The organism is Maribellus sp. YY47 (assembly GCF_023111095.1).
In the GTDB taxonomy this organism is placed as follows: domain Bacteria; phylum Bacteroidota; class Bacteroidia; order Bacteroidales; family Prolixibacteraceae; genus Draconibacterium.
Map to the genome: position 1 here is coordinate 1 of NZ_JALGYW010000023.1, position 57,671 is coordinate 57,671.

General features: G+C 43.6%; 51 protein-coding genes (1 of these 51 running past the window's edge). 30 read left to right on the top strand and 21 right to left on the bottom strand.

All coding sequences use genetic code 11. The features are described 5' to 3' along the window. Positions 1-437 precede the first annotated feature (437 nt). On the bottom strand, positions 438-1,685 hold the full coding sequence (locus tag MR764_RS16595; protein ID WP_247980568.1) for an ABC transporter permease: 1,248 nt from the start codon (positions 1,683-1,685) through the stop codon (positions 438-440). 246 nt (positions 1,686-1,931) lie between these two features. Between MR764_RS16595 and MR764_RS16600 the strand changes: the two genes are divergently transcribed. From MR764_RS16600 to MR764_RS16610, 3 genes are all read left to right on the top strand, one after another. Further along, on the top strand, positions 1,932-2,543 hold the full coding sequence (locus MR764_RS16600) for an FKBP-type peptidyl-prolyl cis-trans isomerase (RefSeq protein WP_247980569.1): 612 nt from the start codon (positions 1,932-1,934) through the stop codon (positions 2,541-2,543). A 51-nt stretch (positions 2,544-2,594) separates the two neighbouring features. Further along, on the top strand, positions 2,595-3,308 hold the full coding sequence (locus MR764_RS16605) for an FKBP-type peptidyl-prolyl cis-trans isomerase (protein WP_247980570.1): 714 nt from the start codon (positions 2,595-2,597) through the stop codon (positions 3,306-3,308). Between the two features lie 101 nt (positions 3,309-3,409). Further along, a complete protein-coding gene (locus MR764_RS16610; RefSeq protein WP_247980571.1) occupies positions 3,410-3,781 on the top strand; it encodes a DUF3127 domain-containing protein in 372 nt (123 codons plus the stop codon). 528 nt (positions 3,782-4,309) lie between these two features. On the opposite strand, the gene yaaA is transcribed toward MR764_RS16610, so the two are convergent. From yaaA to MR764_RS16660, 10 genes are all read right to left on the bottom strand, one after another. Next, entirely contained in the window at positions 4,310-5,080 is a 771-nt protein-coding gene (gene yaaA, locus MR764_RS16615; RefSeq protein WP_247980572.1) for a peroxide stress protein YaaA, read from the bottom strand. 95 nt (positions 5,081-5,175) lie between these two features. Next, the gene (locus MR764_RS16620; RefSeq protein WP_247980573.1) at positions 5,176-5,478 is read right to left on the bottom strand and encodes a DUF1905 domain-containing protein; all 303 of its coding nucleotides are present in this window, start codon (positions 5,476-5,478) and stop codon (positions 5,176-5,178) included. A 13-nt stretch (positions 5,479-5,491) separates the two neighbouring features. Further along, a complete protein-coding gene (locus tag MR764_RS16625; RefSeq protein WP_247980574.1) occupies positions 5,492-7,066 on the bottom strand; it encodes a hypothetical protein in 1,575 nt (524 codons plus the stop codon). Between the two features lie 59 nt (positions 7,067-7,125). Then, positions 7,126-7,701: a YIP1 family protein gene (locus MR764_RS16630; RefSeq protein WP_247980575.1), complete on the bottom strand. Its 576-nt coding sequence runs from the start codon at positions 7,699-7,701 to the stop codon at positions 7,126-7,128. Positions 7,702-7,887: 186 nt separating this feature from the next. Beyond that, positions 7,888-8,472, bottom strand: a complete 585-nt coding sequence (locus tag MR764_RS16635; protein WP_247980576.1) for a hypothetical protein — start codon at positions 8,470-8,472, stop codon at positions 7,888-7,890. 833 nt (positions 8,473-9,305) lie between these two features. Beyond that, positions 9,306-9,815: a DUF3124 domain-containing protein gene (locus MR764_RS16640; RefSeq protein WP_247980577.1), complete on the bottom strand. Its 510-nt coding sequence runs from the start codon at positions 9,813-9,815 to the stop codon at positions 9,306-9,308. 122 nt (positions 9,816-9,937) lie between these two features. After that, positions 9,938-10,753, bottom strand: a complete 816-nt coding sequence (locus MR764_RS16645; RefSeq protein WP_247980578.1) for a ZIP family metal transporter — start codon at positions 10,751-10,753, stop codon at positions 9,938-9,940. 88 nt (positions 10,754-10,841) lie between these two features. After that, a complete protein-coding gene (locus MR764_RS16650) occupies positions 10,842-13,037 on the bottom strand; it encodes an alpha-galactosidase (protein ID WP_247980579.1) in 2,196 nt (731 codons plus the stop codon). A gap of 121 nt (positions 13,038-13,158) precedes the next feature. Beyond that, entirely contained in the window at positions 13,159-15,516 is a 2,358-nt protein-coding gene (locus MR764_RS16655; protein WP_247980580.1) for an ammonia-forming cytochrome c nitrite reductase subunit c552, read from the bottom strand. Between the two features lie 97 nt (positions 15,517-15,613). Continuing rightward, positions 15,614-17,467, bottom strand: a complete 1,854-nt coding sequence (locus tag MR764_RS16660) for a sulfatase (RefSeq protein ID WP_247980581.1) — start codon at positions 17,465-17,467, stop codon at positions 15,614-15,616. A gap of 169 nt (positions 17,468-17,636) precedes the next feature. Here MR764_RS16660 and MR764_RS16665 point away from each other — a divergent pair, with 169 nt between their 5' ends. Further along, complete coding sequence (locus MR764_RS16665) at positions 17,637-18,845, top strand: NAD(P)-dependent oxidoreductase (RefSeq protein WP_247980582.1); 1,209 nt, start codon at positions 17,637-17,639, stop codon at positions 18,843-18,845. A gap of 308 nt (positions 18,846-19,153) precedes the next feature. Here MR764_RS16665 and htpG read toward each other — a convergent pair whose 3' ends face one another. Then, entirely contained in the window at positions 19,154-21,208 is a 2,055-nt protein-coding gene (htpG, locus tag MR764_RS16670) for a molecular chaperone HtpG (protein WP_247980583.1), read from the bottom strand. A gap of 211 nt (positions 21,209-21,419) precedes the next feature. Here htpG and MR764_RS16675 point away from each other — a divergent pair, with 211 nt between their 5' ends. From MR764_RS16675 to MR764_RS16685, 3 genes are all read left to right on the top strand, one after another. Continuing rightward, a complete protein-coding gene (locus tag MR764_RS16675) occupies positions 21,420-21,617 on the top strand; it encodes a hypothetical protein (protein ID WP_247980584.1) in 198 nt (65 codons plus the stop codon). A 295-nt stretch (positions 21,618-21,912) separates the two neighbouring features. Continuing rightward, positions 21,913-23,403: an aminotransferase class V-fold PLP-dependent enzyme gene (locus MR764_RS16680; protein WP_247980585.1), complete on the top strand. Its 1,491-nt coding sequence runs from the start codon at positions 21,913-21,915 to the stop codon at positions 23,401-23,403. A 114-nt stretch (positions 23,404-23,517) separates the two neighbouring features. Next, on the top strand, positions 23,518-24,267 hold the full coding sequence (locus MR764_RS16685) for a patatin-like phospholipase family protein (protein ID WP_247980586.1): 750 nt from the start codon (positions 23,518-23,520) through the stop codon (positions 24,265-24,267). A gap of 60 nt (positions 24,268-24,327) precedes the next feature. Here the strand turns inward: MR764_RS16685 and MR764_RS16690 are convergent, their stop codons facing one another. After that, on the bottom strand, positions 24,328-24,711 hold the full coding sequence (locus MR764_RS16690; protein WP_247980587.1) for a co-chaperone GroES family protein: 384 nt from the start codon (positions 24,709-24,711) through the stop codon (positions 24,328-24,330). A gap of 409 nt (positions 24,712-25,120) precedes the next feature. Here MR764_RS16690 and MR764_RS16695 point away from each other — a divergent pair, with 409 nt between their 5' ends. After that, entirely contained in the window at positions 25,121-25,654 is a 534-nt protein-coding gene (locus tag MR764_RS16695; protein WP_247980588.1) for a hypothetical protein, read from the top strand. 293 nt (positions 25,655-25,947) lie between these two features. Here MR764_RS16695 and map read toward each other — a convergent pair whose 3' ends face one another. Continuing rightward, positions 25,948-26,727, bottom strand: coding sequence for a type I methionyl aminopeptidase (gene map, locus MR764_RS16700; RefSeq protein WP_247980589.1), 780 nt, complete (start codon positions 26,725-26,727; stop codon positions 25,948-25,950). A 129-nt stretch (positions 26,728-26,856) separates the two neighbouring features. On the opposite strand from map, the gene MR764_RS16705 reads away from it, so the two are divergent. Then, positions 26,857-27,600: an acyl-ACP thioesterase domain-containing protein gene (locus MR764_RS16705; RefSeq protein WP_247980590.1), complete on the top strand. Its 744-nt coding sequence runs from the start codon at positions 26,857-26,859 to the stop codon at positions 27,598-27,600. Here the strand turns inward: MR764_RS16705 and miaA are convergent. Beyond that, positions 27,597-28,514: a tRNA (adenosine(37)-N6)-dimethylallyltransferase MiaA gene (miaA, locus tag MR764_RS16710; RefSeq protein ID WP_247980591.1), complete on the bottom strand. Its 918-nt coding sequence runs from the start codon at positions 28,512-28,514 to the stop codon at positions 27,597-27,599. The genes MR764_RS16705 and miaA overlap by 4 nt on opposite strands. Before the next feature lie 167 nt (positions 28,515-28,681). Here miaA and MR764_RS16715 point away from each other — a divergent pair, with 167 nt between their 5' ends. From MR764_RS16715 to MR764_RS16735, 5 genes are all read left to right on the top strand, one after another. Beyond that, positions 28,682-29,305, top strand: a complete 624-nt coding sequence (locus MR764_RS16715) for a copper homeostasis protein CutC (RefSeq protein WP_247980592.1) — start codon at positions 28,682-28,684, stop codon at positions 29,303-29,305. Between the two features lie 54 nt (positions 29,306-29,359). Then, on the top strand, positions 29,360-30,838 hold the full coding sequence (locus MR764_RS16720) for an alpha-L-fucosidase (protein WP_247980593.1): 1,479 nt from the start codon (positions 29,360-29,362) through the stop codon (positions 30,836-30,838). 172 nt (positions 30,839-31,010) lie between these two features. Beyond that, positions 31,011-31,829 carry an ion transporter gene (locus MR764_RS16725; protein WP_247980594.1) on the top strand — a complete coding sequence of 273 codons (819 nt, stop codon included), beginning with the start codon at positions 31,011-31,013 and terminating at the stop codon, positions 31,827-31,829. A gap of 376 nt (positions 31,830-32,205) precedes the next feature. Beyond that, the gene (locus tag MR764_RS16730; protein WP_247980595.1) at positions 32,206-33,780 is read left to right on the top strand and encodes a SulP family inorganic anion transporter; all 1,575 of its coding nucleotides are present in this window, start codon (positions 32,206-32,208) and stop codon (positions 33,778-33,780) included. Positions 33,781-34,176: 396 nt separating this feature from the next. After that, positions 34,177-34,899: a DUF5715 family protein gene (locus tag MR764_RS16735; protein WP_247980596.1), complete on the top strand. Its 723-nt coding sequence runs from the start codon at positions 34,177-34,179 to the stop codon at positions 34,897-34,899. 340 nt (positions 34,900-35,239) lie between these two features. On the opposite strand, the gene hydE is transcribed toward MR764_RS16735, so the two are convergent. Then, positions 35,240-36,292: a [FeFe] hydrogenase H-cluster radical SAM maturase HydE gene (gene hydE / locus MR764_RS16740; RefSeq protein ID WP_247980597.1), complete on the bottom strand. Its 1,053-nt coding sequence runs from the start codon at positions 36,290-36,292 to the stop codon at positions 35,240-35,242. 293 nt (positions 36,293-36,585) lie between these two features. Between hydE and MR764_RS16745 the strand changes: the two genes are divergently transcribed. From MR764_RS16745 to hydF, 8 genes are all read left to right on the top strand, one after another. Next, a complete protein-coding gene (locus tag MR764_RS16745; RefSeq protein ID WP_247980598.1) occupies positions 36,586-36,831 on the top strand; it encodes a TM1266 family iron-only hydrogenase system putative regulator in 246 nt (81 codons plus the stop codon). A gap of 25 nt (positions 36,832-36,856) precedes the next feature. Further along, positions 36,857-38,248 carry a [FeFe] hydrogenase H-cluster radical SAM maturase HydG gene (gene hydG / locus MR764_RS16750; RefSeq protein WP_247980599.1) on the top strand — a complete coding sequence of 464 codons (1,392 nt, stop codon included), beginning with the start codon at positions 36,857-36,859 and terminating at the stop codon, positions 38,246-38,248. A 77-nt stretch (positions 38,249-38,325) separates the two neighbouring features. Next, the gene (locus MR764_RS20305; RefSeq protein ID WP_282189239.1) at positions 38,326-38,535 is read left to right on the top strand and encodes a GxxExxY protein; all 210 of its coding nucleotides are present in this window, start codon (positions 38,326-38,328) and stop codon (positions 38,533-38,535) included. 10 nt (positions 38,536-38,545) lie between these two features. Further along, positions 38,546-38,701 carry a GxxExxY protein gene (locus tag MR764_RS20310; RefSeq protein WP_282189240.1) on the top strand — a complete coding sequence of 52 codons (156 nt, stop codon included), beginning with the start codon at positions 38,546-38,548 and terminating at the stop codon, positions 38,699-38,701. An 18-nt stretch (positions 38,702-38,719) separates the two neighbouring features. Beyond that, a complete protein-coding gene (locus MR764_RS16760; protein WP_247980600.1) occupies positions 38,720-40,114 on the top strand; it encodes an aspartate ammonia-lyase in 1,395 nt (464 codons plus the stop codon). Positions 40,115-40,302: 188 nt separating this feature from the next. Continuing rightward, entirely contained in the window at positions 40,303-40,623 is a 321-nt protein-coding gene (locus tag MR764_RS16765; protein ID WP_247980601.1) for a hypothetical protein, read from the top strand. A 187-nt stretch (positions 40,624-40,810) separates the two neighbouring features. Then, entirely contained in the window at positions 40,811-41,125 is a 315-nt protein-coding gene (locus MR764_RS16770; protein WP_247980602.1) for a hypothetical protein, read from the top strand. 101 nt (positions 41,126-41,226) lie between these two features. Then, on the top strand, positions 41,227-42,453 hold the full coding sequence (gene hydF / locus MR764_RS16775; RefSeq protein ID WP_247980603.1) for a [FeFe] hydrogenase H-cluster maturation GTPase HydF: 1,227 nt from the start codon (positions 41,227-41,229) through the stop codon (positions 42,451-42,453). On the opposite strand, the gene MR764_RS16780 is transcribed toward hydF, so the two are convergent. Continuing rightward, entirely contained in the window at positions 42,450-42,893 is a 444-nt protein-coding gene (locus tag MR764_RS16780; protein ID WP_247980604.1) for a hypothetical protein, read from the bottom strand. The two genes, hydF and MR764_RS16780, sit on opposite strands and share 4 nt — an antisense overlap. A gap of 495 nt (positions 42,894-43,388) precedes the next feature. Between MR764_RS16780 and rpsO the strand changes: the two genes are divergently transcribed. The 8 genes from rpsO (at position 43,389) to MR764_RS16820 (ending at position 54,576) form a co-directional block, all read left to right on the top strand. Continuing rightward, positions 43,389-43,658 (top strand): 30S ribosomal protein S15, encoded by a 270-nt coding sequence (rpsO, locus tag MR764_RS16785; RefSeq protein WP_247980605.1) that lies wholly within the window; start codon positions 43,389-43,391, stop codon positions 43,656-43,658. A gap of 102 nt (positions 43,659-43,760) precedes the next feature. Next, positions 43,761-46,052, top strand: coding sequence for a polyribonucleotide nucleotidyltransferase (gene pnp / locus MR764_RS16790; RefSeq protein WP_247980606.1), 2,292 nt, complete (start codon positions 43,761-43,763; stop codon positions 46,050-46,052). A 284-nt stretch (positions 46,053-46,336) separates the two neighbouring features. Continuing rightward, positions 46,337-46,819, top strand: coding sequence for a hypothetical protein (locus MR764_RS16795; protein WP_247980607.1), 483 nt, complete (start codon positions 46,337-46,339; stop codon positions 46,817-46,819). 76 nt (positions 46,820-46,895) lie between these two features. Then, positions 46,896-47,525 (top strand): deoxynucleoside kinase, encoded by a 630-nt coding sequence (locus MR764_RS16800; RefSeq protein ID WP_247980608.1) that lies wholly within the window; start codon positions 46,896-46,898, stop codon positions 47,523-47,525. Positions 47,526-47,616: 91 nt separating this feature from the next. Further along, the gene (locus MR764_RS16805; RefSeq protein WP_247980609.1) at positions 47,617-49,368 is read left to right on the top strand and encodes a hypothetical protein; all 1,752 of its coding nucleotides are present in this window, start codon (positions 47,617-47,619) and stop codon (positions 49,366-49,368) included. Positions 49,369-49,471: 103 nt separating this feature from the next. Then, on the top strand, positions 49,472-51,904 hold the full coding sequence (locus MR764_RS16810; RefSeq protein ID WP_247980610.1) for a PEP/pyruvate-binding domain-containing protein: 2,433 nt from the start codon (positions 49,472-49,474) through the stop codon (positions 51,902-51,904). A gap of 333 nt (positions 51,905-52,237) precedes the next feature. Next, positions 52,238-52,810 carry a hypothetical protein gene (locus MR764_RS16815; protein WP_247980611.1) on the top strand — a complete coding sequence of 191 codons (573 nt, stop codon included), beginning with the start codon at positions 52,238-52,240 and terminating at the stop codon, positions 52,808-52,810. Between the two features lie 395 nt (positions 52,811-53,205). Next, positions 53,206-54,576 carry a dipeptidase gene (locus tag MR764_RS16820; RefSeq protein ID WP_247980612.1) on the top strand — a complete coding sequence of 457 codons (1,371 nt, stop codon included), beginning with the start codon at positions 53,206-53,208 and terminating at the stop codon, positions 54,574-54,576. 66 nt (positions 54,577-54,642) lie between these two features. On the opposite strand, the gene MR764_RS16825 is transcribed toward MR764_RS16820, so the two are convergent. The 4 genes from MR764_RS16825 to MR764_RS16840 all read right to left on the bottom strand — a co-directional run. Beyond that, positions 54,643-56,391: an alpha-L-fucosidase gene (locus tag MR764_RS16825; RefSeq protein WP_247980613.1), complete on the bottom strand. Its 1,749-nt coding sequence runs from the start codon at positions 56,389-56,391 to the stop codon at positions 54,643-54,645. Between the two features lie 159 nt (positions 56,392-56,550). Continuing rightward, positions 56,551-56,805 (bottom strand): hypothetical protein, encoded by a 255-nt coding sequence (locus MR764_RS16830; RefSeq protein ID WP_247980614.1) that lies wholly within the window; start codon positions 56,803-56,805, stop codon positions 56,551-56,553. An 80-nt stretch (positions 56,806-56,885) separates the two neighbouring features. Beyond that, on the bottom strand, positions 56,886-57,620 hold the full coding sequence (locus tag MR764_RS16835) for a hypothetical protein (protein WP_247980615.1): 735 nt from the start codon (positions 57,618-57,620) through the stop codon (positions 56,886-56,888). 32 nt (positions 57,621-57,652) lie between these two features. Further along, on the bottom strand, positions 57,653-57,671 hold the final stretch of the coding sequence (locus MR764_RS16840; protein WP_247980616.1) for a hypothetical protein. It continues 1,661 nt past the right edge of the window; the window shows 19 of its 1,680 coding nt (coding positions 1,662-1,680); the start codon falls outside the window, past its right edge — the gene reads right to left on this strand; its stop codon occupies positions 57,653-57,655.

Below are 57,671 nucleotides of genomic sequence, written 5' to 3' on the forward strand. Positions count from 1 at the left end.
TATCTCAGTGACAACTTGCAATTTAAAGGACATCGAATAGTCCTTCTGTGTACGCTTAACGTACTGTGAATGATTGATTTCTTTCATAACGCTACTTTTTGTGTAACGCTATTTCAGGACGAGACACTTTATATAAAATAAAAAGGGGATCGAAAGGTTCCCTTTTTTTATGGATTGAATTTAGAAGGACTGATGGATTGATGGATTGGATTGATGGATTGATGGATTGATCAATGCGCTAATGCATGAATGCTTTAATGCTTAATTTCTCTACAACAAAACGGCAAAACAGCAAAACCGATACAAGCGACAAGACTCAAGACATAAAACTTAAAGCTAGGAGTCATTGCCATTGTAGCATTCCATAGCGAAAATTAACTCTGAACCCTGAACTTCGAACTCTGAACTCTGAACTTTGAAATCTGAACTTCTAACTGCTACTCGTACCGCAGCGCTTCAATCGGATCAAGCTTGGAAGCCTTTTGTGCGGGATAATAACCGGAAATAATTCCGACAAAGAAGCATAAGATCACTCCTAAAATGATCCAGGTCCATGGAATAATAAACGATGAACCGATAAGCGAAGACACCAGGTTCCCGGCAATAATCCCCATAACAATTCCAACATAGCCTCCGATTTGCCCAACAACAATAGCTTCAACCAGAAACTGCTGTTTTACCGTAGAACTTTTGGCACCGATCGCTTTACGCACACCAATTTCGCGGGTACGTTCAGTAACCGATACCAACATGATATTCATCAGCCCAACTGCTGCGCCAAGCAAGGTAATCAAGCCGATTATGGTCGCCACAAAAGTGATGTTCCTGATGTTTTCAAGTAGCATGTTCGCGAGGTTATCGCTTTTTTCAATATTGAAATCAGATTCATCCACGGGATCAAGATCACGAACAATACGAAAAGTAGCCTCTGCCTGTCCGATCGCAGCATCCATCAATTCGGGGCGATCGACCATCACCTGCACACCAAAATTCATGTTCGGACGCGAAAAATAGGTTCGTGCGTTGGTGTACGGTATAAAACAAACCATGTCGCTGTTCATTCCAAGGCCACTGCCCTTCTTTTCCAATACCCCGACAACCTTATATTTCCCGCTACCAATACTGATCACTTTACTGACAGGCTCCTCTCCCGACTTAAATAAACGACGCGCCAGTTCACTTCCGAGTAAAACCGCGTTTCTTCCGGATTCAATATCCTGTTCACCAAAACCTCTTCCTTTCCCTATTTCATATCCCGATGTAGCCAGATAATTTTCATCGATGCCGCGCACCGAGATATTCGGATTGGTTTTTTCGGATTCGTATTTTAAAGTCGCAGTTCCGGTACAATTCACGGAGATAGCTGTTTGTGCCGGAAAATCAAAGCTTTCTTTGAATTCCCTGGCTTGATAATAAGAAATGTACGAATAGTTTTTAGCCCGGTATCGTTTCGCCCCGATTTGCACGTTCATTCCCCGGCTGGAAATCGAGAACGTATTGGCGCCCATAAAAGCAAACTCCTTGGTTATGGAATTCTTGATGGAATCGATAGCCGTAAGAATACCAACCAGTGCGGTAATCCCCACTGCAATAATGAGTACGGTTAAAATAGTACGCAACAAATTGCTTCTGATCGATAACAAGGCAATTCGTAAGTTTTCAGCAAAAAGAGTTGTCTGCCGCATAGTACCAGTTTCAGGTAAGTAAAAATAGTAATCTTTCGAGTGTTATCGGTGAACACTCTTTCAAATAATAACCAAAGCTGCTGTATCGTATTATCGATGTATTGGTAGGTACTTTATGGCAATAATTACGTTTGTACATCAATAATTTTGATAAGTTTTCAAGATTTGAAATTAAAGGAAACCAATCGATTAATTGCAAAAAAATTGCTTTATATTCGCACACTTTAATTAGTATAGAAAAGTATAATGTCAAAAATCAAATTAATCGACGATTTAGAGAAGTTCAGTTATTCATTGGGATTAAGCATTGCTGCAAACCTTATTCAATCGGGAGTAAATACCATTCATCCTGATGCATTTGGAGCCGCATTAAAAGATGTTTTCACCGGAGAAAAACCGCAAATTTCACCCGAAGAAGCCAACCATATTCTGGAAGCGTTTGTAGCTCAATCGCAAGAAGGAGACAGCAACAAGAATTTGGAGGAAGGCCAGGCTTTCCTTGCTAAAAATGCCACAAAAGCAGGTGTAATTGTTTTGCCAAGTGGATTACAATACGAAGTTATAAACGAGGGAGAAGGAGATATTCCAACTGCAGCAGACCAGGTAAAATGCCATTACCACGGTACTTTAATCGACGGTACAGTTTTCGACAGCTCAGTGCAACGCAATCAACCCGCAGTATTTCCGGTTAACGGAGTGATTCAGGGATGGGTGGAAGCCCTTCAGCTGATGTCGGTCGGGTCGAAATGGAAACTTTACATCCCGTCGGAACTGGCATACGGAACCAGAGGAGCCGGTGGCGCCATCGGACCAAATTCCGCACTGGTTTTCGAAGTGGAACTACTCGAAATCGTGTAGTCAATAATCGTTCGCTTTCTGATATCGATCAAACTAAAAATTTTAGTAAATATGAAAAATGCAATTCTTTTTTTAGCGATCGTTGCATTAATGATCGCAGCAACATCTTGCCAACCCGGCGGTGCTCCTGACGTTAAACTTGAAACCCGTGTTGACTCGGCAAGCTATGCCATTGGTGTACTTGTAGGCGCTAACAACAAAAAACAACTGGAAGGTGCTCCCGGAGGTAAAGAAATGAATCTTGAAGCCATGGCACAGGCTTTCCGCACTGCTTCTTTGGGTGAAGAAGTGAAAATCTCGGAAGAAGATGCCAACTCAATTATCCAGAAATTCTTCATGGACGAAAACAACCGTGAAGCTCAGGAAAACCTGGAAGCCGGTAATAAATTCCTCGAAGAAAACGGCAAACGCGAAGGCGTTGTAACTACTGAAAGTGGTTTGCAATACGAAGTGTTGACCGAAGGAACAGGCGAAAAACCTGCTGCTACCGACCAGGTACGTGTACACTACCACGGTACTTTGATTGACGGAACTGTTTTCGACAGCTCGGTTGACAAAGGAGAACCTGTTGTATTTGGTGTGAACCGTGTAATCCCAGGATGGACAGAAGCGCTTCAGCTGATGCCTGCCGGATCAAAATGGAAAGTATATATTCCTGCTGATCTTGCTTATGGCGAACGCGGTGCCGGTGGCGACATTGGCCCTAACGCTGCGCTTATTTTCGAAGTGGAACTACTCGAAATTGTAAAAGAAGACAATAAATAGGATTCCAATTTCGGAAATCCTGTTGATAAAAACCCTTTGCCTCGTTCAGGCAAAGGGTTTCTTTTTTATACTTTTGACCTTCATCAACAAGAAAGGATAAAATGGCATTAAGCGTAAAAGGAAAATTACATCAGATTTTAAAGCCTGAATCGGGAGTGAGCCGTGCAGGAAAAGAGTGGAAGAAACAGGATTTTGTCCTGGAAACAGAGGAGCAGTACCCCAGAAAAGTGTGTTTTACCTTGTTTGGAGAAAAGGTTGACCTGCTGAACGGAATAAAAGCAGGCGAAAGTGTGGAGGTTTCCTTTAACCTAGAATCGCGCGAGTTTAACGGACGCTGGTTTACCAATGTAAATGCCTGGAAAATCGACCGTGCTGCGGACGATCAGAATTATCCGGAACCACCTCCGGAATTCAGAATGCATGACATTCCGCCGGAACCGGACGAAGATACAGCAGGCGATCTGCCATTCTAAAAGGAAAGTAATGTATACTACAATAAAAGCCGGAAGTGTGTTGAATGCTTCCGGCTTTCTTATGCGAAAATCTTTGGGTTTAAGTTTTGTTTATACCCATCCTCTTGTCCTTCCCTGCAAGCACTACCCTCTATAAACATCTTCTTCCTGGGATTTGAAGAAAATACGAAAGATTCATAATAAGAAACATGGAATAAAGAATAAGAAATCAGAAAATATTGGCTCAAATCATTCGTTCCCGCCCCTTTTTTTATTCGTTGTTCCTTATTATTTATTTCTTATTTTCTAACTTTTTCAACGTGTAGAAAGGGTAGCTGCAAGGAAGCCTGCCTGCGGAGGCTGGGACGATTGACTGTCGCTAAAAACAAAGTAAAATCGATACCTTGCAAGCCTTCATATTTCTGGAAGCAAATCATCTTTCCCTTCCTGGAAGGGAAAGACAGGAGTGAGGGGAAATAAGCCTTTAAACCACGAACTTTCATTTCTGTTGATTCGCCTGAATCATGCTTGTTTCACTCATTGAAGAACCTAATTATCGCGGGTAAAAACCGGCTTTCCGGGTTTCGACAGACGCGGATTAAAAAGGTATCCCTCCGAATCAAATGCCTGCAGATCTTCCACTTTCTCCACCTTGTTTTCAAGGATAAAACGGGTCATCAATCCCCGTGCTTTTTTGGCATAAAACGAGATCATTTTGTACTGCCCGTTTTTCAGGTCCTTAAATTCCGGAGTAATGATTTCTGCCCCCAGTTTTTTTGGATCGATGCTTTTGTAGTACTCGTTCGATGCCAGGTTGATCAGCACATTGCTTCCCGATTCCGCAATCGCTTCCTTCACTTTGGGCGTAATCTTGCTTTTCCAGAAAGCATATAAATCGGCCGAGCGCTGATATTTCAGCTTGGTTCCCATTTCCAAACGGTAAGGCTGAATCAAATCGAGCGGACGCAGCACTCCGTACAAACCGGAAAGAATACGCAGCTTGTTTTGCAGCAACATTAGCTGGTCTTCGGAAAGAGAGGCGGCATCCAGTCCCTGGTACACATCGCCGTTAAAAGCCAGCACTGCCTGCTTGGCATTTTCGGGCGTAAAAGGCGGTTGCCAGGTTTGGTAGCGTTCGTAATTCAGTTGTCCCAATGCAGCTGAAATGCCCATTAACTCCGAAAGCTGCCGGGGTTTCATCTTGCGCAACGGATGCATTAATTTTTCCGACTCTTCCAGCATATCGGGCTGGGTATAAATTGCAGTGGTAGGAGCTGTTTCAAAGTCCAGCGATTTCGCCGGAGATATTACGATTAACATGATAGTATTGCTGATTATTTGTTTTCAAAATTAACAGGAAAAACGCCGGAAAGTTTACCTGCTTTTTCTTTTAAAGAGCGAAATGATCAAGTCAGCTAAATCCATACCGTAACTTGAATTTCTTTGCCGGTTGCTATGTTCTCCTTCTTTCTGATTTCAGCCTTTAGCGGCAGGAAATAGGTATTCTGTTTGGTGTCGAACCAAATGGCTGTTTTCCATTCGCTGTTCCCGATTTTAGCGGTGGCTTTTAATCTGCCCCACCCTTCTTCTTCCGATCTGAACATATTTCGGATTTCTTCGGCCAGATCTGCAGGAAAAGAAACAAAAAACCATCCTCCCGGCGCCTTGTATTGCCACGGCTCTGCTTTGAATGTGTATTTTACTCCTTTTATCTGCATCGCTGAACATCCATTATTCGTCGTAACCGTGGTACAGGTAAAGTGCGCCGTAGGTCCAGTTGGGCCCTTTCAAACCCGGGAAATTATACCGGTCCATCATCAGTGCAACATATTTGAAAGGATAACCGTCAGGTAACTGAACCACATTGGGCCACACCCGAGTTCCTGCACTTTCATCCCAGGGTGGCAGATCCATATTCAAAGTTCCCACTTCGCGGAGGTCGGGATAGGTGTAAATGAAAATCTCCCGTTCGGAGCTGCCCGAAAAACAATAGCGCGTATCGCCGATCTTTTGAATAGATGTACCCGTTGAATTATGGGCAACCGGTCCGGCAATTCGTTGATAGTTTTTGTTCCATTCATCCGACTCCAGTACCACAGCTTTGTACCCGTCGTTATTTTCGCAGGTGAGTATTCGCCATTTTCCGGCGTCCTCATCCCACAAAATATGCGGATCTTCAATATCGCCAACAATGCCAAAAGGTGCGGCTTTCATCACCGAAAATCCAAAGCGCGGATCTCTTTCACTCTCAACGGCCAGCAGCTGTTTTTTCTCTTTATCCGGAAAAGCATAGGCGCTGAAACCGGTGGTCAGTCCCCGCCATATCTTCTCCTTTCGGTCGAAAAAAAGATGAGAGGCGACTTCGTTTCGTAACAGATCGTCGCCGCGATCGAATACAATAATACCTTCGAGTTTCACATCAAAAGTGGTCGGATTCATACTAAACACTCCCTGCAGATGGTGCGGCAATGCGCGTCCGCGAACCGACATCGTGTACCACAAACGCCCCTGGTCAAGCATCGGATCGCCGTTTTCGTAGGTAACGGCGCGTATGTCGGCCAGCCCCATTCCGGTAGTTATTGCGGCTTCCACTTTATTGACAGCCACCTGCCCTTTCTGAAGTGCAACATACAAATGCGACTGAAAAGCGCGTAAATACTTTTTGTTTCGCAAATCGATGTAGGTATTAAAATCGCTCTGCCCGATTACCTGAGGTATTCCTCCATCGTGCAAATACAGCGTAAAACCGCTCCCGAGCATTTGCAGAATAATGCGGCCTTTCAAACGGGTGGTTTCTCCGGCATTAACAGCGATCGATTGATCCGCAATGGTCTCTGCCCCGCTTTTCACCAGTAGCTTCACCGAAGTAAGCAGCGAATCGGTAAAGCCAATCGTTACCCGGAACTGCTCGCTGTCGCGGGCATCCGAACACTGGAAACCCAATTCGCCGCTGCCCGCGCACGCATTCAGGTCGATAAAATAAGTCGCAAACGGATTAAATCCGCCAAACCAGATCGCGGTTTGTGTTTCATTTTCCGATTGAACCACCAGTTTATTGTCGCGGTATGTAACTTCTGAAGTCTGAGCAGAATACTGTTTTACCGGATGCATCGAAGCCGGGCCAATCACATTGCCGGGATTAAGACTTGCCAGCGGAATCGACTGGCTGTTGTCGAAAAGCATGCGCTGCACGCCCTGACGCACAAAGTTTATTTTATCGGGCGACGGCTGACAACGCGCCACACGATGGAAAGCAGTTGTAAGGGCAAAGAATAAGATTAAGCCGGTTGTAAGTTTTAAAGTCATTTTCTTCTTAAATGTATTATTATCTGCTAAGCTCGCCAATTGTTTCGTTTGGCAGCGGTTTAATGCATCAAATATTTCAGCAATAATGAAAGCCCCTGAATGACAGTTGCAGGAATAATTGCCGTAAGGAAAGCATACACCAGTGAATATTTATTAAAATACGACAGCCCAATTACGAAGATTCGAAAAGCAAAAAACCAAAGCACATAAATCGTCACAGGATGCCGGTAACCAATCAACTCTGAATTGTCGAAAATAATGGCAGGAACAAGTAACACCAGGGCAATTACCAGGTGCACCAAATTGGGGATTAAAGAATAAGCAAGCGCTAATCTTATTTCTTCGATGCTTGCTTTCCCCTGAAAGATTTTTCCTACCCCCCAAACGATATAGGCGAAAACAAATTTCCACATCAATATTCCCATAAGCCCTGAAACGATGAAAGCAAACGGGAGCACTAAATAATAGTTGATTTCCGACGTTTTTGTGACGCTAAACGCCAATGAAAATCCGGCAAACATCGAGGCCAGGAAAAACAAAATGTTTATCATCCTTTCGTTTTCTTTTTCGTCCCGCTCTTCCAGAAACTGAAAGGTCTGCCGGGTTTTGGTCCAGATGGAAAAAATTGGTTTCATTGATCTTTTTTAGTTGTTTAGTTATTTATATGTCTGTGATTAACGGTTGGTAAATGTTATCGTTGCGGACTCCCGTTTCGTAGTTGGCGAACCACCGACCTGCAATATGTACTGTGTTAGCAACTGGGTTTTAATTTTTTATTCTTCAATTGTTTCATTTTTTGTAGTTTTCCCCTTAGCATAAACTTAGAACAGAGTGACTTTTACTATTTTATAAATTGATATTAAGAAATAGATACTAATAGCAAATATTACAAATACAATTATTGAATGAAGACAAATTGATTTTTCGTTAAGCACAAAGTGTGAAATCAAAGACAAAAGAATCAAAGTCGCGCCAGTTAAAAAGAAACAAATTGTTTTATTCTTCAGATGATAATATTTGTCTACTAATTTTTCAATTCGGGATGCACAAGTGAAAATGTCAGGGATAGAAGATCCTTGTAATACTCCTTTGAAAAGCAATTCACATTCCGAGTATAAACAATGAGCTAAATTTTTAATGTTTTTGGGTTCAAAGTCAGTCATTGCTGTAGAAAACTGTGAAACAATCAGGTCAGTCTCACTGAGAGCACTTTTGTAATAATCTGGATTTATGGTTTTTCCAATATTTACATTTTCGACCACAAATAATGACCACTTCTCAATTGAATTTATTAAAAATTGAAATTGAAAAATTATAAACACTACTGCAAAACCAACAAGAGTAGCGGCTATTTGAGTCACTGTACTATAAAAGTAAATAAAGATTGTAAATTGTTCTGTATCCATAATTGCTTGTTTTTAACCTTATTGCTAACGTACTTGCAAGCGCATGCTACACTTACACCCTATTCGCTATCTCTTGTGTAACTTATTGTTATTTTCAGAAATACTGTTTAAAGGACTTTGAGCTTTGTTCAGCGTAGTTTTCAATGTATTTGGTTTATATCGATTTATAGTTTTCTAAAAATAAACATAATTTCTAATTTCTGTCCGAAGTGGATGAAATAGATTTCACCAAAAGCTTACCCGGTCAGACGTTGAGAATCCGATTATTTCGTCAGGAATAACGATCCATCACAAAACAACTTTCTCGGCCGGACGAAATATATACGTTTACTAACCGGCGCTTTGCACCGGGTTATTGATATTCGACACCTTCAGTGTCGGTTTATATCATCACTCAGGGAAAGGGAAACATCATAAGCGCGGGTAAACGATCCGTCCGACAGCTAATGAACGGAGAGGGCAAAGAATCGCTTTTCTGATTGTTGTCATGGGCAACGGCTTGTCCGACGATTTTTTCATCTCATTGACACGGTCAACGGCATACCTGACAAATTTTTCGAGTCATTGACACGGTCAATGGCATGCTGGACGATTTTTTCATGTCATTGACACGGTCAAAAGCACCACCGAACAATTTTTCATCTCATTGACACGGTCAACGGCTTGTCCGATGATTTTATCGGGTCAGTTCATCCGAAAGATGAAATAAGGAATAAGATATCAGAAAATATTGGCTCCAATTATTCAGTTCCCCGACACTTTTTATCGCCATTTCTTATTCTCCAGCTTTTTCAAATTTGTGCTTAGAGGGTAGCTTTTTAACGGGCTCCTGGCTACTCGTAAATTCTCACACCCCGCGACGAAAACGAAACGCCCTGTTCGCCGTAGGTAGAAATCATTACTGCCTCGATCAAAGGCGGATTTTTCTTGTCCTGTGCGGCCCAGTCGAACACAAAATTGGCGCCCGAGCCCCCTTCGCGGTCGGCTTCGGCAATCACAATCTCAACGGTTTCCATGGGTAAAACATAAATCGGCGCTTTAATGTATTCCCTGATTTTGTCGCCTTTGGTATTGTAGTAATCACCCCGCAGAATAAAAACAGTATCGGCCGGCGAAACATTGCGGATGCTGACGGTAACTGTCAGGTCGTAAGTGCGGCGTTCGTGCACGTGGTAAATGTGCGAGTAAATGGGCAGGTAGGTTTTGCCGTGTTCCAGGCTGTCGGGAATGGGCAAGGCAGCTTCCCGTCCCGAGATTTTGTATTCTTTCGGAATGGCTGCTTTTTCCCGGTTACAGGAAACAAGCGCCAACACCAGCGCGAAACAGGCAAGCAGTTGTCTCATACGATCACTTTTTAGTGTAAAACGATGCGTTTCCTACAAATCTACTAAATCCGGAAATGAAAAGGATCAAAACCGATCAGAAAAAGAATGGCTGCAGCGCACATACAATAGCCATCGGCTTGCTATCCCAGGGCCACATCGAGCAGCATCATGGTGGCAAAGCCGATAATGGCGCCCACGGTGGAAAGGTCGGTTTCGTTGCCCGATTGCGACTCGGGGATCAGTTCTTCGACCACCACAAAAATCATGGCTCCGGCAGCAAACGAAAGCGCGTAGGGCAGCAAAGGCTCGATGCTTAAAACCAGGTAAGCTCCCAGCACGCCGGCAATGGGTTCCACCACGCCCGACATCTGACCGTAATTAAAGGCTTTCAGACGCGAGAATCCTTCGCGCCGCAAAGGAATCGACACCGCCGCGCCTTCGGGAAAGTTTTGCAAACCGATACCAATGGCCAGCGCAATAGCTCCGGCCAGCATTCCGGCATCGGGGTTATTGGCCAGCGCACCAAACGCCACACCCACCGCCAGTCCTTCGGGAATATTATGCAAGGTGATGGCCAGCACGAGCAACACACTTCTTTTCCACGAAGTTTCAATTCCTTCCGCTTTTTCGCGCGGTAATCCCAGGTGAAGGTGAGGCAGAATTTTATCGACCGCCAAAAGAAAGGCACCTCCTGCCAAAAAGCCAACTACGGCAGGTACCCAGGGCGTTGTTCCGCTTTCTTCTGCCATTTTAATGGCCGGATTCAGCAGCGACCAGAAACTGGCTGCGATCATTACCCCCGAGGCAAAACCCAGCATCGAGTTGAGTATTTTTTTCCTGATGGTTTTAAAGAAAAACACCATTCCCGCTCCCAGTGCGGTTAAAAACCAGGTGAACAAGGTTGCTCCGAGAGCCAGTAAAATCGGATTATAATCCAGGAGTTTTTCGATCCACATCGTTTCGTCTCTTAAAAATTAATAGCACACAAAAATAGCGGAGATCTTCTTTGCTCCGATCTCCGCATCAGGTTCTTCCGGCATTCTTTTATTTAACTTCATTTACCTCCAGAATAACACTCGCATTTCGCTGGCTCATGTTCGGATTAACACCTACTTTCATGAGGAAATCACCCGAATAGGTTTTCGTTGAATCAATCCGCGATCTTGCACCCGGATACACATTCAACTCTTTTACGGTGTATTTTTTATTTCCGTCGAGACCGGCAAATTTAACCGGCAACCTCGAAGCGGTTTCCATGTAGCGGAAATTCACCAGGTAGTTGAACACCACTGCACGACTTTTATCCTTGCTGACATACATCAGCGCAGCAAAATTGTTTTCGTACGGATTTACCAAACGATAGAGATCGCCGTGCCAAACCACGTCTTTAAACGAGTTGTAATTCTGAACGGCTTCCTGCGCAAACTGCAAGTCTTTTTCGTTGAGCTCATGCGCCACAATATCAAAACCAAGCTTGCCCATGCTGGCAACATCCACGCGGTATTTTAGCGGAAGCTTGCTCCAGTCGGTAACGTGGCAATCGGTAACAATCGACGGAAAGAAATACGAGTAATTCCACTGCATGAACACGCGTTCCAGCGGATCGGTATCGTCGCTTGGCCAGAATTCAGTAAAGTATTTGAACAGCTCGTAATCGCCACGGCCGCCGCCGCCCGAACACATCATGATCGGGACTTCTGGGTATTTCTCACGAACGCGTTCCATTACTTTGTATAAGCCTTTGGTATATTCGATGTAAAGGTGCGTTTGCGGAATGTTTTTCTTTTCGAGATAAGCAGAATGCGCGTTGTAGATCACCGAGTTGCAATCCCACTTAATAAACGCCAGTTCCGGACTGTCGGTAAACAACTTGTCGACAATGCCAAATACAAAATCCTGTACTTCGGGATTGGACAGATCGAGCACCAGCTGGTTTCTGAAATATTTTTCGGGGCGCTCGGGTTGCCGAATCACCCAATCCAGATGATTCTCGTACAATTCACTTTTGGGATTCACCATTTCCGGCTCAATCCAGATACCGAATTTGATGCCTTCTTTGGTGGCTTCCGATACCAAATGACCGATTCCGTTCGGAAGCTTAGCTTTGTTTTCCTGCCAGTCGCCCAACCCGGCATTGTCGCTATTTCGTGGGTATTTGTTGGCAAACCAGCCGTCGTCGAGCAAAAACAGATCAACACCCAAACTCTTTGCATCTTTAAAAAGCGCGGTGATTTTGTTTTCATCAAAATCGAAATACGTGGCTTCCCAGTTGTTCAGCAAAGTCAAACGCTCGCCGTTTCCATCCAGCACGCGGTAATCTCTTGCCCAACTGTGCAGGTTGCGGCTTGCTTCGCCCGTTCCCTTGTGCGAAACCACGTACACCAGCGAAGGTGTTTTAAAGGTTTCTCCGGGCTGCAAAGTATATTCCGAGGCAAAAGGATTTATTCCTGCAATAAAACGCAGGTTATCGTGCGAATCGATCTCGAAATCGTAGCGAAAATTCGAACTCCAGGCCAACTGTCCCAAAACAACAGTACCGGTATTCTCAGCTGCTTCGTTATCCAACGAAAGAATAAAATTGGGCGACTGCAACAAATAGGCGCGTGTGCCGAGTTTGCTATCGATCGATTTGATTCCGCGGGTAAGTTTCTCCTCGTTCCGCTGCATTTCCTTCGCCCACTCGTTTCCGTAAGTGGTCAGGTAAAAATCGTTTCCGGTAAAAAACAGGTTGGCAGAGGCAAACTTTTTCAGCACAACTGCCTTTTTCTGGTTGTGCTCAATTTCAGTCCACTGTTCAATCACATTCTCATCGGTCCAGGCTTTGTAAAAAAGCTTTACCTCGAACTGATACAGCGCATCTTCCAGGTTGATCACCGTAAGCATTGCATTGTCATCAGTCTTTTCCTGCGTATGACTAACATATTTCAACTCCAACGACGTATTCCCGTCGGATTGCACCACCTCAATGGCCGGTTCCACCAGGTTCCAGGTTCCGGCGCTTGTGTAAGCAGCATTGTAAATTCCGGCGTTGTTATCCCGCAAATTAAACTGGGAGGCCACGTCCTTGTATTCAGCTTCGTTCTGAAGAGGTTCGCCAAAATACACGGTATTCAGACGCCCTTCCCGCGAAGGGTGCAACAACATCAGGTTACTTTTTGTGGAGATGGGGACAATTACATCCTGCGCTTGCAGACCCACTGCAAATAAAGCACAGAACATGATAAGCAGTATTCTGTTCATAGTATTAGATTTGATCGTTTATGACACACGAAGATAGAAAAGAAAGCAGCGATTAAAAAGATTCGCGCCGGATAAAAGAAGGATTGATTGAGCAATCCTCTTAACCCGGGATCATACCGTTTTACATGCTTTGCTGAAGCGCCGAAATTGCCTGCTGCAAAGCGGTTTTATCCTGCTCCGAAAGTCTGTCAGTTTTTAGCGCGTCGGCATACAACTTTATTGCGCCGTCTTTGTTCCCGTCTTTCAAATAAATATCGGACAGAAACTGAACGTTCCTCAAATCACCGGGATTCAGTGCAAGTGCTTTTTTCAGGTTGCTTATAGCAGCTGCCTTTTGTCCGTTCTGCAGCTGGTAGAACGCCAGCGTGTAAACGATGCTGCCATCCTCCGGTCTTATTTTATAGGCGTTTTCGGCATATTCGATGGCCTGTTTCAGATCGCCGCGCTGTGCTACAATTACACTCAGGTTTTTGGCAGCCACGGCCTGCTCTTTCGGGTTGGCTTCATACGCGGTTTTCAATGCTTTTTCAGCTTCGTCCATTTTTCCCTGCTCGGCCATTAAAAGCCCCAGGTTGAGGTTGGCCGCTTCGTTGCGGGGATCGAACTTAATGACGTTGCGCAGGTTCTCTTCTGCTTTCGCCGGGTTGCCAATGTAAGAATACAGTACACTGCTGTTGATTAAAGGCAAAATGGATTCGGGATACAAACGGATGGCCGTTTCGTAAGCCCCCAGTGCCGCCTGTACATCTCCCTTATTTTGATGATAAAGCCCGAGGTTGTAATGATTGCTCCAGTTGTCGAGCCGCGAAGTCATCGACGTTACATATTCTTTCTCGGCAGCAGCAATTATGTTTTTCTGATCGGCGCTAAACAGGTCTTCCGGAAAAGTTAAAATGGCATTTGCCGCCTGTATGCGCACCAAACGAATATCATCCTGACAAGCTTTTAACAGTGCAGCTTTTGTCTTGTCGTTCACCATTCCGCCCAGGCCATAAGCTGCCGACGAACGTACCAGTTCCGATGGGTTGTTCAGCGCATCCATCAATACCGCTGCCTTTGATTCATCGGGGTAATTATTCAATAGTCGAATCAGAGAGTTGGCTACCACATCGTCGGTTTCGGGATTCCGAATCAGCGCGAACATCTTGTCCACATTCTTCCATTCCAGTTCGCGGGCTTCCTTTATCAACTGTGCCCATTTCAATGTTTCTTCCTGGTAATTTCCGTTTTTACGCGCTTTTACAATTTTATTGGCCCACTCGGGCGATTTATCTTTATGACACTGGTTGCAGGCGTTGGGCGATCCAAAGCGGATGGTAGCCTCGGGCATGGGTGGCCTGAACGAGTGATCGCTGCGCAGGAAATGCCCCACAAATTCGCGCTTGGGCATGTGGCAACTCAAACAAGTCAATCCTGCTGATGCCGGATGCCCGGTGTGTTCGGCCAAATCATCATTACGTTTACCATGGCATTTCAAACAGGCTTGATTTGGATCATCCTTAAAGCGGTTACGACCACTGGAGGTGTGGCAGGAAACACAGTGTAATTCACTTTTTTCGGTACAAGAATTCATCATCCAGCCCGTGAGCGTATAGTTTTCACCCAAATCGCGCCCGTCGGGATAAAAATCACGGTCTTCGAGCGTGGTCACGTTGTAATTATCAAAAAACTTGTCGCCCGGCATATAACTGGGTGTAATGGGTTGCATTTTGGAATGACAGGTAGCACAGGCATCGTTGTTCTGTTCTTTTGTAAACACCGATGTACTTATGAGGCCCAGCTTTTTAGCCTTTTCGCCTTCTTTCAGGTTCTTGAAAATACGAACATGTTCGCCTGCCGGTCCGTGACAGGTCTCGCAGTTAATCCCCGGTTCTTTCCAGGTGGTATGGTAAGTGTCGGTTTCCAAATCGAAATTGGTACTTAGCTGACTGATATGACAACTGTAACACCCGGTATTAAACGCAAACTGATCGTCTTTCCAGGGCAAGGCCTCATCTGCGGGAGAATTGTCGTTAAAATGACGAACACCCGACTCAGGGTAGTTAAACCATTTTTTTGCATTGGCATCGTACGCCAGGGGAATATTCTGAAGTTTACCTTTTTCAAACGGTGTCAGAAAACAGTACACATTATGTCCGCCCATGGCCCAGATTACATCGTACGTGGCAACCAATTCATTACCCTTGCGCTCGTACATGACCATGGTTGAATCTTTAAACTCCACCTGAAACAGGTTCCCTTCCATGTCAATCGGCTGGCTGTCGGGCAACTGATGCTTTGCAATAAATTCGGCATTTACGGGCATCATCGCCTGCGCATGGTACGACGGCGACCACAGCTCATAAAACTTCTCGTGGCATTCTTTACAACTCTGCGAGCCCATAAATTCCTCATCGGAATTGGGTTGCGCACCTCTTTGTGTGCATGAGAACAGGGTAAATACAGTGATTACGCCCACTATCCAATTTTGCCGGTTCATTCTTCTCTTTTTGGTTTCTGACACAGCAAATATTGCATTTTCTGGTGAAAGAATGAATTTAATTTAGCTGCCGCACTGTCGCTTAGCCGATTCCTTTTTATTCGGCAGGAACGTCCAGCATCCCCCATTTCGTGAGTAAAGTCCGGCAGGCTCTTGTATCGTATCCGCTTTCTCCAGCTGTTGCTCCGGTGGTATTGGATTGATAACGTGCCTGTACCAATTGCTGCAGTTTGGGTGACGATGCCTCCATCGCGCTCACACTGTTCAATGCAAATGTCCGGTCGACTGATGTATAGCTGACAGTATCCGCCATAATGCGTTCATAGGTCGACAGCGCTGTCTCTTTGTCGCCTGAACGGTATAATGTTTCAGCCGCCAGCGTGGCAACCGCACCCGATTTATCCTGAGTGGCTACCCTGATCGCCTCCAGGTAGGGTTCCACCTCATCGCGATGAATCAGTAATCCAAGCACTCCCCAGTAACGTATGGCGCTGTTGTCGCTTTTCAGGTTTTCGAGATAAGCTGCCAGAAAATCATCGCCTGCGGTGGTGGCCAGTTGTGCCGCCTCCAACAGCTGTTCAAACGGACAGGCATCAGAACGCATGTAATCGTACAAAGCTCCGTCGCCGGCAAATTCGGCATATTCCGGTTCCGGGATCAATCCCACATCTTTTACCTCGCGCATCCAGCGGGTAAGCTCCTTTCGCATTCGGTTCAGCACATCGGCATAGGCAGGCTCATTGGCCAGATTATTGATTTCCCAGGGATCATTTTCGGTATCATAAAGTTCTTCCAAGGGTTTTTCAAGAAAAAAGCGGCTTTGAACTTCGTTGGTTTCACCTGCTTTAAAAGCATCTTCCCAAGCCTGAGCGGATGGCGCTTTAAAAAGATAGTCGATGTGTTGCATCGAAATCCGGAAGGGCATAAAATTGCGGATGTACCGATATTTCTGATCGCGCACGGCACGCACCATGTCGTAGCACTCATCCATCCGCTGACGTGTCATATAGGCATATTCGGGATCTTCTGTTTTTTGATCGCCCAGAAAAGCATCTCCCTGTAAATATTCAGGGACTTCAACTCCTGCAATACTCAAAAATGTGGGTATCAAATCGACAAAACTAACGATACGATCAACAGCTTCGCCGGGCCGGGCAGGCCAGAGCTTTTTATACTTTTCAGGAATTCGGATGATAAAAGGAACACGCGTTCCCGTTTCATAAACATAACGCTTGCTGCGTGCCAAAACACCGCCATGGTCGCCGTAATAAATCACAATGGTATTTTCAGCTTCACCACTTTTTTCCAGTTCCTTTAGTAGCTCACCAATCTCAGCATCCATTTGCTCGTTACGGTCGTAATATTGCGCCCAATCGTGGCGGATAGCCGGCAAATCGGGATGATAGGGAGCAATTTCCACTTTCGCGGGATCGTGCTTTAATTCGCTTGCCGGAATTTGATTGTGAATCATACTTTCATGCGTTGTGGTATTGCTGAAAACTGCGAAAAACGGCTGCCCGGGAGCCCGGTTTTTATACGTTGCTTTTCGGCTGCGATCGTCCCAGATCGCATTCCAGTCGCCCGAATAATTGTAATCGGTTTTTACGTTGTTGGTACAGTAATACCCGGCTTCCCTGAAATATTCAGGATAGGTTTTCACAATTTCCGACTTGGCATATTTACTACGCATGTGCTCGTTGCCGTTAGAAGCTGCATAAACTCCCGTAAGAATTGTATTTCTGGCGGGAGCACAAACCGGACAATTGGCGAAGGCATGTGTATACATGAAGCCTTCGGAAGCCAGCTTGTCGAGATTAGGAGTAGTGGCCATCTCGTTACCGTAACAACCCAGGAAATAAGCGCTGTTATCTTCCGAAGTAATCATTAAAATATTAGGAGGTGGAAGCTCCGCTTTTTGATCTGCGCTGCACGAAACAAGATACAGTGTCATTAAGAACAATAATTGCAGAAGTAGAAAGTTTGGAGCAAAACAGCAGGTTGTTGGTTTACGTTTCATTTCAAATAAAATATTGGATATTAATAGCTTTGAACGAACAATAACAAATGTAACCAGAAATACAATACAGATTTTATGTAAATTAGCTGAAATTTGCAGCACTATGAAAGTAGGAATTTTAAGAGAAGGAAAAACACCGCCCGATAAAAGAGTACCGCTAACACCGGAACAATGTGTGGAAGTGATGGAGAAATTTCCAACGGTTAAAGTGGTGGTTCAACCCAGTCCAATCCGAAGTTTTAAGGATGAAGAATACACGCAATTGGGGATTGAACTGCAGGAGGATTTGAGTGACTGCAATGTTTTACTGGGTGTAAAAGAAGTCCGTATCACAGATTTTATTCCGGGAAAAATTTACCTGTTTTTCTCTCATACGATCAAGAAACAAGCCTACAACCGGAAGTTGCTGCAAACCGTTTTGGAGAAGAATATTCAGTTAGTGGATTATGAGGTCTTGACCAACAAGGAAGGTTTCCGTATAATCGGTTTTGGGCGTTTTGCCGGACTGGTGGGTGCTTACAACGGACTGCGTGCTTTTGGGTTACGAAACCAATTATTTGATTTAAAACCGGCACATCAGTGTAACGACCTGGCTGAAATGCTGCAGATACTTGATGGGATTCAACTGCCCCCGGTTAAAATCGCGGTAACAGGAGACGGAAGAGTGGCAGGAGGAGTACTGGAGATATTGAATCATATGAAGATTGTTCGGGTTAGTCCTGCCAGTTTTCTGAATGAAACAGCACCCAAAGAAGCGATTTACACACAACTGCTACCCAACAATTATGCTCGCAGAAAAGACGGTGAAGCCTTTGAACTGATGCACTTTTTCAACCATCCCGAAATGTATGAAAATGCGTTTGAGCCTTTTACAAAAGCTACCGATCTGCTGATTGCAGCGGCTTACTGGGATCCAAAAGCACCTGTACTCTTTACGGTTGAAGATGCCCGAATGGAAGATTTCCGTATCAGCGTAATTTCCGATATTACCTGTGATATTGAAGGATCCGTTCCAACAACAAAACGGGCCTCGACTATCGACGATCCGTTCTACGATTACAATCCGGAAACCGGTGAACTGGAAGCTGCTTTTTCAAGTCAGTCAAACATTTCGGTGCAGGCGGTCGACAACCTTCCGTGTGAATTACCCAAAGATGCCTCGCTTGACTTTGGCCGAAACCTCATCGATAAAGTTTTTCCAAGTTTATTTGGCGAAGATACCGACGGTATTATTCAGCGGGCTTCGATTACGAAAGACGGGCAACTTACCGGGCGCTTTGTTTATTTACAGGATTTTGCGGAGGGGAAGTGAGCCACAGTAATTTGTAGAGATTGATAGTGAATTATTGTAATTGGTTGTTGACTGATGATTCGTCACAGTTGGCAGTCGCAGTCTCAGAGCACAGTCCTCTTTTGGGGTAGTTGCAATTTGGCAATTCCACAATTTTGCAGTTTCTCGGTTTGCGATTAAAGCATTTATTCATTACTCAATCCGTTAACAAGCCAGTCCTTCAAACCTTCTCCCCTTCAGTCCTTCATAAAAAAACGCCGATCATTCCGTCTGTTGACGGATGACCGACGCTGTTTTACTAATCCTTGACCAGATTTTGCTGAACAATTTTATTTAATCAATTCAACACTTCGTTTTACAAATTTGTCGAGGTCGGCTCCTTTCAACAAACCGTTGGCCAGCAACGCCAGGTCAACCATTTGTTTGGCCAGTTTATTGCTTTTGCCAAATTCAGTCAGCTTTCCTCTTTTTTCTTCTTCCAGTTTGACCAACTCGCTGTTCAGAGTATCCAGCTTTTCTTTGTCGGCTTGCGGAACTTCTTCGTCCTTTTTGCCTTCTTTGGCTTTTTCCAGACCAGCGATTTCCTCCTTTTTCACTTTAACAGAAGCTGTCAATTCTTCGAGGTTTTTACCCAGTTTTTTATCCTTGGCATCCAACACTTTCTTCACCAATGGATGCGAAGTATTCACCACCAAACTCAGGTTTTCGGGCATATCGCCATAGAAGCTCATTCCGCCCTGCATCGCACTCATGTCCTTCATCCGGCGCATAAACTCGTTACGCGTAATTACCATTGGCGATCCGCTTTCACCCAAATCCTTGAAGTCAACGATAAAAGAATAATCTGTGGCTTCCGGACAAACTGCCTGAAAGATCGGTGACAATTCCTGTTTCTGTTCCCACGACAACTCTTCTTTCGCTGAATCTTCTTTTCTGATCAGGTGCTCCACCACATCCGAGTCAACACGCACAAAACGTTTGTCTGTATACTGTTGCTCAAATTTATTGATCAGGTGAGGAGTCAGTACATCATCCAGTACCAGCACATCGTACCCTTTATTTTTGGCTTCTTCCACAAAAGTATACTGTTCGGTTACGTTGGTGGTGTACAGATAAATGGTGTTATTGTCTTTGTCGGTCTGGTTCTCTTTTACCAGCTTTTCGTATTCTTCCCAGGTAAAATATTTATTCTCCGCATTTTTCAGCAGAAAGAAATTCATGGCCCTATCGTGGAATTTTTCTTCCGTCAGCATTCCGTATTCGATGAAAATCTTCAGATCGTCCCATTTCTTTTCGAACTCCTCGCGATTATCTTTAAACAACTGGTGCAAACGATCGGCTACTTTTTTATTGATGTGACTGCTGATCTTTTTCACGTTTGAATCGCTCTGCAAATACGAACGCGAAACGTTCAACGGAATGTCGGGCGAATCGATCACACCGTGCAAAAGTGTCAGGAATTCGGGAACGATGCCTTCCACCGAGTCGGTAACAAAAACCTGGTTGCAATACAACTGGATTTTATTTTTCTGAACCTCAAAATTGCTTTTGATTTTCGGGAAATAAAGGACACCGGTGAGGTTAAACGGATAATCCACGTTCAGGTGAATGTTAAACAGCGGCTCTTCGCCAAACGGGTACAACTGACGGTAGAAGTTCTTGTAATCTTCGTCTTTCAGGTCTGCCGGAGCTTTTGTCCACGCCGGTGTTGTATCATTTATCTGGTTGTCCTCCTCAGTATCTACCTGCTTTCCGTCTTTCCAGTCTTTTTTCTTTCCGAAAACCACCGGAATCGGCAGGAACTTACAGTATTTATTCAGGATTTCTGAAATCTTCTGGTCATCGAGGAAACCTTTTTCCTCTTCGCTGATGTGCATTACAATGTCAGTTCCAACACTGCCTTTTTCCACATCTTCGAGTGTATACTCCGGACTTCCGGTACAACTCCATTTCACTGCCTTTGCCCCGTCTTTGTACGATTTGGTGATGACATCCACCTTTTCAGAAACCATGAACGAGCTGTAAAAACCCAATCCAAAATGACCGATAATGGCATGGGCATCTTCTTTGTATTTATCCAAAAACTCGTTGGCGCCCGAAAAAGCGATCTGGTTAATGTATTTTTCCACCTCTTCGGCTGTCATACCGATACCGTTGTCAGAAACAGTAATGGTTTTGGCTTCTTTGTCGAGTTTTACAACCACTTTTGCTTCGCTCAAATCGCCGCTGTACTCACCTTTCGAGGCCAGTGTTTTTAGCTTTTGAGTCGCATCAACGGCGTTCGAGACAATCTCGCGTAAAAAAATGTCGTGGTCAGAATAAAGAAATTTCTTGATTACCGGAAACAGATTTTCGCTGGTAACTCCAATTTTTCCTGTCTGCATATTCATTATCGTTTTATGTTATTTTTCGTTTACGACGGGCAAAAAGTCAAACCTTGTGCCAACCGGTATTTTTGTGACGAATTGACAGCCGCATATGTAACAAATCAGACAGAATGGTAAAGAATTGATTTTATGTATTCAGCTTTTTGTTTTAATTTTGAGCTATTCACTTCATCAAATGGAACTGGTTTTAAAATTAAATAAGAAACAGTTGAAGGTCTTTACTGATCTGGCGGATAAACTGAACATCAAACACTTTGTCGTGAATGATGAAGAGGAAGATGCTGCGTTGTACCGTGCTATGCAGGACGGTGATCAGAATATTTTGGAGGACCCCGATTTAAGCAACTTTGAGAACTGGCTCAAAGAATTAAAACTGAATACACAAGACAATTCGAAAAAGATGTGAGGAAATACCCTGAGTTTAAGGGCCAGGTATTCGAAGTCGTCACACGTTTTAAAAACGCATCTTCCCTTGATGAAATTTCAAATATTAAAAAACTACAATCAAAAGAAAACGACTTTCGGATTAGACTCGGAAACTTTCGCCTTGGTTTTTCAGTCGTTGATGAAACCATCTTTTTTAAACGATTTCTTCATCGAAAAGATATCTACAAATATTTCCCATAAAAGATAAATGCTTGCTTCATTTGAGGTTTCATGATATTTTCCCTGTTTTTTATTCCTTCAAAGTCATTTATTTTGTGTCGGTTAAGAATAATGAAAAAAGCATGCTGGAGAAGTATTTCGAAAAGTTCAGGAAAAATATTGTTGGAATCGACCAGGAATTTGAGTCGCCTTATGGTAAAAAGAAGATTATTTACGGCGACTGGATTGCCAGCGGCAGGTTGTATCAACCGATTGAAGATCGCATCACCAACGATTTAGGCCCTTTTGTAGGAAATACGCACACCGAAACCAGCGAAACCGGCATTCGGATGACACATGCCTACCATCTTTCTCACAAACTAATTAAGCAACATGTAAACGCAGGTCCCAATGATGTGATCCTTACGGCAGGCTTTGGAATGACAGCCGTCATCAATAAATTTCAGCGTATTCTCGGGCTGAAATACTGTGGCAAAGTAAGCGGGAAAAGCTGTATAGCTGAACGCGAGCGCCCGGTGGTATTTATCACCCACATGGAACATCATTCGAATCAAACTTCGTGGTACGAAACCAGTGCCGATGTGGTGGTGATTGAGCCTGGAGAAGGCCTGCTGATTGATACCAATAACCTTCGGAAAGCTTTGGAGCAATACAAAAACAGAACATTCAAAATCGGATCGTTCACGGCCTGTTCCAACGTAACCGGAGTTCGCACGCCCTACCACGAAATGGCCAAAATAATGCACGAATACGGGGGTGTGTGTTTTATCGATTTTGCAGCGTCGGCACCCTACGACGAGATCAATATGCATCCTGAAGATCCGATGGAGAAACTGGATGCCGTTATGTTTTCGCCCCATAAATTTTTGGGCGGACCGGGATCGTCAGGCGTTATTGTTTTTGATGCTTCGATGTACAAAAACGAAGTGCCCGATCAACCGGGCGGAGGAACTGTAGACTGGACCAATCCGTGGGGAAAATATAAATATGTTGACGATATTGAAGTTCGTGAAGATGGCGGAACTCCGGGATTTCTTCAGTCGATTCGAACTGCTTTGTGTTTCGAACTGAAAGACAAAATGGGTGTGGAGAATATCCGCAAACGTGAAGAAGAGTTGCTGGAAAGAGCCTTTACCGGACTGGATAAAATACCAGGTTTAAATATTCTGGCCAACAATGTTCGCGACCGGCTGGGTGTGATTTCCTTTTATGTAGAAGGAATCCACTACAACCTGCTGGTTCGCTTGCTAAACGACCTGTACGGAATCCAAACCCGGGGCGGCTGTGCCTGTGCCGGAACCTACGGACATTTTTTACTGGAGGTTTCTTACGAAAAATCGGAGGAGATTACCGATAAGATCAGCCACGGCGACCTTTCTGAAAAACCGGGCTGGGTGCGCTGGTCGTTACACCCGACAATGACCGATGCAGAAGTGGATATTACAGTTGAAGCTCTAAGCGACATTGTTTCAAACATTGAAGAATACCGGAAAGATTATCAATATATAAACCGGCAAAATGTATTTCAGCATAAAAACGACCGCAGCGATGATGAGTTGATGCAAAAATGGTTTACGCTGGAATAAGAAATACCTGGTTTTAGGGAATTGTTCTGTAGGGCGCGAAATCGCGGTCACAGACATTCAATAATTTACATAATCCTATTCTTGCTAAGCTTTGCTTTTTGTATCTTTATCGGGATGGCAAAAAAATACAAAACCGGACTGGTACTAAGTGGCGGAGGGACAAGAGGATTCGCACATCTGGGAGTAATTGCAGCGCTTATCGAAATGGATATTAAACCCGATGTGATATCGGGGGTGAGCGCCGGAGCAATTGCCGGCGCTTTTATTGCTGCCGGAAAATCGCCCGAACAAATCATGGAAATCTTCAAGAAAGGCTGGTTTTTTCAATACACCAAAATTCATATTCCGGTGGATGGTTTGCTAAAACTCGACGGTATCAGGGAAATCATAGAAAAAGAGATCGAGGCAAAAAAAATCGAGGAGCTCGACATTCCTTTTTTTGTGGGTGTATCGAACCTTAACAAGGGAATTGTGGAGTACCGCAACAAAGGGCCGCTGGGAAAAACAGTACTGGCATCATCGTCGATACCCGTTTTGTTTGCCCCGGTTACACTGGGCCGCGACCTGTATGTAGACGGAGGACTGATCGACAATTTCCCGATTGAACCGATAAAAAACGACTGTGAGCAACTTATCGTTTCCAACATCAGCCCAATTAACCCCAAAGCGAAGCTGAAAAACCTGGTTCAGATTGCCACGCGAACGGTTTACATGAGTGTGAACGCCAAAATCGATGAAGTAAAAAAACAGGCCACGCATTATATTGAACCCCGTGGCATTGATGAATACGACATCTTCCTGCGAAAACATGCCGACGAGCTGTACGAAATGGGTTACAAGGCCACGAAAAAAGCTTTTCAATAAAAAAGCCATCTCAATACAAATTGAAATGGCCCGACTATTCTGATAAGTAATCTACTCTTTCTATTTAAAAAGGTTTTCGTCCCGAATAATCATCAAAATGGCAGAATGCGGAAGAATTATGTATTTCTCATTATTAAACTCAATCTCGTGCCCGCTTTTATTCAGATAAACCGCCAGATCGCCAATGTGCGTTTGAAGCGGTACATATTTTACCGTTTCCTTGCTTTCTTTCCATACCTCGTCTTCTTCATTAACCGCAGGAATCGGATAACCAGGGCCCACTTTTACAATGTAGCCACTTTGTATTTGTTCCTTTTCCTGAACGGTTGGCGGCAGGTAGAGTCCTGATTTGGTTTTACCTGCCGGGTTTTTGGGTTTTACCAGCACACGGTCGCCCACCATGATAAATTTTTCGAGGTCTTTTTCTTCTATTACTAACGACATACTCTCTCCTTTTTCAATCCAATAAATAAAATTATTCCGGTTTCGAAATAAAAAATTTGTTCTGCAAACCAATTTGCCGGAGGTAAAAATAGCAAAGAATCAAGAAATACAATGTTTCACTTCCAAATACAAAAAAAATATTCAAAATAAACATTTTCATATATAGCTGATTTAATGCATATTAAAAACTTAAGTTGAGAATATTCTAATTTTTGACGCTACTATGTATTGCATGGTATTAGTTTTTATTCATATATTTGTAATGCAATGTTCAATGTTTTATAAAGTACATTTTAAAAAAAAGTTCTAAAAAACTGTAACGAAACAAAAACTTGATCGTCTTAATAGCAGAAAACAAAAAAACAAGCAAAGCAAGAAACAAGAAAACAAGAAGCAGGAGGAAAAAGTCATGAAAACAAGAAACAATGTTCAGAAAGCAATCACCAAAACAATGGCAGTCATTATGAGCTTGGTTTTAATCAGCATAACCGTAAATGCTCAGGAGTTCTGGAAAACAGTTTTGAAAAACAACAGCTTTAGTCAAATTGCTTACGCCATGAGCGAACAAAGAACAGGAGCTGCAGCAACCACAGAAACATTAGTTGCCGATTACACCGAACTGGGTTCCCTTTTTGTTGCCGAAGCAGAACCTTCACTGCAGTTGGAAGACTGGATGACGGATGCAAGCCGCTTCACACCCATGATGGCAATAGTACCGGAAACAGAAAATGCATTGGAACTGGAAGACTGGATGATGAATGAAAGTCTGTTCAGCAGCACTGCCGGCATGCTAACAGTTGAAGCAGAACCCGCATTGCAAGTAGAAAGCTGGATGACCGATGCATCAAGATTCGACGTAAGAAATTTGAAAGTAGAAACCGAAGTTGAACCCAAACTGAAAGTAGAAAACTGGATGACAAACAACTTGGCCTGGAAATTTTAAACAGCGAATACCTCATTTTTAAACCGTTATCTTTCGAAAGAAGATAGCGGTTTTTTTATGGCAAAATTTTACTGATTATATTTTATACTCATCTTCTTATCCTTCCGTCTTAATGCCTAACCGTTTACTTATCTTTTCGCTATTTGAATTCGAAGAAAATACAAATGATTTCAATAAGAAACATCGAATAAGGAATAAGAAATCAGGAAATAAAACTGATCATCTCTCCATTGCTTAAGCAAGAACCAGGACAGTGGGTTAATAAAACAGAATTAAAAATATTTTATGGACGATTAGGTAATCGGATAATCATTGTGAATGTCAGTCAATACTTCGCAGCCGGTTGCTGTTACCAAAACGGTGTGTTCAAACTGCGCCGAAAGCTTATTGTCGATCGTTCGCGCTGTCCAGCCATCGTTCTTGTCGACGCTTGCCTTGGGTTTTCCTTCGTTAATCATCGGCTCGATGGTAAAGATCATTCCCGGCCGCATTTCCGGTCCCGAATTCCGACGTGAAGCATGATCAACCTGGGGCTCTTCGTGAAATTCGACCCCTACCCCATGACCACAAAACTCATAAACCACACTAAATCCCTGGGCTTTTGCGTAACGGCTGATCACAAAGCCAATGTTACCAAAACGGTTTCCGGGTTTTACCTGTTCAATACCCAAATCGAGGCAATGCAAAGCCACATCGATCAGCTCGTCGGCCACCGAACTGATTTTGCCCACGGTATACATTCTGGAAGTATCGCCATAATAACCGTCGAGAATGGTTGTAACATCAATATTCAAAATATCGCCTGATTTGAGGATGGTCTGTTTCGATGGTATTCCATGACAGATCACGTCGTTTAAAGAGATACAGCTTGATTTGGGATAACCATTGTATCCCTTGGTGGCAGGAATAGCTCCATGGGAACGAATAAATTCGTCGATTTTATCATCGATGTATTCCGTATTTACACCTTCTTTTACAAATTGCCCTGCGTAATCCAGAGCCTGAGCAGCCAGTTTGGCACTTTTTCGGATGCCTTCAATCTGCTCCGGTGTTTTAATCAAAATCTTTCCCATAAACCTTAAATATGCACGCAAAATTGAACATTTGTTGCCGATTTTCAAAACCGAACAATAAATTTGCAAAAAAGTTTACCCGTCCGTTAAGCAATTTTTATAAGATCGCACGACAATTAATACAAAACCATGGAAACCATTGTTAATATTCACCGACAGGAACTTTCGACCAAATCGTATTTTGTAAACCGGTTCGCGGAGCTGTCTACTTCTTATTTATTCTGGCAAATCCAGGACATTGCCTGGGAACATGCCGAAATGCTGGGAGTAGGGTTTGACAACCTGCAGCAAGACGAGCAGTTTTGGGTGTTGTCGCGCCTGCTGGTGAAAATTGACCGCCGACCGCGATGGGGAGAAAAATTCAGGTTGGAAACATGGCCGGCCGGAACCGACGGCTTTCTGGCGCACCGCGATATACGTTTTATAGATGAAAGTGGACAAACCATTATTTCTGCAACAACCAGCTGGCTGATGCTGGATATTAAAACCAAACGCATTCTTCGCTTCGACACCTTCAATAATTTCCCGTACCACGACGAGCGCGTTTTCGAAGGCTTTGCAGGCAAGGTACCCGCTCCCAGATCGGACCAGGAGTTATTGTTTACGCCGGTACTACTGAATGAAATCGATGTCAATCAGCATTTCAACAGCGGACGTTACCTGGAACGAATCATCGACAGCTACGACTTTGATTTTCACGACCGAAACCGGTTGATTGAGTTTGAGATCAATTTTGCAAAAGAAGGTATTCCGGGAGATTTTCTGTCGGTGAAAAAGCAAATTTTAGACGAAAACAACCATCTGTGCAGCGTCGTTCGTCAAAACGACGGCGCCGAATTGATTAAAGCCCGTTTGGTTTGGGTGCCACGTTAATGGTTTAACAAGCGTATCACTTCCGCCACTTTCTCTTCCATGGGCAGGTGTCCGTTTATCCAGTGAATTTTGGTGCCGCGTTTTTCCATGCCGCGAAACCAGGTCATCTGGCGTTTGGCAAACTGGTGGATGGCGATTTCCAATTGGCGAAACATTTCATCGTAGCTCAATTCTCCAATCAGGTGAAGCGTCAGAAATTTGTACTCTAAGCCGTAATATATGAGTTGGTCAGGAGTCAGGCCCGAATCTAGCAGTTTTTGCACTTCATCGAGCATTCCTTCTTCCAATCGCTGTTTCAACCGCAAAGTAATTCGGTCGCGCCGCATCTCCCGGTCGAAATCGATCCCTACGTTCAGGCTGTTGATTTCGGGCATTTCCGACGCTTCCTGCGGATGCTCCGAATAGTACTTTTCTATTTCAATGGCCCGGATAGCGCGCCGATCGGTTTCCACATCGGTATCGTTGTGAAGCCGGTTTTTCATACTTTTCAGGATTTCGGTAAGCTCGGCCAGTGATTTACCTTCCAGCTCTTTTCGAAGTTCTTTGTTCGGCGGTACTTCAATCAGTCGGTAATTTTTCAAAACAGCTTCCAAATACAAACCACTTCCACCACACAAAACCGGAAACTTCGAACGTTCCTGAATTTCATTAAAAACACGAATAAAATCAGTTTGAAAACGATATACATTGTAATGCACTCCAGCGTTTTCGATATCTACCAAATGCGAAGGAACTTCCACTCCGTTCACAAAATAATCGGCCAAATCTTTTCCGGTTCCAAGGTCCATTCCCCGATACACCTGGCGCGAATCCGCCGAGATTATTTCTCCGTTAAGGCGGGCAGCGACATGTGCAGCCAATCCTGTTTTCCCGGTGGCTGTTGGTCCTAATATGGTAAGCAGATTGTATTTCAAGTTGAATCGATTTTGAAGACAAAGAAACAAATAATTAAGATTTTTGCCCGAACAATCCAGCGTTAAAACCCCAAAGACTTTTTAAAATTTTTCGATTATTCCGGAAAGTAAAAAAAGCAAGCAGCTAAATATTTATATTTGAGCCAGTACCAAAATTCAAATGTTTTATGATAAAGGAAGCGTGTGTTGAGTCGTTCGAGGAAGCCAAACTGGCCGAAGAAAGAGGAGCCAATCGCATTGAGTTGTGTTCCGATTTGGCAAACGACGGACTTACCCCCTCGTTCGCGTTGATGCAAAAAGCTTGCTCCGGATTGCAAATTCCGGTGATGGTGATGGCACGCCCCCGCGCGGGAAATTTTGTTCACACAGAAGATGAAATCGAAAAAATGAAAATCGCCATCGACCAGGCAAAAGAAGCCGGTGCTGCCGGGGTAGTATTTGGACTGCTGACTCCCGACAACAAAATTGATGAGAAAAACACCCGTATCCTGGCGGAATACGCACAGCCCTTGCCTGTAACCTTTCATAAAGCCATCGACGAACTGGAGGATCCGGTAGAAGGTGTGCGTGTTTTAAAAACCATCCCCGGAATAAAACGTATCCTTACCTCAGGTGGAAAAGCCACGGCCGTGGAAGGGCAAGAAATGATACGCAAAATGATTAAGGAAGCCGAAGATCAAATCATTATCCTGGTAGCCGGAAAAGTACTGGATTCAAATGTGGAAGAGATTAGCCGGATTACAGGTGCAGACGAACTACACGGAAGAAGAATTGTAGGACAACTTGTGTAACTGTCGAAGTTCTCAGTCTAACGTAAAAATCAGAAACTTATAAAAATACCGTTCATGAAAAAACTAACTTTTATTATTCCCCTCCTGTTTGCATTTTTTGCACAGGCGCAAATGGAGCACGAAATAACCGATTATGTATGGCCTACCGACGAAAAGGTGTTGCAAAAACTCGAAGACTGGCAAGACCTGAAATTCGGATTATTGATGCACTGGGGAGCATACAGCCAGTGGGGAATTGTTGAATCGTGGTCGATTTGCCCCGAAGATTACGGCTGGTGCGAACGCAAAAAAGGAAGTAATCCCGACGATTATTTCACGTACAAAAAGGAATACGAAAACCTGAAACTGTCGTTTAATCCTGTAAATTTTGACCCCGGGAAATGGGCGGAAGCAGCCAAAAACGCAGGAATGAAATACGTGGTTTTCACCACCAAACATCACGACGGTTTTTGTATGTTCGACTCAAAATACACCGACTATAAAATTACCGACAAAGAATGCCCCTTTAGTGTAAATCCAAAGGCAAATGTTGCCAAAGAGGTTTTTGATGCTTTTCGTGCCGAAGGTTTGTGGGCAGGAGCTTACTTCTCAAAACCCGACTGGCACAGTCCGTACTACTGGGATCCGAAATTCCCGCCACTCGACCGAAATGTAAATTATGATCCGGCCGAACATCCGGAGAAATGGGAAAAGTTTGTGGAATTCACGCAAAACCAAATCATGGAGCTGCTGACCGACTATGGGAAAATTGATATTCTGTGGCTCGATGGTGGCTGGGTTGCCCAGAAATCGGAGGAAGAAATGACCCGCTATTACGAACGTATTGCCCAAAATCCGGGATCTGGATTTCCAAAAACAAGGGAAGTAAACCAGGACATCCGCATGGACGAACTGGCTGCCAAAGCACGCGAAAAGCAACCCGGACTTATTGTGGTTGACCGTGCCGTGAAAGGCCCCAACCAAAACTACCTGACCCCTGAAAACAAAGTGCCCGAAACACAGCTTCCTTATCCGTGGGAATCGTGCATTATTGCAGGCGGCGGCTGGGCGTGGGTTCCCAATCCGCAGTACATGAGCCCGAAACAGGCGATTCATATGCTGATAGACATTGTAGCCAAAGGTGGAAATCTTCTGTACAACATTGGCCCGGCACCCGACGGAACCTGGCCCGAAGATGCCTATAAACTGCTGGATGCCATGGGCAAATGGATTGATGTAAACGGAGAAGCGATTTACTCAACCCGTGCGATTGCCCCCTACAAAAGCGACAATATTTGTCTTACTCAGCAAAAAGACAGCAAAGCCGTTTATGCACTTTACCTCGAACAGGAAGACGGTGCAGGATTGCCCGCATCGTTTACCGTTAAAGGAATAAAAGCTGCCAAAGGTGCCAAACTTAGCATGCTCGGTGCCGGCGGAACACTGAAATGGGAAAACACAACTAACGGGGTGAAAGTGTACATTCCTGCGATTTTAAGAACCAACCTGCCGTGCGACCTGGCGTGGGCAGTAAAAATATCGGCCGTGGAATAAGCATTTTCTCACGCTGCCTGAAAGAGCCGTTCTTCTTTGTTGAGGAACGGCTTTTTTTTTTAAGACAAGTGTTTTGATCAAAGATGAAGTCTTCTGATTCATATTTATGTTAATTTTAAAAGACTAAAATTAGAATCCCGGATTTATGAAAACTCTTGAATTACACGACTCAATGACTTTTAAAAACAATTTCATTAAAACCAGAATATATCGACTGGTAGAAAAAGGATCACATGGCAATCGAATGAATAAATACTTCGACTATTTTATAATGTCACTGATTATCCTCAGTGTGATTTCAATAATTCTCGAGTCAATCCCCGAGATCAACAATGAATATCGCCGCTTACTTAGAGGGTTCAATGTATTTTCAATTGTTGTATTCACCATTGAATACGTGCTGCGTTTGTATGTTTCCGATTTAACTCACCCAGCCAAGACCAGGACAAAATCAGCATTTAAATTTATTTTTTCGGGCTATGGCTTAATCGACCTGTTGGCCATTCTACCGTTCTATTTGCCAATGCTTATAAAAATGGATTTGAGATTTTTACGGGCGTTACGCTTAACACGATTTCTCAGAATACTGAAAGTCAACAGATATAATGATTCCTTGAACTTAATCTGGACTGTTGTAAAGGAAAAGAAGTCAGAATTAGCGGTCACAGGATTTGTAACCTTCCTAATTCTTCTGATTGCGTCGTTCACAATGTACTATGTTGAAGGAGAAAAACAACCTGAACAATTCCCCAATATAATGGCTTCCTTTTGGTGGGCCATTGCAACACTGACGACGGTTGGCTATGGCGATGTTTATCCGGTCACCGGTTTGGGAAAATGCATAAGCGGAATAATCGCCTTACTTGGAATAGGTATTATTGCACTGCCAACAGGATTAATCAGTGCAGGATTTATGGGAAAAATTGAAAAACGAAAGCATGTTTCTCAAGAAAAAGCTTGCCCGCATTGTGGTCATCCAATTAATGAATAATTTGACACTAAGAGGCGAATAAAATACTGCAACAGAATCCTATCCGACATTCTACAAAAGTTGATTCGGTGTATATTCCCTGATATCAACAAATTGTTCCCCAATTATCATTTCGAAAGAGTTGAACGACAATTAGAGCCTTAGTGCTTCGAAAAGATATTTCGTTCCGTTAACTTTTACAGACACACCAGCAGTTTACCTCAACATTAACAATCTGACAAAAAGGACACAACGTCACGTATCTTTCAGATTAAGAACTATTTTCGCGCGCTGATCTTACGGCAACATTTTAAAATTATTCAGGGAACGGTCAAACACATCGCTTGCAAGCAAACCATTTTCAGACAAAGAAAAAACGTTCCACAAAACAATCACCATGAAGTTTCAATTTCAGTTTATCGATAAAAAACAAGGCAGTATTAAAGACGATCTGCTTTCGGGATTAACCGTTTCGCTGGCCTTGGTGCCCGAGGCTGTGGCTTTTGCTTTTGTAGCCGGAGTCTCTCCCATTGTTGGCTTGTACGGCGCTTTTATGATGGGGCTGGTTACCTCGCTCATTGGCGGCCGACCGGGAATGATTTCGGGCGCTACCGGGGCCATGGCGGTGGTGATGGTAAGCCTGGTGCAAAAAGGAAATACCATGGGCGAAATGCAGGGCCTGCAATACCTGTTTGCCACCCTTATCCTGACCGGGATTATCCAAAACCTTTTTGGCATTTTCAAGCTCGGAAAGTTTATTCGCCTGGTACCGCATTCGGTCATGATGGGCTTTGTAAACGGTCTCGCCATTGTGATCTTTCTTTCGCAGCTGAACATGTTCAAAGCGGGCAGCGAGTGGCTCAGCGGCGCGCCCCTTTTCACCATGCTCGGGCTGGTGGCGCTCACCATGGCGATTATGATTGTGCTGCCCAAAATCAGCAAAGCCATACCGGCCGCGCTGGCGGGTATACTGGTGGTTTCGGCCCTTGTTATTTTTGGAAACATCGAAACCGAAACCGTAAAATCCTTTATCCAGTCGGGCGGCGGCGAAGGCATCAAAGCCGGGCTACCCACGTTTAATGTCCCCCTGATTCCCTTTAGCCTCGAAACCCTGAAACTGATTTTACCTTACTCGCTGATCCTGGCAGGCGTGGGTTTAATTGAATCGCTGATGACGCTGAACCTGGTCGACGAACTCACCGAAACACGCGGCAGCGGCAACCGCGAGTGCGTGGCACAGGGAACCGCCAACATCATCAACGGATTTTTTGGAGGAATGGGTGGTTGTGCCATGATCGGGCAAAGCATCATCAACATAAAATCGGGCGGGCGCGGTCGTCTCTCCGGAATTGTTGCGGCCATTATGCTGCTGATGTTCATTCTTTTTGCGTCGGGGTATATTGAAATGATACCGATTGCTGCCCTGGTGGGTGTAATGTTTATGGTGGTGATCGGCACCTTCGCTTGGAGCACCTTTAAGATCATCAATAAAATCCCGGTGTCTGATTTAATTGTGATTGTGCTGGTGACCGGATTGACCGTTGTTTTCGACCTCGCGGTGGCGGTTTTATCGGGCGTAATTGTTTCGGCGCTTGTTTTCTCGTGGGAAAATGCCAAGCGCATCCGGGCACGCAAAAGCGTCGATGAACACGGAATCAAACACTACGAGATTTTTGGCCCCCTGTTTTTTGGATCGACGACCCTTTTTCAAACCAAGTTCGATGTTCAAAACGATCCGGATGAAGTGATTGTTGATTTCAAGGAATCGCGCATCATGGACCAGTCGGCCATTGAAGCCATCAACAAGCTGGCCGAGCGCTACCAGAAAGTGGGGAAAAACATTCACCTGCGCCACCTGAGCAAGGACTGCATCAAACTGGTGAAAAAAGCCGAAAAGATCTGCGATGTAAATGTGCTGGAAGACCCCAATTATTTTGTGGCCATCGACCATTACAATCGCCTGTCGAAATAAGATCATTTAATAATCATTCCGTTCTACAGCATTTTCGAACGAAGGAGCAGGCTTAGCACGTATTCTTTTGACTTTTTTTGAATCATCGAACAAGTTCAGGATTTGCAACCAGAGGCAATCAAAAAACGGATGGCCTATTTTTATCGATCCCGGAATCGAAATACTGACTTAGAGAGAGCGGGAAGCTCCGAGGAACCGAGGAGATCACCCGTCCGAACTTAGTCAGGATGAAGATAATGGGTGAAGATAAAAATCAGCCTTGACTTTTCTGCTTCGTCTTTGCGTCAAGGCAAAGATGAAGGCCTCCGGCAGGAAAACATTTGTATCGAATCATACTTTTTAATTGAATAATCAGGAAAATGGTATAATTTTCCACCTCAGAAAAACAGGACAACATTGACAGCAGAAAAACGCACGAAACGTAAAAAACGCCGACTCAAAAAGAAATACAAGATTCGCTTAATCGTGCTGGCAGTAATTGCACTTGCGGGGCTTGTTCTTTATTTTCCGGCCAAGAAGAAGGTAAACGCGATGCTTCACCCGGCTCCCATCGGCACGGTAAAAGTGGACTGGTACACAGACCTGAATTTAAAACACCTGAAATACGCCCAAAAGAACGGGATCGCACCTTTCAAAACCAACGAGCAACTAGAAATCGGTGTTCCTGAGTTATTGAAAACCGGGAAACTGGAACACATTTCCGACAACGGCTATTACCGCATTTGTCCGCTTACGCATTCGCATCCCTACCTCACACCTTCTGCCAAAAATTTCCTGGAAGAACTGGGCAAGCGGTTCTCGCAAAAACTGGACGAGCACGATCTGCCACACTATTATTACCAGATAAGTTCGCTGCTGCGCACCACCGAAAACCAGAAAAAGCTAAGCCGCAGCAACGGAAACGCTTCTCCCAATACCTCGCATTTGTATGCCACAACTTTCGATATTCCGTATTTCACGGTGATGAAGCGAACGCTGTTTTGGAACGAAGCCGAAGTGACCGATGGCCGCGCCAGCAAATTACTTTCCGAAGCCATTGGCGAATTGCGGAAAGAAGGCCGCTGCGTGGTGGTTACCGAACGTAACGAACGCTGTTTTCACATCACGGTCACAGATTAAACTGCAACTCATCCTGACTCATAAAAAGGTTCACGCAAAGCAAATAAGAAAACGCAAAGACCGCAAAACAGTAATTACAGGATACCTTTTTAGGCATCAAAAAAAACAAACAGCAAGCGATGTTTTTGCTGATAGTTAAGTGTCTATCCGCTTTAATATTTTTCTGAAAGTCAATGTTAAAAAATATCCAATTCTCAATTTTGAATGTAAAATATCCAACAAAATGCAGGAAATTGGATATTGAGAATTCTACATTGGATATCCTGCATTAAAAATCAAAAACAAATCCCGGACAGGAGTATACATTTTAACTTTCATTTCTGTTGGTGATTCCTCAGAATCAGTTTGTTTTATTCCGCTGATGAAAATGTTTGGAATCGCCCCACTCGCTGTAACCAATTTCGGCACCGGCTAAACTGATACGCGCTTCGAGGCAGTTCCGGCAAAGCTCGGCATCTTCGTCAAGGCAAGGTTTGTTCTCGTACAGTTGGTATTCCTCGCGGTATTCGCAGGGAGTAAGGTTGGGCATGATCACATTGGCCCCCACTGCCAACGCTTTTTCACGCCCTGCCGGATCGATGGCCTGCAAAGCCGTAGCTGCCGCAATATTGATATCGGGCATCAGCAAACGCAGAACCGCCACCATGTTCAGTGCCAGGTCAAAACGTTCCTGTTTGCTCATCAGCACGTGCCGGTGTTCGTAAAGCGGAGTGTCGGCATGTTCGATGTAAGGCCCCATTCCGCACATATCGATGTCGAGTTTTTTGAAAAACAGCAGATCGTCGGCCAGGTGTTCGTAGGTTTGAAACGGCAGTCCGATCATGACACCCGTTCCCACCTGGTAACCGGCCTCTTTGAGAGCAGCCAATGCTTCCAGTCTCTTTTCAAATAAATGATGATCGTTTTCGGGATGGATCTTGTAGTACAATTCCTGGGTTGATGATTCGATCCGTAGCAAATACCGATGTGCACCGCTTTCGAACCAGCGGCGGTAAGTTTCCAGCGACTGTTCCCCGCAACTCAGGGTAATTCCCAGTTCGTTGTTCGAAACTTGCTTGATCTTTTTCAGCAGATCGTCCACGCGTTTCACAAAAGCAGGCGACGACAATTCGCCCGATTGCAACACCACCGAACCAAAACGGTTCTCCCACGCAAACCGACAGGCATCCAAGATTTCTTCGTCTTTGGCATCGTAGCGCAACACTTTTTCGTTGCCTTTCCGAATGCCGCAGTACAAACAATCTTTCGAACACACATTCGAGAATTCGATCAAACCCCGAAAGTAAACCTTGTTGCCTACTTCACGGATCTTTACTTCGCGGGCACGTTGCAGAAGCTCGGTGCGTTCTGTTCCTTTTACTTTCAATAAGCGTATGATCTCTTCTCTATCCAATGCTCGTAAATTTGTGCCTGCAAAAATAGTATTTTTAGTCGTTTTGCTAAGCTGAAATTAAGTTTGCCCTGGAAATGCCGATTCAGACTTTTCTCATGGTAATCTATTGAAATTAAGTTTACTTTTGCTTCGAATTCCTGCGGGAAGGCTGCGGCTGACTTTAGGGAAACCATAAATCGATTGATCTTTAGCTATTATTGATTGATCTGCTTTCCTTATTATTCCCGCAGTATTTATTTGTTTAATCCGTTTTAGTCTGATGACTCAGTTCTAAATTCTAAGTATTCAATAAAATGAAACGTTTGGGTTTTGTTGGCATTATCATTGACGACCGTGAAAAATGTGCGACTCAGGTCAATGCAGTATTAAGCGATTTCTCAGAGTTGATTCTCGCACGCACGGGCTTGCCGAAAGTAAAAGAAAATGCTTCGGTGATTACACTTGTGATTGATGCCACTACCGACGAGCTGGGCCGCTTAACCGGAAAACTGGGAAGTATTCCGGGTGTTTCGGTGAAATCGGGACTTGCCAAACAATAACATCCACTAAAAAAATTTAACCGCTATGTATAACGTACCTGCCGATTTTATCAACGAACAAAAAGTTTGGGATGCACTGGAAAACAACCAGAATCCGGATGTATCCAGAATACGAGAAGTTCTGGCCCGCGCAAATGAGATGAAGGGCCTTACACTCGACGAAGTGGCCGTTCTCACCTGCATTCAGGAGCCGGAAATGCTGGAAGAACTTTACAATACCGCCAACAAAGTAAAAGATACCATTTACGGGAAACGACTTGTTATGTTTGCCCCGCTTTACATTTCAAATCTTTGTGCCAACGAATGTTTGTATTGTGCATTCCGTGCTTCAAATAAAGGGATCAATCGACATGCCTTGTCACAGGAGCACATTGCCCGCGAGGTGGAAGTACTGATCAAACAGGGACACAAACGAGTTCTGCTTGTTGCCGGAGAATCGTATCCCAAAGAAGGTTTGCAATATGTACTCGATTCCGTAAAAACCATCTACAGTGTAAAATCGGAACATGGCGAGATTCGGCGTGTAAACGTAAATGTGGCACCACTAACTGTGGATGAGTTCAAGGCGCTTAAAAATACCGGGATCGGAACTTATCAGATTTTCCAGGAAACTTACCACCGCGAAACTTACGCCAAAGTGCACAAAGGCGGAAAAAAGAAAGACTACAACTGGCGGGTTTGGGCTTTGCACCGTGCCATGGAAGCAGGTATCGACGATGTGGGAATTGGTGTTTTATTCGGGCTTTTTGATTACCGTTTTGAAATTCTGGCGATGATTCAGCACATCAACGAACTGGAAGATAAATTTGGAGTCGGGCCACACACGATCAGTGTGCCACGGATGGAACCAGCAACCAACAGCGATATGGCGTCCAATCCTCCTTATCCGGTTTCGGATGCCGATTTCAAAAAAATCGTTGCCATTCTTCGCCTGGCAGTGCCTTACACCGGAATCATCATGTCGACACGCGAAACGGCCAAAATGCGCCGCGAAACCTTTGCCATGGGTGTTAGCCAGATTTCTGCGGGAAGTAAAACCAATCCGGGCGGATACGAGGAGGAAGACGATATTTCCGGACAATTCAGTTTAGGCGATCACCGCTCGCTTGACGAGGTGATCCGCGATGTCGCTGCAATGGGTTACATTCCATCGTTCTGCACCGCTTGTTACCGGCTTGGACGCACCGGGCAGGATTTTATGGACCTGGCCAAACCGGGAGATATTAAGCTGCATTGCGGGCCAAATGCTTTAAGTTCGTTCAAAGAATACCTGCAGAATTTTGGATCTCCCGAAACGGTTGAAGCAGGAAATCAGCTTATTCAGCAAACCATTGAAAACATGTCGGGTGTGGCTCGCCAGCGTGCTGAAAAACTGGTGAAACGGGTAGAATCAGGCAGAGACGATGTTTATTGCTAACAAAAGTCTGAACCCTGATTTCAAGGACTTTCCTGATTGCCTGATTAATTCTAACTTTATGGGAAATCAGGCAAAATATGGAACACGAAGAACTTACCCATAAAATAATAGGTTGTGCCATGCAAGTTCACCGGGCTCTTGGAAATGGCTTTCAGGAAGTAATTTACCAAAGAGCTTTGGCCATCGAATTCGATCATCAGAATATAAATTTCGAAAGAGAAAAAGTAACGCCTGTTTTTTATCGTGATTTGGAAATAGGCACAAGACGGGTTGATTTTTTTTGTTGAAAATAAAATAATGGTTGAAATAAAAGCCAGAAGCGAATTGGATGACTCTCATTTGAATCAAGCCATGAATTATCTGGAAGCTTATCAGATGAAAATTGGTTTGCTTATTAATTTTGGCGCTAATAGTCTCCAATTTAAAAGAGTTCATAACAACAAACTCATGTAATCCAAAATCAAGAAAATCATGGTACAGACAAGGAAGGAATACGATCTGCTTGGCACCAAACAAATTCCTGCCGATGCTCTGAGGGGCATCCACACCGCCAGGGCGATGGAGAATTTCCCGCTCTCAGGAAGACCGGTTCACGCTGAACTGATAAAAGCTTACGGCGAAGTAAAACTGGCCTGTGCGCAGATTAATCATCAATTAGGTTATTGGAAAGATGAAGCCAAAGCCGATGCCATTGAAAAGGCCTGCGCCGAATTGTCTGCAGGATTGTTAAACGAACATATTTTGGTAGATGCCTTGCAGGGAGGTGCAGGAACTTCGACCAATATGAACGTGAATGAAGTGATCGCCAACCGGGCCCTGCAGATCATGGACAAAATCCCTGGCGATTACGAAGCCATCTCTCCTCTCGACGATATTAACCTCCACCAAAGTACCAACGACACTTATCCAACAGCCCTAAAAATAGCTGCAATTCGTCTGCTTCGTATTCTGGAGCAAAACATTTTGGCTTTGCAGGAAGCTTTTCAACAAAAGGAAAAGGAATTTGCCGATGTGGTTAAAATCGGGCGCACACAAATGCAGGATGCGGTGCTTACCACTTTAGGCAGGGAAATGAGCGCTTACGCGGAAGCATTTAACCGCGACCGCTGGCGAATTTACAAATGCGAAGAGCGTTTGCGGGTGATTAACCTGGGAGGAACGGCAATTGGTACCGGTCTGGGAGCACCCCGACAGTTTATTTTCAGGGTAACCGATAAACTACGCGAAAATACCAATACCGGACTTGCACGCAGCGAAAACCTGATTGATGGAACGCAGAACACCGATGTTTTTGTAGAAGTATCGGGCATTTTGAAAGCTTGTGCCACCAATCTCTTAAAAATAAGTAACGATCTGCGTCTGCTTGCCAGCGGCCCACATGCTGGATTAGGTGAAATAAATCTTCCTGCACTGCAGGCGGGGTCTTCCATCATGCCCGGAAAAGTCAATCCTGTTATTCCGGAGGCAGTGGCTCAAGCCGCGATAAAAGTTATGGGGAATGACCAGATAATTGCACAAGCCAGCAGTTCCGGCAATCTGGAGTTAAATCAGTTCATGCCCTTAATCGCAGATACATTGCTGAATTCGTTGGATTTATTGTCGAATGCTGCATTGATTTTCACCCAAAAGTGTGTTTCGGGCATTACTGTAAACCGTTTGATCTGCAAAAGAAATATCGAAAATTCTACAGCTACGATCACAGCACTTGTGCCGGCAATCGGCTATGAAAAAGCCAGTAAAATTGCCCAATTTATCAAAGAGAAGGAAATAACAGTGAAAGCAGCAGCCACTGATTTGGGGTATTTAACAGAAAAGGAATTTGAAGAACTTATCAGTCCCGAGGCTGTCTGTAAACTTGGCAACTAACTGAGCAACTGACATTAACAGCTCGTTAACAAATTGCAACATGCTGAATTTCAGCCCAAAACACGCTCGACCTAATTTAATATAAAAATATCTTAATATTCACTTGGATTTTTATCTGAATATTGTTAATATTGAGTCTAAATTAGAATAAAAGAGAATTTTATTTTATAACTTAAAAATTAATGATCATGAAAAAAGTATTATTTGCTCTTGCATTTGTAGCCGTATACGGTTTATCGATGGCGATGACTTCAGCGCCTGTTGTTACACAGAACGACAATGTAACAGTTACCGTTGAAGTAAAAGACAACGTTGAAAAAGAAAAAGAGAAAAAAGCTACAAAATCAGAAGCAAAATCAGAAACGAAAGCTGCGGCTAAATCGGAAGGATGCGCTGGAAAATCAGAAGCAAAATCAGAAGGTTGTGCAGGAAAATCAGAAGCTAAATCGGAAGGTTGTGCAGCTAAAAAATCGGACTGCAGCAAATCTTGCGACGGAGAAAAGAAATAACTACAGAATTTTTCCTTATATCGAAAGACCATCTGTCTATCTGGCAGGTGGTTTTTTTATGTAGCGCAATGACCAATCATTTATTTTCAGCGAAAAATGCTATATTTCCAAGCAGAAAAAACAGATAAATCACGCATTACGAACAAATGTAATTTTCAAAGATCATTAACCTTTAATTAAATTCACAATGAAGAAAACTTTATTAATTCTGGCTCTGGTTGTTGCTTACGGTGTATCGTTTGCCAACACTTCTGCAAAAATGGCTTCTGTAAAAAAGAATACTGTTACCATAGAGGCTAACGACAACAACAATATTGCGGCTCAGGAAGAAGAAAAAGACAAAAAGAAAACGGAGAAGCAAAAAACTCAAGCTAAAGAAACCAAGAAAGCAACCGGGTGTACTGAGACACAAAAGAAAAGTTGTGCAGCTTCGGGGAAAACCTGTGGTGCACAAAAATCGGAATCAACAGCAAAGAAAAGCTGTTGCGGAGAAAAGAAATAACCATCTACGGCTTATAATTCAGAAGGGTGCCCAAAGCACCCTTTTTTTGGCTAATTTTGCAGCCTATTCAAGTGAATCATTAAATAAAAGCAACAGACAAAATGAGGGCACCAAAAACATTCCGTTTACACATTGGTATTTTTGGAAGAAGAAATGCGGGTAAGTCCAGCATATTAAATGCTCTCACGAATCAGGATGTTTCCATTGTTTCAGACGTAGCCGGCACCACCACCGATCCGGTAGAAAAACCAATGGAATTGCTTCCGCTGGGCCCGGTGCTATTTATCGACACAGCGGGAATTGACGACGTAGGCGACCTGGGCAAAAAACGAATTGCCAAAACACTGGCAGTTTTCGACCGCACCGACTTGGGACTGATCGTCACCAACTTCGGGGATTTTGGCGAATACGAACAAAAACTCATGGACGAGCTGAAAGACCGCGACATTCCCTTTATCATTGTTTTCAATAAATGCGACCTGCATACCGAGAATTTATCGTTAACCGCAGATTTTGATTCGGTAAAAGTCAACTATGTACAGACTTCGGTTGCAACCGGTGCCGGCATTCCAGAATTAAGGCAAAAGCTTTTACGCTCGGCTCCCGACGATTATATCAACCGCCCAAGTATTCTGGCCGACCTGGTAGGACCGGGTGAAGCTGCAGTACTGGTGGTACCGATCGACAAAGAAGCTCCCAAAGGAAGGCTGATTCTTCCGCAGGTACAGAGTATTCGCGATTTGCTCGACAACGATTGTTTTTCGGTGGTGGTAAAAGAGCGGGAACTTCGGGAAGCCTTATCCCGCTTCAACAAACCACCCAAGCTGGTAGTAACCGATTCTCAGGCCTTTTTAAAAGTGGCTGCCGACACTCCGCCGGAAATACCGCTGACTTCGTTTTCCATTCTTTTTGCGCGTTTTCAGGGCGACCTCACCGAAATGGTTAAAGGCGCCATGGCCATCGACCAGTTAAAAACAGGAGATAAAGTGTTGATTGCCGAGGCCTGCTCGCATCATCCGATTGGAGAAGATATTGGCACCGTAAAAATTCCCCGCTGGCTGACACAGTGCGTGGGAGGGAAACTGCAAATCGACAATATGCGCGGACACGATTTCCCGAAAAACGTCGGAGAATACAAACTGATTATTCATTGCGGGGCGTGCATGTGGAACAGAAGAGAAATGCTGAGTCGCATTATGAAAGCACGTCAGGCTGGAGTCCCTATCACCAATTACGGATTGACAATTGCCTATTCTCTGGGGATTTTCGAACGGGCGCTTCAACCTTTCCCTGCTGCTCTCGAATTATATAAAAGTAAATCCCGTTAAGAATTTTTGATTGATTGCTGACTCCCGTCAATCGGTTTAAAGAATCCAAAGAACTCAATCATTCCTCTTTCGTCCTTTTTTAGAAGTTTGAGATTTCCTTTTTCGAAGGCAAACTGAAATTCGATATTGTTGCGAAAGTTTGCAGAATCGACAAAGGTGATGAAATTTTTGGCCACGCTCCATGCCCCGCTTTTTAAATTCTGAATCAACGATACAGGGAGTTGAGCTTTGACCACAAAATTGTCTTCAGAAAAAATCAGCTGCATCATTTGATTTTCGCATTTCAAATCTTCCGGCAGAAAATGAAGGAGCCCCTCTTTTTCATCAACGTAATATTCATAAAGGCGCCATTCTCCCGGAAAATTTTTGGAGATACTTCCAAAAACCGCGGGCGATACCAACCACGAAGTAAATCTTGACAGCAATGTGTTTTGTTTCATAGCGATTAATCTGACGATTGGACAACAAATACATCCAAAAGTTTAATTTTCAAATCAATAAAACGCAGAAATCAAAGCTTGGGTTAAGCCTTCAAATAAATTATCAGAAAGATTCAGTGAAATAAAAATGGAAGATGTTTCGAGGGAAAAAAGGGCAGCTCACCAGCCACCCCTAACTCCAATTAATGATAAAAAATAAGGGTATTACAATACTACTAACTTCGTCCGATAAAAAAGAACATTTACACATGTACTTATTAACATATTTCGGTGAATATCCTCGCTTTCAATCACTAACAATAACTCCAATCTGTTTTTCATTGCCAACAACAGACCTTTTTCCTGCTAATGCAAAAACCCAATATAATCGCACAATTATCTGTTTGTAAATCAAAAACTTTTTACCTACTTTTGCGCCGAAATAATTTTAAGTCGTTGTTATTGACTGCGATGCTGCGACTTAAACATTGTATAACAAATAGTTCTTTTAAAAACATGTATTTAACAAGCGAAAAAAAACAAGAGTTTTTTGCCCAGCATGGCAAAGACGCTAAAGACACAGGAAGTGCAGAAGGTCAGATTGCATTGTTCTCTTACCGGATCAATCACCTTACTGAACACCTGAAAAAAAACAAAAAAGACCACAGCACTCGTCGTGCATTGATTAAATTAGTAGGAAAGCGCAGAAGCTTGCTTGACTACCTGATCAAAAAAGATATCGAACGCTACCGTGCGATTATCAAAGAATTGAACTTACGTAAGTAAATTATAATGAAAGGCAATGCATTGGTGTTGCCTTTCTTTTTTGTAAATTGCAAAACCTCACCACCCATTGTAATTTAAAATTTAAAGATTTATTGTAAAATTATGGTAAACGCAACAGTTAAAACAATCGAATTTGCCGACGGCAGGACGATTACCATTGAAACCGGGAAGTTAGCCAAGCAGGCTGATGGCTCGGTAGTGGTTCGAATGGGTGACACCATGTTGCTGGCTACGGTTGTATCAGCCAAAGAAGCCAAAGAAGATGTTGATTTCATGCCGGTATCAGTTGATTACCGCGAAAAATTTTCGGCTGCAGGCCGTTTCCCCGGCGGATTTCTAAAAAGAGAATCGCGCCCGAGTGATGAGGAAATTTTGGTAGCACGTTTAGTAGACCGTGCACTTCGTCCGCTTTTCCCGGAAGACTATCACGCAGAAACTGCCGTGATGATCTCATTAATTTCTGCTGGAAAAGATGAAATGCCAGACCAGCTGGCAGGCTTAGCAGCTTCGGCCGCTATTTCTGTTTCAGATGTTCCATTTACTACTCCAATTTCTGAAGTTCGTGTGATTCGTGTAAATGGTGAATTCATCATTAACCCGACTTACTCGCAACTGGCAGAAGCTGACCTTGACATCATGGTAGGTGCTTCGCACGACAACATCATGATGGTGGAAGGCGAAATGAAAGAGGTAACAGAAGATGTTATGCTCGAAGCCATCAAAGTAGCTCACGATGAAATTAAAAAGCACTGTAAAGTTCAGGAAGAACTTGCTGCTGAACTGGGAGTTGTAAAACGTGAATACTGCCACGAAAACAACGACGAGGAACTTCGCACCCGTGTAAAAGCTGAGCTTTACGAACAGTGTTATGCGATTGCAACACAGCAGATCACTAACAAAAGCGAACGTTACGGAGCTTTCGAAGCCCTTCGCGATGAGTGGATCGAAAAGTTTAAAGCTGAAAATGCTGAAGACGAAGAGCTGGACAAAAAAGTTAGTCTGATCAAGAGATACTACCACGACGTGGAAAAAGAAGCGATGCGTCGCATGATCCTTGATGAAGGTAAACGTCTGGATGGCAGAAAAACCAACGAAATCCGCCCAATCTGGGGAGAGGTGGACTACCTGCCGGGAGCACACGGTTCTTCTATTTTCACCCGTGGAGAAACTCAGGCGCTGACATCAGTGACCATGGGTACCAAAATGGATGAAAAAATCATTGACGGTGTGACCGTTCAGGGAAAAGAAAAATTCCTGCTGCACTACAACTTCCCTCCTTTCAGTGTTGGCGAAGCAAAAGTTCCGCGCGGACTGGGACGCCGTGAAATTGGTCACGGAAACCTGGCACTTCGTGCGTTGAAAAATATGGTTCCAAATGAATTCCCATATGTAGTTCGTATTGTTACCGATATCCTGGAGTCAAACGGTTCTTCATCGATGGCAACAGTTTGCTCGGGCACAATGGCCATGATGGATTCAGGTATCAAAATGAAAAAACCGGTATCTGGTATCGCAATGGGATTGATCACAGATAAAGGTTCCAATAAATTTGCGGTTCTTTCTGACATCCTTGGCGACGAAGACCACCTGGGTGACATGGACTTCAAAGTAACCGGTTCTGCCGATGGTATCACTGCTACGCAGATGGATATTAAAGTGGACGGTCTTTCGTACGAAGTACTGGCGCAGGCATTACAGCAAGCCAAAGAAGGACGTTTGCACATTTTGGGCAAAATGATGGAAGTTATTTCTGAACCACGCGAAGATTACAAACCAAATGTACCACGTATCGAAACCGTTCAGATACCGAAAGACATGATTGGTGCGGTGATCGGACCTGGTGGAAAAGTGATTCAGGCTATCCAGGAAGAAACCCAGACTGTTATCGTTATTGAAGAAGTTGGCGATGTTGGTAAAGTACAAATCTCGGGAGCAGGACTTGAACCCATTGAAGCAGCTAAAGCAAGAATCAAAGCCATCACAGCTATTCCTGAAGTTGGCGAAGTTTATACCGGAAAGGTAAAATCAGTTGTTGCATTTGGTGCTTTCATCGAAATCCTTCCAGGAAAAGAAGCGTTGCTTCACGTTTCTGAAATGGACTGGAACCGTGTGGAAAAAGCTGAAGACTTCTGCAAGGAAGGCGAGATGATGGAAGTAAAACTGATCGGTGTTGATGAAAAAACCGGCAAGCTGAAACTTTCACGTAAAGTACTTCTTCCAAAACCGGAAGGCTATGTGGAACGTCCTCCGAGAGAAGATCGCGGTGATCGTGGTGGCGACCGCCGTGGTGGCGACCGTCGCGATTTCCGTGGTGGCGACCGCAGAGGAGGTGATCGCAGAGACGATCGCAGAGGTGGCGACCGCAGGGATTTCCGCCCGCGTCGTGAAGAATAGTTGAATTCCGATTCAAAAAGCATATTTAAAACGCTCTGCCTGTTGGTGGGGCGTTTTTTATGGGCTGAAGGATTGAAGAATTCAGGGATTGAATGGAAGAAACGCAACAATACATGACTGTTAAAGTGTAAAATTGCAAACGATCAATTAGAGCTATCTCATTAAAACTGCAACCTGAAACTGAGAACTGAGAACTGAGACTGCATACCACTCTGAACATTGAACACTGAACTCTAAACTAATTTCCATTCCTTTTCCTAACTTCGCTCTCTAAATTTAAAGGCATGGAATCCTGGTCATCTGAAATCATAAAATTAATTGATTCGAAACTCGAGAATGTAAAAGACCGCGATATTCGCTTCTTTCGAATCGCGGAGTTTAAACGCAATATCGAGCGCGTCGAACAGTTCTCACAAACCTGCCCGCACTGTCAGAAAGAACAGATCAACATTAAAGAAGCAGTTGAGTCTGTTGACGAGGCCATCGGAGTACCCGGAAAAGCACGACGTAACTACGACCGACTGATTAGTCGTCTTTCAAAACACATCCAAAACGAACATGGATTTTATCCTCCTTTTCACTTTAGTTACCTGCATGCCCTTTACGGGTTGGTGGCCGGATTCGTATTGGGATTTGGACTAATGAAACTGATCCCTGAGTTTGGCATCGAGCTGCTTTTCGGCGCAATCAGCGTTGGGTTGGTAGCCTCCTACATTACAGGAAGTATCAAAGATCGCCGAATCAGAGAGCAAAAAAGAATCATGTAGTTTTCAACAAAAAAAGAGCAAATCGTAAAAAGCTTCTAATTTTAGGAGCTATTTGAAAATCACGAGTACAAATCAGATGCAGTTTCTTGTTATAGAAGGAAATATCGGTGCCGGAAAAACTACCCTCTCCAAAATGATTGCCGAGGAATACAACGCCAAACTGGTGTTGGAACAATTTGCTGACAATCCGTTTCTTCCCAAATTTTATGAGGACCAGGAGCGTTATTCGTTTCCACTTGAACTCTCGTTTTTAGCCGATCGCTACACTCAAATTAAAAATGAAGTACTGAACCTCGATTTGTTTCATTCTTTTATGGTGGCCGATTACTATTTCGCCAAAACAGCCATTTTTGCGCAGAACACCCTTAAATCGGATGAATACCGGCTGTTTCGCCAGATTTTCGACATCATTTTTGAATCGATGCCCAAACCCGATCTCTACGTTTACCTGCATGCCAATGTCGATCGGCTGATGAGCAATATTGCGCACCGCGGCCGCGATTACGAAAAACACATCACCCCTGCCTACCTCGATAATATCGCTAAAGGCTATTTTAGTTTTTTTAAACAAATAAATTCGTTTCCGCTGCTGATTATCGACACAAATGGCATCGATTTTGTAAAGAATCCGGCGCATTATGAGGCGCTAAAATCAGCTGTATTTGACAATAAATATAAATCGGGAATTAACCGTATAATATTGTGAGAAAAAAAACTTTAGCGAGTTCCAAATACTAAAAAGCTTATTAATTTTGTCGCCTTACTAATAATTTTTATTCACTGAAATATTATCTGTTATGAAGAGGATCAACTTTAAACCTTCTGTTCTGATCGTTGCGACTGCTGTGGTTTTGTCGGGCTGTTCAGGACTCAATAAAATGAAAAAAAATGCCGACCAGATTGACTTCAAGGTTACTCCAGAGGTTTTGGAATCTCACGCCAGCGAAGTTGATGTGGCTATCAACGGCCGTTTCCCCGCCAAATACTTCAACAAAAAAGTTACTTTAACCGCTACTCCTGTTCTGAAATACGAAGGTGGCGAAACCGAATACCAGCCGGTTACCGTACAGGGAGAAAGCGTTCAGGCAAACAACAAGGTTATTGCTTACAACGGTGGTAGCGTATCGTACAAAGACGCTGTTGCGTTTACAAAAGCAATGTCGAAATCAGAATTGTATGTGAACATCACTGCATCGCAAGGCGCGAAATCGGTTGATTTTACACCGATCAAAATTGCCGATGGTGTAATTGCTACCAGCGAAAGAGTAGCGAGTATTCCAAAACCTATTATCGGTATCGTTCGCGAAGCCAACACTTCGGGCAAATACGATCCGAACATCGACGCTTTCCAGAGAATTGTTCCGGATGAGATGGTGGCTGACATCAAATACCTCATCAACCGCTCGAACCTGAGAAGAGAAGAAACGGAAAAAAGCGAAGTAAAAGCATTGGAAGATTTCACAAAAAAAGCCAACGAAGACGAACGCATCGATCTGAAAGATGTTGAAGTTTCGGCTTATGCATCTCCCGACGGAAGCATCGATTTGAACACTGATCTGGCTGCTGAAAGAAAAAATACTTCTTCAGCTTTCCTGGCGAAAAAATTAAAAGAAGCCGGTGTTGCAGTCGAGTTGAAAACAAAATATACTCCGGAAGACTGGGAAGGATTCAAAGAACTGATGGAAAAATCAAACATCCAGGATAAAGAACTGATCCTTCGCGTACTTTCAATGTACAACGATCCTGAAGTTCGTGAACGTGAAATCCGTAACCTGAGTGAAACATTCACTGATGTTGCTGCCGACATTCTTCCGCAACTGCGTCGTGCCAAAATGATTACTTCGGTTGACCTGATCGGAAAAACCGACGAAGAATTAAAAGCTGCTGCAAAAGCTGACCCAGCTTCGTTAACTCCTGCTGAGTTGATTTATGCCGCTACTTTGTTTACCGACTTAAACGAGCAACTGGAAATCTTCGAATCGTTTGTAAAAGTTTATCCAAACGACTGGAGAGGTCCCAACAACGTAGGTTACGTATTGGCCAAACAAATGAAATATGCCGATGCAAAACCTTATTTCGAAAAAGCTGAACAGCTGAAAGACAGCGAGCCTGTTGTTAAAAACAATGTTGGCGCCATTGCACTGGTTGAAGGCGATGTGGCCAAAGCTGAATCTATGTTTGGCGCAGCTTCGGGTGCCGGCGAAGAAGTAAACTACAACCTGGGTATTGTAAGCGTTAAAAAAGCAGAATACGACCGCGCAGTTCGTTACTTCAGCAAATTCCAGGATCCAAACACCGGTTTGGCAAAAATTCTGGCAGGCGACAACAACGGTGCTATAAAAGATTTGGATGCTTGTGAAATTCCAAATTGCTGGATGACTGAATACCTGAAAGCAGTTATCGGCGCACGCACAGCAAAAGAAAGCTTGTTATTCGACAGTTTGAAGGCTGCTTGCGACATCAATCCTAAATTGAAAGCCGAAGCAAAAGTGGATATGGAATTCGCTAAATATTTCAGCGATCCTAAGTTCAAAGCAATTGTAGACTAATTAGAAGTCATCACGATATAAAGGGCAGCCGATTGGTTGCCCTTTTTTTTGCGGTTTTGTAAAAGCTCCGCAACCTTTTTCATTGTAAATCCATCTAACGAACATGACAACAATTCGCTGGATTTGTCTTTTGTGTGCAACTGTTTTTTCCTTCCTTCTGACGAAGCCATCAGCAGCGCAATATTCCTATTATGGAAGGACCAGCGATTTAGCAACTGAACACCCTATCGGGAACGTAACTGTTCTCCACAAACAACTTTCACAAATCATAACTTCCGACATTAACGGGGCTTTTAACTGGGATTTCAATTTAACGGAACAACCTCAAAAGTTTCGGATTGTCTACAATATGTTTTTTGCTCCAAAAGATGAAAAAGTATCTCTTCAGATTTATACAGTTGACGGAAAGCAAATTCTTCATTCGGGTGAGATCGGCAAAGCTGGAAGTTACCTTCTTCCCCGATTAAAAACCGGAGTGTATATTTTAAGGGTAACTTCCGAAAGCCAAAACGAGACGCTCAAAATATTTTCGAGCGGGAAGGACATTACTCTGCTGCAACCGCAAAATTTCAACAAGAAAGCCACTTCTCCCGATACCTTGGTTTTCTCAAAAGAGGGGTATTACTGCCGCGAAATCGCTTTTCCCAGAAAAGACACCATTGTTCACGTAAAACTACTGGCAAAATCAGGTAACGACTTAAATTACTTAAATGGCCTGCCCGACTACGACGCCTATTCTCTTCTTCACAGCAGCCCCTTTGTTACCAATCAGGGAGATGTGGAGTCAGTAAAATTCATTTACAATCAGCGTTCGAACCTGGTTTATTACATGAACAGCAAACGATATAAAATACACTACTACTTTGCCGAGCAATTTCTCGGTTATTCCAAAGGACATTATCATTTCAACATGACTCAATACACCGACTCCAACGAGCGGTATCTTTTTCCGGGCGAGATCAACTATTACAAAGCGCTGAATAAATACGTGCTTCGTTTTTATGCGGGCGACAAGATGGGTTGCTCTGAGATAACAGAGGTCATGGAAAAAATTTACGCCACATCGTATATGGAAGGGAAACTATACCTGTATCCGAATAATCAGGAATGGGAGAACTGTGGTAATCTGCCGGTAATCACTTCGGAGGAGTTATACGAAGGTCAGAACTACCAGGCTCTAAATCTTGCAGAAGGGTATGGTTATTTACGAAAAGTCGAAATCAATCATCTAAATGAAACCTATCTCGGGAAACATGACATTATTTTACTAAACGGAATTCCCAACGATGTTTCGGTGGTTGCAGGCATCATCACCACTGAATTTCAAACGCCACTTAGTCACATAAACGTGCTTAGTCATAACCGCGAAACTCCGAACATGGCTTTGCGAGACGGCTGGGTTAATACCCGGCTCGATTCACTTATGGGACAACTGGTTTATCTCCATGTACAGGCCGATTCGTTTGTCATTCGGCAGGCGACATTGGAGGAGGCAACGCTGTTCTGGAATCAAAAAGAGCCAAAAACTGCTGTCGTTCTCGAAAAAGACGAACACACTCAGGGTTTGATTGATCTTACGACTGCCGGCTTTGCCAATGTTAAGCTAATCGGAGGAAAAGCAGCCAATTTTGCTGAAATGCTCAAGATTGAAAATCCGGAAATTCCAACTCCGGAAAATCCTTTTGCACTGCCATTTTGCTATTACGTTCAGCACGTAAAAAATAACCAGATTCAGCCATTTATTGAACAGTTGCTTTCTGACGAAACATTTAAAACAAACCAGGAATACCGGAGGATAAAACTGGAAGAAGTCCGTAAAAAAATCATTGACGCTCCCATAGATCCACAACTGGTTGAGATGGTAAAAAACAAAATTTCAAATTTTAAAGATTTTGAGGCTTATCGTTTTCGCTCTTCAACCAATGCCGAAGACCTCGAAGGTTTTTCGGGTGCGGGGTTGTACGATTCTTATTCGGCAAAGAAAGATGACGAAACCAAGACCATTGAAAACGCGATTAAGAAAGTGTGGGCAAGTTTATGGAACTTCCGGGCATTTGAAGAACGGGAATATTATAAAATAGATCAGCGTTCTGCGGCCATGGGAATTCTGGTTCACCGGTCGTTTCCCAACGAGGATGCGAACGGTGTGGTCATTACCAAAAACCTGTACAACATTAATCCCGGGTTTATTGTAAATGCGCAGTTCAACGAAAACAGCATTGTATTTCCGGAACCGGGAGTCCTGCACGACCAGGTAATTTTATACACCTACTCGCTGGATTACTCGCGCGACTTTACCATTGAATATTTGTCTCACTCCAATTTAGTGGAATTTCGGGGTCAGAATGTATTAAGCGATAAAGAATTGTACCAGTTGGGAACTTACTGCCTGGAAATAAAAAAACACTTTTTCAGTAAGGTACCGCACTCCTGTAACTGTTTGTTTGACGATTTCGGACTGGATATCGAATTTAAAATTGATTCGCCTGAAGGAAAAAGAAAATTGTATATCAAGCAGGTACGACTGTATAATTAATGCTCGATTCAAAAGCTCTCAAAATCAACTAAACAAATCAATCTTATCAACTCCATTAAATAGTTAACACTTAACAATCTCAAAACATGCTATTTAACACTCTCTGATATTTGTCATATAATTTCGGGGGGGGGAATAGTACCTTTCAATGGAGTATTCTTCCTGAACATAGACTTTACTCTACCATTCCAGGCATTCTACTCAAAGAAAAAACATAAGTTATTAACCCAAAATTCAACCCAAATGAAAAATTTTGTTATTCTATTCCCTCCCTTTTACTATTAATAATGAGCGTTATAAACAACAGTTAATCATTCAATAAATATTACTACCATGAAAACACAAATTATCTTGTTGCTTGTTTTTTGCACTCTGTCTTTTAGTTCATTTGCCCAACCTCGCAAAGGTTCAACCGAATTGAGTGGATTTGGAAATTTTACAAAAGGGAAAAGTGAATCAGGTGATAAAACCGCCACTTTCGAACTGAATACGTCTGCCAGTTACTTTGTTCTGAGAAATTTATCCGCTGGTCTCAAAATTTATTACAGAGGATATAAAGAATACGAATTTCAATCAAATCCAATTTTGGATGAATTCGTTATCGGGCCAACTATTGAAGCATTTATAATGAATCAGGAAAAAATAGGCATCTCATTAAAAACGAGTTTAAACTTTACGCTGGGCAGTGATTTTGCTGCTCAGGATAATGGTTATTCGTCTTTTATTATCGGGCCAAAGGTTGCATGGAATATAACTCCTAATTTGAGTACCTTTCTTTGGTTTGCATACCGGGATACTAAAAACTCAGACGACTACACTCAGAATGGCTCAATCATTCCGAGTGACAATTTCGATATTCGATGGGGATTTAGCTACTATTTGCACAGCAAAAAACAAAAAGAATAAAAGCACGTAAATCGATACAATACCAAAAGGCAATTCGGATTTCCGGGTTGCCTTTTGTTTGTTATTTCAAATGTCCTGAAAGATTGCCAAACTGTTTCGGAAGAATCTGTCTCAACAATGAAACATATCTATTCTTACATTCCAGGTAAAATTGGAAAACGGAACACGGATGACACTGATCCTGACAGACAATCACGGTTAAAGCAGCGTTAATCATTGGCTTCTGAGTTATCAGCGTTCTGATTAATTACAACAGCAAGTTTTGCCAGAAGCTCATTTGCGCCCCAACCTCAGCCTTAGCCTCAACCTTTTTTATACTTCTTTTATGACAAAATCACTTTGTTACCCCGCCGAAAAATCCTATTTTCCACGTTCATTAAAAAACTTGCACAGTTATGGAATACATTAATCAATACGTTGAAGAAAACAAAGATCGTTTTCTGGAGGAACTTTTCGGCCTGATCCGGATCCCGTCGATCAGTTCAGAAAAAAGCCACAAAGAAGACATGTACAAGGCCGCCGAATACTGGAAACAAACCTTGCTTTCGGCCGGTGCCGATAAAGCCGAAGTTTATGAAACCAAAGGCAATCCGGTTACTTATGGCGAAAAAATAATTGATCCGGCGTTACCAACTGTTTTGGTGTATGCCCACATGGATGTTATGCCGGTCGATCCGATTAATTTATGGAAATCGCCTCCGTTTGAACCGGAAATCAGGGAAGGGAAAATATGGGCGCGCGGTGCCGACGACGATAAAGGGCAGAGTATGATGCACGCCAAGGCATTTGAGTTGATGGTAAAAACCGGAACACTGCCTTGCAACGTAAAATTTATGATTGAAGGGGAAGAAGAAATCGGATCGCCCAACTTACCCGCCTGGTGCGAGGAGAACAAAGAAATGCTGAAAGCCGATGTAATTTTGGTTTCCGACACTTCGCTGCTTGCGGCCGACATTCCGTCGATAACCACCGGACTACGCGGACTTGCTTACTGGCAGGTGGAAGTAACCGGGCCAAACCGCGACCTGCACTCCGGCTTATTTGGTGGCGCTGTTACCAATCCAATCAACGTACTTTCGAAAATGATCGCACAAATGACCGACGAAAACGGGCATATCACCATCCCCGGTTTTTACGATGACGTAATGGAAGTTTCGGCTGAAGAACGCGAACTTTTGGGACGTGCCCCGTTTAATGTGGAAGAATACAAAAAAGCCATCGACGTAGAAGAACTGGGTGGCGAAAAAGGATATACAACAATGGAGCACACCGGAATCCGTCCTTCGTTTGACGTTTGCGGAATTTGGGGTGGTTACACCGGCGAAGGGGCAAAAACTGTACTGCCATCGCAGGCCTTTGCAAAAATATCTACCCGTTTGGTGCCCAACCAGGACCACGAGAAGATTGCCGTTCTTTTCAAGGAACATTTTGAAAGCATTGCTCCAAAATCGGTAAAAGTGGAAGTGACTTCGTTGCACGGTGGCCCTGCCTATGTTTGTCCTATCGATATTCCGGCCTACCAGGCGGCTGAAAAAGCATACACGGACACTTACGGTAAACGTCCGGTACCGGTACGTTCAGGCGGCAGTATTCCTATTATTTCTTCGTTTGAAAAAATACTGGGCATCAAATCGGTGTTAATGGGATTCGGACTGGAATCGGATGCCATTCATTCACCCAATGAAAACTTCCCCTTGGAACAGTTTTACAACGGCATTAAAACCATTCCGTTGTTCTACAAGTATTTTGCTGAGATGAATAAATAGTTCGAGGCATTAAGATATATTTTAGGGAGCCGTTCTTTTTCCAGAGAGCGGCTCCTTATTTTCAGATTATTGCTTAATCAATTCCAGGTACATCAACTCCATCCCGTTCCAGTTTGAGGATTCCGGGCTAAGGGCAACGGTTAAATCACCTGCTTCTCCAATGGTAACAGAGCCCAGATCGACCACCTCGAAGCGCTCGCCGGTTGCCCGAATATTTGCCTGAAGCTTGTTATCACCCAATGTAACGTTTAGGGTATTGTCCTGCTCACATTTCACCAAAGCCTCCAATTTATAAGTTCCGGCTTCGCTGGTAGTAAACATCCACTCTAACCGGGCGTTTTTATCCACCCAGTTGGTAATAACCGATTCGGTTCCTTTCCCTTCCAATACGGCGTGTATCCCATAACCGGGATTGTAAATATCGGCAAAGTCAGCAGGTAACAGTACCGATCCTTCTTTTATAGAGGGCTTATTGCTCGTCACTTCTATTCGCCCTTTGGTTTTCACCACTACTACCGTATTAATTTCATCAAAAATAACGGAAGGAGCATGAATCTGAAGGTCTCCATTTTCAAATTTCCAGGCAAAAGACTGTTTCGGATTGGCCAGCAAATAAACATCGCTCACCCTTGTATCGAGTCCGGGAACGGTTAACAGACCATCCTTCGGCCAGTCGAAAACGTGCAGGTAAAGATTGGTTCCGCCTTTGGTTTCTTTCATTGTACATCTTCCCCAGGGAAGTTTAAAGAACGGGCTCGCTGATGTACCATAAATCGACTCCCCGTTTAGCTGCATCCAGTTTCCGATTTCCTTTAGCCGCTCAACGCTTGGTTCCGGAAATTCACCTTCAGCTGTCGGGCCAACGTTAAGTAAAAGATTACCTCCCTTGCTGGCGATATCCACCAACATTTTTATTAGCTCTTCGCTTGATTTCCAATTATCGTCGTACCACTTGTAGCCCCAACTGGTGTTCATGGTCATACAAACTTCCCAGTCGTAATCGAGCCCGGTTGGCGGTACATGTTGTTCCGGGGTGGAGAAATCGCCGGGCCACGGACGATACAAACGGTTATTGGTAATGAGGTTCGGATACTTGTCAACCTCATTCTGAAGTTTCTGTGCAGCTTCTTCGGTCATCCCTATTGGTGTATCCCACCACAAAATATCGAGACCGCCATAGTTTTCGAGAATCTCTTTCACTTGCGGAAGCGCCTTCGAATTAATATACTCCATTAACGGAGCCTTTGGCAAATCAGGATCCCAGTGAGGCTCCTTGCCGTAGTTCCGATAGGTTCCCCCGGGTTCGTGCCAATCCTGTGCTTCGGAATAGTAAAATCCCAATCGGATTCCATATTTTTTGCAGGCATCGGCCAGTTCTTTTAACGGATCGCGATCGAAAGGCGTGGCATCTACAATATTATATTTATTCGCTTTTGAATGAAACATCGCAAATCCATCGTGGTGTTTCGATGTAATAACGATGTATTTCATTCCTGCGTATTTGGCAAGTTTCACCCATTCTTCCGCATTGTATTTTACCGGGTTAAACGTCTCGGCAAGCTTTTCATAATCTTTCACCGGAATTTTTGCATTGCACATGATCCACTCACTGATTCCGGGAATGCGTTCACCTTTCCACTCTCCGGCCGGTTCGGCATAAAGCCCCCAATGGATGAACATTCCAAAACGGGCGTCGCGCCACCATTCCATTTTCTGATTGTGTTTTAAAGTAGCTTCGTCTTTGGGCGGTTCTTTTTTCTGAGGTGTGCAGGCCATCAGAACAAAAAGTAAAGCAAATACAACAGATAATTTCATGCGGAAGTAGTTTAGTTTATAAATTAATAGTATTGATTTTCTCCTAAAATTACAAAATCAATTGATCTGATTATCAGCATTCACCGACTTAAAATAAACGAGCCGGACAAATGACTATCCGGCTCGTTCTATGTAAAAGAAATATTTTAAGTCCCGAAATCAACACCGCCCCCTGGCACAAGGACTGTTGGTCAGAAAAAATCCGAGGAAAGCTCCCACCCCAACACTCTGTACTATCTCGCCTGTTGGCATAACATCCATGCTTCTTCCTTCAGAAACATAATAAAATATGAATCCACCAACGGCACCAACTGCCATATAAATAAGCGTTTTCCGAAAATGCGGATTCTTCAGTTTTCGCTGAAACCAGTTTCCTTCTTCTTTTATTTCGAGCTTCTTGAATTCCATATTCATATCTAATTATTTAGATACAAAGATATTTGTTTTAAAACAGGAAGCAAGAATTCTACGGTTTTAAACTGAGTTATTGATGTTTACGAAACCTTTTTTGTTACCAGGGTTCCGTCTTCCATAATTACATCGTAAAAATAGCCGGCACCAAAGTCTTTCTCGAGCGTAAGTTTTCCTTTAAATGTAACTTCATCACCAACTTCCACTTCGGCCTGTGTAGTAATGGTTAAATCAAATTTACCCTCGCTCGAAGTTCCATCCTGGATGTGTACCCAGTTTTTGCCCATAACCTGCTCGTTCACTTTTACCACTACCCCGCGAATTTCAAATTCCTGGTTGCTAAATTCAGCGCGTTTGGCAAAAACTTCAGATACCGTAAGTTCCCCTTCAGCTTTTTCCAGTTCAACCTCGGCACTTTTTGCAGCTACTTTACCGCTATGTCCGGCAGGCATTTCAGCTGCCATCGGTTGCTGCTGGCTTAAAGGAGTTTTGCTGATCTGGTTTACGAAATAAATTACATCGAACGTACGATCGATCTCCTTGCTGTGGAAATTGGTCATCTGAAGCGCTTCATCGTAATAAAATACATCACCCGGTTTTGCTTCCTGATGACTAACAGCTACCCAGCGATCTGCCATGTTTTCCTTTACGTTCAGATAGGTATAGGTACTTCCCTGAACCACTTCGGTTACTTCAAAAACATTTTGATTGGCCTGCGCCACACTTTGCGCCTGCTGCGGATTTTTATTTTGAACGCATGAACTCGCAACAAAAGTTGCCAATACGATAAACGCGATTAGTCTTAGTTTGTGCATCATTTTTTTAATTTATTCTGTTTACAATAATTGATTCAAAACTTTTTTCTCAGG

Bases quoted from the DNA above. Each gene is read 5' to 3' on its own strand.
- MR764_RS16595 (WP_247980568.1), bottom strand. From the start codon at position 1,685: ATGCGGCAGACAACTCTTTTTGCTGAAAACTTACGAATTGCCTTGTTA.
- MR764_RS16600 (WP_247980569.1), top strand. From the start codon at position 1,932: ATGTCAAAAATCAAATTAATCGACGATTTAGAGAAGTTCAGTTATTCA.
- MR764_RS16605 (WP_247980570.1), top strand. From the start codon at position 2,595: ATGAAAAATGCAATTCTTTTTTTAGCGATCGTTGCATTAATGATCGCA.
- MR764_RS16610 (WP_247980571.1), top strand. From the start codon at position 3,410: ATGGCATTAAGCGTAAAAGGAAAATTACATCAGATTTTAAAGCCTGAA.
- yaaA (WP_247980572.1), bottom strand. From the start codon at position 5,080: ATGTTAATCGTAATATCTCCGGCGAAATCGCTGGACTTTGAAACAGCT.
- MR764_RS16620 (WP_247980573.1), bottom strand. From the start codon at position 5,478: ATGCAGATAAAAGGAGTAAAATACACATTCAAAGCAGAGCCGTGGCAA.
- MR764_RS16625 (WP_247980574.1), bottom strand. From the start codon at position 7,066: ATGACTTTAAAACTTACAACCGGCTTAATCTTATTCTTTGCCCTTACA.
- MR764_RS16630 (WP_247980575.1), bottom strand. From the start codon at position 7,701: ATGAAACCAATTTTTTCCATCTGGACCAAAACCCGGCAGACCTTTCAG.
- MR764_RS16635 (WP_247980576.1), bottom strand. From the start codon at position 8,472: ATGGATACAGAACAATTTACAATCTTTATTTACTTTTATAGTACAGTG.
- MR764_RS16640 (WP_247980577.1), bottom strand. From the start codon at position 9,815: ATGAGACAACTGCTTGCCTGTTTCGCGCTGGTGTTGGCGCTTGTTTCC.
- MR764_RS16645 (WP_247980578.1), bottom strand. From the start codon at position 10,753: ATGTGGATCGAAAAACTCCTGGATTATAATCCGATTTTACTGGCTCTC.
- MR764_RS16650 (WP_247980579.1), bottom strand. From the start codon at position 13,037: ATGAACAGAATACTGCTTATCATGTTCTGTGCTTTATTTGCAGTGGGT.
- MR764_RS16655 (WP_247980580.1), bottom strand. From the start codon at position 15,516: ATGAACCGGCAAAATTGGATAGTGGGCGTAATCACTGTATTTACCCTG.
- MR764_RS16660 (WP_247980581.1), bottom strand. From the start codon at position 17,467: ATGACACTGTATCTTGTTTCGTGCAGCGCAGATCAAAAAGCGGAGCTT.
- MR764_RS16665 (WP_247980582.1), top strand. From the start codon at position 17,637: ATGAAAGTAGGAATTTTAAGAGAAGGAAAAACACCGCCCGATAAAAGA.
- htpG (WP_247980583.1), bottom strand. From the start codon at position 21,208: ATGCAGACAGGAAAAATTGGAGTTACCAGCGAAAATCTGTTTCCGGTA.
- MR764_RS16685 (WP_247980586.1), top strand. From the start codon at position 23,518: ATGGCAAAAAAATACAAAACCGGACTGGTACTAAGTGGCGGAGGGACA.
- MR764_RS16690 (WP_247980587.1), bottom strand. From the start codon at position 24,711: ATGTCGTTAGTAATAGAAGAAAAAGACCTCGAAAAATTTATCATGGTG.
- MR764_RS16695 (WP_247980588.1), top strand. From the start codon at position 25,121: ATGAAAACAAGAAACAATGTTCAGAAAGCAATCACCAAAACAATGGCA.
- map (WP_247980589.1), bottom strand. From the start codon at position 26,727: ATGGGAAAGATTTTGATTAAAACACCGGAGCAGATTGAAGGCATCCGA.
- MR764_RS16705 (WP_247980590.1), top strand. From the start codon at position 26,857: ATGGAAACCATTGTTAATATTCACCGACAGGAACTTTCGACCAAATCG.
- MR764_RS16715 (WP_247980592.1), top strand. From the start codon at position 28,682: ATGATAAAGGAAGCGTGTGTTGAGTCGTTCGAGGAAGCCAAACTGGCC.
- MR764_RS16720 (WP_247980593.1), top strand. From the start codon at position 29,360: ATGAAAAAACTAACTTTTATTATTCCCCTCCTGTTTGCATTTTTTGCA.
- MR764_RS16725 (WP_247980594.1), top strand. From the start codon at position 31,011: ATGACTTTTAAAAACAATTTCATTAAAACCAGAATATATCGACTGGTA.
- MR764_RS16730 (WP_247980595.1), top strand. From the start codon at position 32,206: ATGAAGTTTCAATTTCAGTTTATCGATAAAAAACAAGGCAGTATTAAA.
- MR764_RS16745 (WP_247980598.1), top strand. From the start codon at position 36,586: ATGAAACGTTTGGGTTTTGTTGGCATTATCATTGACGACCGTGAAAAA.
- hydG (WP_247980599.1), top strand. From the start codon at position 36,857: ATGTATAACGTACCTGCCGATTTTATCAACGAACAAAAAGTTTGGGAT.
- MR764_RS20305 (WP_282189239.1), top strand. From the start codon at position 38,326: ATGGAACACGAAGAACTTACCCATAAAATAATAGGTTGTGCCATGCAA.
- MR764_RS20310 (WP_282189240.1), top strand. From the start codon at position 38,546: ATGGTTGAAATAAAAGCCAGAAGCGAATTGGATGACTCTCATTTGAAT.
- MR764_RS16760 (WP_247980600.1), top strand. From the start codon at position 38,720: ATGGTACAGACAAGGAAGGAATACGATCTGCTTGGCACCAAACAAATT.
- MR764_RS16765 (WP_247980601.1), top strand. From the start codon at position 40,303: ATGAAAAAAGTATTATTTGCTCTTGCATTTGTAGCCGTATACGGTTTA.
- MR764_RS16770 (WP_247980602.1), top strand. From the start codon at position 40,811: ATGAAGAAAACTTTATTAATTCTGGCTCTGGTTGTTGCTTACGGTGTA.
- hydF (WP_247980603.1), top strand. From the start codon at position 41,227: ATGAGGGCACCAAAAACATTCCGTTTACACATTGGTATTTTTGGAAGA.
- MR764_RS16780 (WP_247980604.1), bottom strand. From the start codon at position 42,893: ATGAAACAAAACACATTGCTGTCAAGATTTACTTCGTGGTTGGTATCG.
- rpsO (WP_247980605.1), top strand. From the start codon at position 43,389: ATGTATTTAACAAGCGAAAAAAAACAAGAGTTTTTTGCCCAGCATGGC.
- pnp (WP_247980606.1), top strand. From the start codon at position 43,761: ATGGTAAACGCAACAGTTAAAACAATCGAATTTGCCGACGGCAGGACG.
- MR764_RS16795 (WP_247980607.1), top strand. From the start codon at position 46,337: ATGGAATCCTGGTCATCTGAAATCATAAAATTAATTGATTCGAAACTC.
- MR764_RS16800 (WP_247980608.1), top strand. From the start codon at position 46,896: ATGCAGTTTCTTGTTATAGAAGGAAATATCGGTGCCGGAAAAACTACC.
- MR764_RS16805 (WP_247980609.1), top strand. From the start codon at position 47,617: ATGAAGAGGATCAACTTTAAACCTTCTGTTCTGATCGTTGCGACTGCT.
- MR764_RS16810 (WP_247980610.1), top strand. From the start codon at position 49,472: ATGACAACAATTCGCTGGATTTGTCTTTTGTGTGCAACTGTTTTTTCC.
- MR764_RS16815 (WP_247980611.1), top strand. From the start codon at position 52,238: ATGAAAACACAAATTATCTTGTTGCTTGTTTTTTGCACTCTGTCTTTT.
- MR764_RS16820 (WP_247980612.1), top strand. From the start codon at position 53,206: ATGGAATACATTAATCAATACGTTGAAGAAAACAAAGATCGTTTTCTG.
- MR764_RS16825 (WP_247980613.1), bottom strand. From the start codon at position 56,391: ATGAAATTATCTGTTGTATTTGCTTTACTTTTTGTTCTGATGGCCTGC.
- MR764_RS16830 (WP_247980614.1), bottom strand. From the start codon at position 56,805: ATGAATATGGAATTCAAGAAGCTCGAAATAAAAGAAGAAGGAAACTGG.
- MR764_RS16835 (WP_247980615.1), bottom strand. From the start codon at position 57,620: ATGATGCACAAACTAAGACTAATCGCGTTTATCGTATTGGCAACTTTT.